This window comes from Paenibacillus sp. P13VS (assembly GCF_015143645.1).
In the GTDB taxonomy this organism is placed as follows: domain Bacteria; phylum Bacillota; class Bacilli; order Paenibacillales; family Paenibacillaceae; genus Paenibacillus; species Paenibacillus xylanilyticus_A.
This window is the reverse complement of the sequence record NZ_WYEV01000018.1, coordinates 1-57,671: the sequence shown is the minus strand read 5'-3', so window position 1 is coordinate 57,671 and position 57,671 is coordinate 1. Positions and strand designations below refer to the sequence as shown.

General features: G+C 45.3%; 60 protein-coding genes and 2 pseudogenes (1 of these 62 running past the window's edge). 13 read left to right on the top strand and 49 right to left on the bottom strand.

The features are described 5' to 3' along the window. From GUA98_RS27390 to GUA98_RS27365, 6 genes are all read right to left on the bottom strand, one after another. A protein-coding gene (locus GUA98_RS27390; protein ID WP_193725047.1) for a glycoside hydrolase family 30 protein crosses the window boundary here: on the bottom strand, positions 1-499 show its start. Its footprint begins 1,001 nt before the window's first position; only the first 499 of its 1,500 coding nucleotides appear in the window; it begins with the start codon at positions 497-499; its stop codon lies off the left edge, out of view. Between the two features lie 82 nt (positions 500-581). Further along, a complete protein-coding gene (locus GUA98_RS27385) occupies positions 582-1,427 on the bottom strand; it encodes a carbohydrate ABC transporter permease (RefSeq protein WP_095289651.1) in 846 nt (281 codons plus the stop codon). Continuing rightward, entirely contained in the window at positions 1,420-2,307 is an 888-nt protein-coding gene (locus tag GUA98_RS27380) for a carbohydrate ABC transporter permease (RefSeq protein WP_095289650.1), read from the bottom strand. The genes GUA98_RS27385 and GUA98_RS27380 overlap by 8 nt, the downstream gene beginning before the upstream one ends. Before the next feature lie 83 nt (positions 2,308-2,390). Then, complete coding sequence (locus GUA98_RS27375) at positions 2,391-3,662, bottom strand: ABC transporter substrate-binding protein (protein ID WP_193725046.1); 1,272 nt, start codon at positions 3,660-3,662, stop codon at positions 2,391-2,393. A gap of 181 nt (positions 3,663-3,843) precedes the next feature. Next, positions 3,844-4,872 (bottom strand): LacI family DNA-binding transcriptional regulator, encoded by a 1,029-nt coding sequence (locus GUA98_RS27370; protein ID WP_095359667.1) that lies wholly within the window; start codon positions 4,870-4,872, stop codon positions 3,844-3,846. A gap of 84 nt (positions 4,873-4,956) precedes the next feature. Then, entirely contained in the window at positions 4,957-5,844 is an 888-nt protein-coding gene (locus GUA98_RS27365) for a metallophosphoesterase family protein (RefSeq protein WP_193725045.1), read from the bottom strand. 155 nt (positions 5,845-5,999) lie between these two features. On the opposite strand from GUA98_RS27365, the gene GUA98_RS27360 reads away from it, so the two are divergent. Continuing rightward, a complete protein-coding gene (locus GUA98_RS27360) occupies positions 6,000-6,362 on the top strand; it encodes an iron-sulfur cluster biosynthesis family protein (RefSeq protein WP_095289646.1) in 363 nt (120 codons plus the stop codon). A gap of 219 nt (positions 6,363-6,581) precedes the next feature. After that, positions 6,582-7,739, top strand: a complete 1,158-nt coding sequence (solA, locus tag GUA98_RS27355; protein WP_312027074.1) for an N-methyl-L-tryptophan oxidase — start codon at positions 6,582-6,584, stop codon at positions 7,737-7,739. A gap of 139 nt (positions 7,740-7,878) precedes the next feature. Here the strand turns inward: solA and GUA98_RS27350 are convergent, their stop codons facing one another. Beyond that, the gene (locus tag GUA98_RS27350) at positions 7,879-8,052 is read right to left on the bottom strand and encodes a hypothetical protein (protein ID WP_193725043.1); all 174 of its coding nucleotides are present in this window, start codon (positions 8,050-8,052) and stop codon (positions 7,879-7,881) included. A gap of 224 nt (positions 8,053-8,276) precedes the next feature. Here GUA98_RS27350 and GUA98_RS27345 point away from each other — a divergent pair, with 224 nt between their 5' ends. Both GUA98_RS27345 and GUA98_RS27340 read left to right on the top strand, forming a co-directional pair. Then, positions 8,277-8,672, top strand: a complete 396-nt coding sequence (locus GUA98_RS27345; RefSeq protein WP_221805595.1) for a hypothetical protein — start codon at positions 8,277-8,279, stop codon at positions 8,670-8,672. Between the two features lie 31 nt (positions 8,673-8,703). Continuing rightward, positions 8,704-9,135 (top strand): hypothetical protein, encoded by a 432-nt coding sequence (locus GUA98_RS27340; RefSeq protein ID WP_193725041.1) that lies wholly within the window; start codon positions 8,704-8,706, stop codon positions 9,133-9,135. A 174-nt stretch (positions 9,136-9,309) separates the two neighbouring features. Here GUA98_RS27340 and GUA98_RS27335 read toward each other — a convergent pair whose 3' ends face one another. From GUA98_RS27335 to GUA98_RS27305, 7 genes are all read right to left on the bottom strand, one after another. Beyond that, on the bottom strand, positions 9,310-10,188 hold the full coding sequence (locus GUA98_RS27335) for an amidohydrolase family protein (protein ID WP_193725040.1): 879 nt from the start codon (positions 10,186-10,188) through the stop codon (positions 9,310-9,312). Next, complete coding sequence (locus GUA98_RS27330) at positions 10,175-13,345, bottom strand: GNAT family N-acetyltransferase (RefSeq protein ID WP_193725039.1); 3,171 nt, start codon at positions 13,343-13,345, stop codon at positions 10,175-10,177. Before GUA98_RS27330 ends, GUA98_RS27335 begins: the two co-directional genes overlap by 14 nt. 533 nt (positions 13,346-13,878) lie before the next feature. Next, positions 13,879-15,087 (bottom strand): MFS transporter, encoded by a 1,209-nt coding sequence (locus GUA98_RS27325; protein ID WP_153980809.1) that lies wholly within the window; start codon positions 15,085-15,087, stop codon positions 13,879-13,881. A gap of 86 nt (positions 15,088-15,173) precedes the next feature. After that, positions 15,174-16,208 (bottom strand): ROK family protein, encoded by a 1,035-nt coding sequence (locus tag GUA98_RS27320; protein ID WP_153979618.1) that lies wholly within the window; start codon positions 16,206-16,208, stop codon positions 15,174-15,176. A gap of 483 nt (positions 16,209-16,691) precedes the next feature. After that, complete coding sequence (locus tag GUA98_RS27315; RefSeq protein WP_193725038.1) at positions 16,692-19,085, bottom strand: AAA family ATPase; 2,394 nt, start codon at positions 19,083-19,085, stop codon at positions 16,692-16,694. Next, on the bottom strand, positions 19,078-19,779 hold the full coding sequence (locus GUA98_RS27310; RefSeq protein ID WP_227780165.1) for an ABC-three component system middle component 1: 702 nt from the start codon (positions 19,777-19,779) through the stop codon (positions 19,078-19,080). The genes GUA98_RS27315 and GUA98_RS27310 overlap by 8 nt, the downstream gene beginning before the upstream one ends. A gap of 11 nt (positions 19,780-19,790) precedes the next feature. Next, positions 19,791-21,170 (bottom strand): ABC-three component system protein, encoded by a 1,380-nt coding sequence (locus GUA98_RS27305; RefSeq protein WP_153979621.1) that lies wholly within the window; start codon positions 21,168-21,170, stop codon positions 19,791-19,793. Between the two features lie 215 nt (positions 21,171-21,385). Here GUA98_RS27305 and GUA98_RS27300 point away from each other — a divergent pair, with 215 nt between their 5' ends. From GUA98_RS27300 to GUA98_RS27290, 3 genes are all read left to right on the top strand, one after another. Then, the gene (locus GUA98_RS27300; RefSeq protein WP_193725036.1) at positions 21,386-22,000 is read left to right on the top strand and encodes a TetR/AcrR family transcriptional regulator; all 615 of its coding nucleotides are present in this window, start codon (positions 21,386-21,388) and stop codon (positions 21,998-22,000) included. A gap of 165 nt (positions 22,001-22,165) precedes the next feature. After that, positions 22,166-23,491 (top strand): amidohydrolase family protein, encoded by a 1,326-nt coding sequence (locus GUA98_RS27295; protein WP_193725035.1) that lies wholly within the window; start codon positions 22,166-22,168, stop codon positions 23,489-23,491. 16 nt (positions 23,492-23,507) lie between these two features. Beyond that, on the top strand, positions 23,508-24,167 hold the full coding sequence (locus GUA98_RS27290; protein ID WP_193725034.1) for a DUF554 domain-containing protein: 660 nt from the start codon (positions 23,508-23,510) through the stop codon (positions 24,165-24,167). 332 nt (positions 24,168-24,499) lie between these two features. Here GUA98_RS27290 and GUA98_RS27285 read toward each other — a convergent pair whose 3' ends face one another. Both GUA98_RS27285 and GUA98_RS27280 read right to left on the bottom strand, forming a co-directional pair. Then, positions 24,500-28,030 carry an S-layer homology domain-containing protein gene (locus GUA98_RS27285; protein ID WP_193725033.1) on the bottom strand — a complete coding sequence of 1,177 codons (3,531 nt, stop codon included), beginning with the start codon at positions 28,028-28,030 and terminating at the stop codon, positions 24,500-24,502. Positions 28,031-28,805: 775 nt separating this feature from the next. Continuing rightward, on the bottom strand, positions 28,806-29,264 hold the full coding sequence (locus GUA98_RS27280) for a MarR family winged helix-turn-helix transcriptional regulator (protein WP_193725032.1): 459 nt from the start codon (positions 29,262-29,264) through the stop codon (positions 28,806-28,808). A gap of 142 nt (positions 29,265-29,406) precedes the next feature. Here GUA98_RS27280 and GUA98_RS27275 point away from each other — a divergent pair, with 142 nt between their 5' ends. Further along, positions 29,407-30,285, top strand: coding sequence for an SDR family NAD(P)-dependent oxidoreductase (locus GUA98_RS27275; RefSeq protein WP_193725031.1), 879 nt, complete (start codon positions 29,407-29,409; stop codon positions 30,283-30,285). Positions 30,286-30,381: 96 nt separating this feature from the next. On the opposite strand, the gene GUA98_RS27270 is transcribed toward GUA98_RS27275, so the two are convergent. Together GUA98_RS27270 and GUA98_RS27265 are read right to left on the bottom strand one after the other, a co-directional pair. After that, positions 30,382-30,915, bottom strand: coding sequence for a hypothetical protein (locus tag GUA98_RS27270; RefSeq protein WP_193725030.1), 534 nt, complete (start codon positions 30,913-30,915; stop codon positions 30,382-30,384). A gap of 164 nt (positions 30,916-31,079) precedes the next feature. Next, a complete protein-coding gene (locus GUA98_RS27265; RefSeq protein WP_193725029.1) occupies positions 31,080-31,907 on the bottom strand; it encodes a sugar phosphate isomerase/epimerase family protein in 828 nt (275 codons plus the stop codon). Between the two features lie 205 nt (positions 31,908-32,112). Between GUA98_RS27265 and GUA98_RS27260 the strand changes: the two genes are divergently transcribed. Further along, positions 32,113-32,817: a hypothetical protein gene (locus GUA98_RS27260; RefSeq protein ID WP_193725028.1), complete on the top strand. Its 705-nt coding sequence runs from the start codon at positions 32,113-32,115 to the stop codon at positions 32,815-32,817. Between the two features lie 134 nt (positions 32,818-32,951). On the opposite strand, the gene GUA98_RS27255 is transcribed toward GUA98_RS27260, so the two are convergent. From GUA98_RS27255 to GUA98_RS27225, 7 genes are all read right to left on the bottom strand, one after another. After that, positions 32,952-34,274, bottom strand: coding sequence for an LLM class flavin-dependent oxidoreductase (locus tag GUA98_RS27255; protein WP_193725027.1), 1,323 nt, complete (start codon positions 34,272-34,274; stop codon positions 32,952-32,954). Positions 34,275-34,276: 2 nt separating this feature from the next. Next, positions 34,277-35,494, bottom strand: a complete 1,218-nt coding sequence (locus GUA98_RS27250; RefSeq protein WP_193725026.1) for an MFS transporter — start codon at positions 35,492-35,494, stop codon at positions 34,277-34,279. Between the two features lie 147 nt (positions 35,495-35,641). After that, positions 35,642-36,088, bottom strand: coding sequence for a GNAT family N-acetyltransferase (locus GUA98_RS27245; RefSeq protein WP_153979630.1), 447 nt, complete (start codon positions 36,086-36,088; stop codon positions 35,642-35,644). A gap of 67 nt (positions 36,089-36,155) precedes the next feature. Beyond that, positions 36,156-36,485, bottom strand: a complete 330-nt coding sequence (locus GUA98_RS27240) for a GRAM domain-containing protein (RefSeq protein WP_193725025.1) — start codon at positions 36,483-36,485, stop codon at positions 36,156-36,158. 197 nt (positions 36,486-36,682) lie between these two features. After that, positions 36,683-37,501, bottom strand: coding sequence for a purine-nucleoside phosphorylase (locus GUA98_RS27235; protein WP_193725024.1), 819 nt, complete (start codon positions 37,499-37,501; stop codon positions 36,683-36,685). 127 nt (positions 37,502-37,628) lie between these two features. Beyond that, positions 37,629-37,955 (bottom strand): hypothetical protein, encoded by a 327-nt coding sequence (locus GUA98_RS27230; protein WP_153979633.1) that lies wholly within the window; start codon positions 37,953-37,955, stop codon positions 37,629-37,631. A gap of 164 nt (positions 37,956-38,119) precedes the next feature. Continuing rightward, positions 38,120-40,189 (bottom strand): helix-turn-helix domain-containing protein, encoded by a 2,070-nt coding sequence (locus GUA98_RS27225; RefSeq protein ID WP_153979634.1) that lies wholly within the window; start codon positions 40,187-40,189, stop codon positions 38,120-38,122. 147 nt (positions 40,190-40,336) lie between these two features. Between GUA98_RS27225 and GUA98_RS27220 the strand changes: the two genes are divergently transcribed. The 4 genes from GUA98_RS27220 (at position 40,337) to sdaAA (ending at position 44,716) form a co-directional block, all read left to right on the top strand. Further along, on the top strand, positions 40,337-41,575 hold the full coding sequence (locus GUA98_RS27220) for an MFS transporter (RefSeq protein ID WP_227780164.1): 1,239 nt from the start codon (positions 40,337-40,339) through the stop codon (positions 41,573-41,575). 99 nt (positions 41,576-41,674) lie between these two features. Beyond that, a complete protein-coding gene (locus tag GUA98_RS27215) occupies positions 41,675-43,117 on the top strand; it encodes a M20 family metallopeptidase (RefSeq protein ID WP_193725023.1) in 1,443 nt (480 codons plus the stop codon). Between the two features lie 4 nt (positions 43,118-43,121). Further along, entirely contained in the window at positions 43,122-43,790 is a 669-nt protein-coding gene (gene sdaAB / locus GUA98_RS27210) for an L-serine ammonia-lyase, iron-sulfur-dependent subunit beta (protein ID WP_153979635.1), read from the top strand. Positions 43,791-43,840: 50 nt separating this feature from the next. Beyond that, positions 43,841-44,716 carry an L-serine ammonia-lyase, iron-sulfur-dependent, subunit alpha gene (sdaAA, locus tag GUA98_RS27205; RefSeq protein WP_095359693.1) on the top strand — a complete coding sequence of 292 codons (876 nt, stop codon included), beginning with the start codon at positions 43,841-43,843 and terminating at the stop codon, positions 44,714-44,716. Positions 44,717-44,871: 155 nt separating this feature from the next. Here sdaAA and GUA98_RS27200 read toward each other — a convergent pair whose 3' ends face one another. From GUA98_RS27200 to GUA98_RS27085, 24 genes and pseudogenes are all read right to left on the bottom strand, one after another. Beyond that, complete coding sequence (locus GUA98_RS27200; RefSeq protein WP_153979636.1) at positions 44,872-45,219, bottom strand: hypothetical protein; 348 nt, start codon at positions 45,217-45,219, stop codon at positions 44,872-44,874. Positions 45,220-45,309: 90 nt separating this feature from the next. After that, complete coding sequence (locus tag GUA98_RS27195) at positions 45,310-46,185, bottom strand: aminoglycoside phosphotransferase family protein (protein WP_193725022.1); 876 nt, start codon at positions 46,183-46,185, stop codon at positions 45,310-45,312. 92 nt (positions 46,186-46,277) lie between these two features. After that, positions 46,278-46,757 (bottom strand): DinB family protein, encoded by a 480-nt coding sequence (locus GUA98_RS27190; protein WP_193725021.1) that lies wholly within the window; start codon positions 46,755-46,757, stop codon positions 46,278-46,280. Between the two features lie 28 nt (positions 46,758-46,785). Next, positions 46,786-47,322, bottom strand: a complete 537-nt coding sequence (locus GUA98_RS27185; protein WP_193725020.1) for a GNAT family N-acetyltransferase — start codon at positions 47,320-47,322, stop codon at positions 46,786-46,788. A 5-nt stretch (positions 47,323-47,327) separates the two neighbouring features. Further along, positions 47,328-47,885 (bottom strand): GNAT family N-acetyltransferase, encoded by a 558-nt coding sequence (locus GUA98_RS27180; RefSeq protein WP_227780162.1) that lies wholly within the window; start codon positions 47,883-47,885, stop codon positions 47,328-47,330. 383 nt (positions 47,886-48,268) lie between these two features. Continuing rightward, complete coding sequence (locus GUA98_RS27175) at positions 48,269-48,727, bottom strand: GNAT family N-acetyltransferase (protein ID WP_265333664.1); 459 nt, start codon at positions 48,725-48,727, stop codon at positions 48,269-48,271. A 65-nt stretch (positions 48,728-48,792) separates the two neighbouring features. Further along, positions 48,793-48,951 carry a hypothetical protein gene (locus GUA98_RS29855; protein ID WP_227780161.1) on the bottom strand — a complete coding sequence of 53 codons (159 nt, stop codon included), beginning with the start codon at positions 48,949-48,951 and terminating at the stop codon, positions 48,793-48,795. Between the two features lie 306 nt (positions 48,952-49,257). Further along, on the bottom strand, positions 49,258-49,803 hold the full coding sequence (locus GUA98_RS27165) for a GrpB family protein (protein ID WP_193725016.1): 546 nt from the start codon (positions 49,801-49,803) through the stop codon (positions 49,258-49,260). Positions 49,804-49,878: 75 nt separating this feature from the next. Next, entirely contained in the window at positions 49,879-50,361 is a 483-nt protein-coding gene (locus GUA98_RS27160) for a GNAT family N-acetyltransferase (protein WP_193725015.1), read from the bottom strand. A gap of 61 nt (positions 50,362-50,422) precedes the next feature. Further along, a complete protein-coding gene (locus tag GUA98_RS27155; protein ID WP_193725014.1) occupies positions 50,423-50,845 on the bottom strand; it encodes a DUF1801 domain-containing protein in 423 nt (140 codons plus the stop codon). Positions 50,846-50,851: 6 nt separating this feature from the next. After that, positions 50,852-51,019 (bottom strand): hypothetical protein, encoded by a 168-nt coding sequence (locus GUA98_RS27150; protein ID WP_193725013.1) that lies wholly within the window; start codon positions 51,017-51,019, stop codon positions 50,852-50,854. A 55-nt stretch (positions 51,020-51,074) separates the two neighbouring features. After that, the gene (locus GUA98_RS27145) at positions 51,075-51,557 is read right to left on the bottom strand and encodes a hypothetical protein (RefSeq protein ID WP_193725012.1); all 483 of its coding nucleotides are present in this window, start codon (positions 51,555-51,557) and stop codon (positions 51,075-51,077) included. Between the two features lie 34 nt (positions 51,558-51,591). Further along, positions 51,592-52,113 carry a DinB family protein gene (locus GUA98_RS27140; RefSeq protein WP_415753062.1) on the bottom strand — a complete coding sequence of 174 codons (522 nt, stop codon included), beginning with the start codon at positions 52,111-52,113 and terminating at the stop codon, positions 51,592-51,594. A 95-nt stretch (positions 52,114-52,208) separates the two neighbouring features. Further along, positions 52,209-52,448, bottom strand: coding sequence for a DUF3977 family protein (locus tag GUA98_RS27135; RefSeq protein ID WP_153979652.1), 240 nt, complete (start codon positions 52,446-52,448; stop codon positions 52,209-52,211). Positions 52,449-52,477: 29 nt separating this feature from the next. Beyond that, a pseudogene (locus GUA98_RS27130) lies at positions 52,478-52,687 on the bottom strand (ADP-ribose pyrophosphatase); the annotation flags it as partial. Between the two features lie 7 nt (positions 52,688-52,694). After that, positions 52,695-53,336, bottom strand: coding sequence for a GNAT family N-acetyltransferase (locus tag GUA98_RS27125; protein ID WP_227780160.1), 642 nt, complete (start codon positions 53,334-53,336; stop codon positions 52,695-52,697). Positions 53,337-53,636: 300 nt separating this feature from the next. Then, positions 53,637-54,152: a DNA topology modulation protein FlaR gene (locus GUA98_RS27120; protein ID WP_153979654.1), complete on the bottom strand. Its 516-nt coding sequence runs from the start codon at positions 54,150-54,152 to the stop codon at positions 53,637-53,639. A gap of 48 nt (positions 54,153-54,200) precedes the next feature. Continuing rightward, a complete protein-coding gene (locus GUA98_RS27115) occupies positions 54,201-54,680 on the bottom strand; it encodes a GNAT family N-acetyltransferase (RefSeq protein ID WP_193725011.1) in 480 nt (159 codons plus the stop codon). 21 nt (positions 54,681-54,701) lie between these two features. Continuing rightward, positions 54,702-55,187, bottom strand: a complete 486-nt coding sequence (locus GUA98_RS27110) for a DinB family protein (RefSeq protein WP_193725010.1) — start codon at positions 55,185-55,187, stop codon at positions 54,702-54,704. 66 nt (positions 55,188-55,253) lie between these two features. Then, positions 55,254-55,358 (bottom strand): annotated as a pseudogene (locus tag GUA98_RS27105) (histidine phosphatase family protein); the annotation flags it as partial. A gap of 42 nt (positions 55,359-55,400) precedes the next feature. Beyond that, complete coding sequence (locus GUA98_RS27100; RefSeq protein ID WP_193725009.1) at positions 55,401-55,844, bottom strand: oxidoreductase; 444 nt, start codon at positions 55,842-55,844, stop codon at positions 55,401-55,403. Positions 55,845-55,935: 91 nt separating this feature from the next. Beyond that, positions 55,936-56,379, bottom strand: coding sequence for a GNAT family N-acetyltransferase (locus tag GUA98_RS27095; protein ID WP_193725008.1), 444 nt, complete (start codon positions 56,377-56,379; stop codon positions 55,936-55,938). Positions 56,380-56,435: 56 nt separating this feature from the next. Then, positions 56,436-56,864 (bottom strand): GNAT family N-acetyltransferase, encoded by a 429-nt coding sequence (locus GUA98_RS27090; protein WP_193725007.1) that lies wholly within the window; start codon positions 56,862-56,864, stop codon positions 56,436-56,438. 31 nt (positions 56,865-56,895) lie between these two features. Further along, positions 56,896-57,351, bottom strand: coding sequence for a GNAT family N-acetyltransferase (locus tag GUA98_RS27085; protein WP_193725006.1), 456 nt, complete (start codon positions 57,349-57,351; stop codon positions 56,896-56,898). Between the last annotated feature and the right edge of the window lie 320 nt (positions 57,352-57,671).

Sequence of the window (57,671 nt, the reverse complement as noted above, 5' to 3'; positions counted from 1 at the left end):
AATACGGGGGTGAGTTGGAGAATGCCTCAGCGATGTTAACTCCGCGTTCCAGGGAGCCCTGCAATACCGACCGCTGCCCCGCATCCGCCTCCCAGTCCCACACGCCAGGTTCAGGCTGGAAGCCGGGAACATCACCGCCGGGGCGGAGCGCCTTCATGTCCGGGTTTTCTTCTCCGCCGATATTGTAACGGACGATGTTCAGTCCCAGCCCTTTGTCTGCATCAAAGACCAGATCCATAACTTCATCGACTTTCGCCTGATCCTTCCATCCCCCCAGATCGTTGGCCCACCACGCAAGCGACGTACCCCATCCTTCAAAATGGTCATAGGACTGTTCAAGCTGCAGCCGGACCGGCTCACCCTCAAATGCGAGCATCTTGGATTTTTCATTGGCAAATTGATTCACGATGATTCCTCCTCCCGCCAGAAGCACAATCAGGGCCACACCGATCAGGGTATAGCTCCTTTTCCGGCTGCTGCGTTGTTTGTTATCCGCCATGGTTCACCCAATCCTCTCTCCATGCACGAACATGACATCCACTTGTTTTCACGACAGGTTCAATCATGGTACATACCTCCCGTTACTTGATTCCGCTGCTGCCTCCGCTGATGTTGGCTTCATAGACATAACGCTGTCCGAACAGATAGACCAGTACCATTGGAATGGTCAGGAACAAGGAAGCAATCATGACTAGGTTCCAAGGAGGCATCTGCCCGCCGCCAACGGTTGTCAGGAGCTGAACGCCAAGCGCGAGCGGCATTTTCTCCGGATCGTTGATATAGATGAGCGGCCCCATGAAGTTCCCCCAGTTATAGGAAAACGAGAAAATGGCGATGGCCGCCAGAATGGGGTAGGTCAGCGGCATGATAATCTTCCAGTAGATACCCGGGTGTCCCATACCATCGATCATCGCGGCTTCATCCAGTGACTTCGGAATACTCATCACGAACTGCCGGATCAGGAATACGTTGAACGCCCCTGCGAAGAAGCTCGGTACGATGAGCGGATAAAATGTATTGATCCAGTCCAGATGACGGAAGATGATGAACTGGGGCACCATGGTGACCTCACCCGGAATCATCATTGTGCTCAGCAGGACGATGAATAGAAACCGACTGCCTTTGGCCTTGATGCGGGCGAAGCCATAAGAAACGATGGAAGCCGACAGGACAGAGCCCACGATGGTGAATACGGTAATAATGATTGAATTTTTCAAATAGGTGCCCAGGTTGTTGTTGGTGAATATCGTGTAGAAGTTCGACCATTGAAACTCCAGCGGCACAAAGGTAAAAGCTGACTTCACCGTGGTTGCGTCACTCGCCAGTGCAATTGAGATCATGTACAGGAAGGGCGAAGCAAGCAGCACCCCGACCAGAATCAGAAATATGTAGGATATCGTTTTCTCCGCAGTGGATGGATTACTCATTCGCTTTTCCCTCCTCGTAGTGCACCCATAGTGCCGATGAACGGAACACAACCAGGGTAAGTGCCATGATGATAATGAACAGCACCCAGGCTATGGCTGAGGCGTAGCCCATTTTGTAGAACTGGAATGCATTCTGGAACAGGTAGGGAACGACCATCTGGCTCGCATTGTCAGGTCCGCCCGCTGTAACAATGAATACCTGTGCGAACGTCTGCAGCGCTCCGATCATCCCGGTAACCAGATTGAAGAAGATGACGGGCGTGAGCATTGGAAAGGTAATATGGAAAAAGGACTGTGTGCTCTTCGCTCCGTCAATGGCAGCAGCCTCGTACAGCTCCTGGGGAATGCCTTTCATACCCGCCAGCAGCAGTACCACGCCACCCCCGACGCCCCAGAGGGACATGAGAATCAATGCAGGTTTGACCCAGTTCGGATCGAGCAGCCAGGCAGGACCCGGAATGCCGAAGATGGACAGAGCCTTGTTAATCAACCCTTCGGTCGGCGCCAGCAAATGAATGAAGAGCAGCGAGCTTGCTACGACCGGTACGACTGACGGCAGATAGAACAAAATGCGAAAAAAGGTAATACCCTTGATTTTTTTGTTCAGATAATAGGCGATCCAGAGAGATATCGACATGCCGAGCGGAATGGATATCAAGGCATAGAAGAACGTATTGCCTACGGACTTCCAGAACAGCGGATCATCGGTGAGCAGTGTTTTGTAGTTGTCGATACCGATAAATTCCGGGGTCTGGAACAGATCCCAGTTCGTGAAGCTCATATAGATGGAAAACAGGATCGGACCCAGGGTAAGCCCCAGGAAACCGATCAGCCAAGGCGAGATGAAGAGATAAAACCATTTCCCGTCTTTTTTTCTCACGTTAAGCCCTCCCCATGACGTAGAGAGCAGATGGAGATACACACAAGTTCATGTGCTGCGCTCCATCTGTCCCCCTGTCCATGCTATTTGTAGAGTCGTTCCAGCCCACTCTGAATTTCGGTTACCGTATCATCCAGTGAAGCCTTGTTGTTGAAGTAGACGCCAAGCTTGTCATTGATCAGTTTCATCATTTCGTTCCATTGCGGGTTGAATGGTTCTGCATAAATGGTGGAATCGCTGAACGCAGCCATGTTGATCTTCTTGCCGCCATATTCGGCATTCAGGAATTCATCGCTGGACAGTCCCGCCTTCGTAGCTGGTGCATCCTGCCCTGCCTTGATCATCGGCATCTGTGCCTCAGGCGTCGTCAATGCTTCAATAATCTTGAATGCTTCCTCCTTGTGCTTCGATGCATTCGTGATGGTGAAGCCGTTGAAGAACGCGTTCGTCTCCCCCCATACCGGAGAGATATCCCAGTTGATGCCTTCCACCTTGGCCAGTGAACCGATGTTCCAGAAACCGGTTGTTTCCATTGCGATTTTACCCTGAGCGAACAGCGGGTCCGCACCGATATTCCCCATGTCGGCAATCTCCGTCGGCGTCGGTCCAGCACCGTGCGTGAAGATCAGGTCGTTCATGAATTGCAGTGCGTTACGCACCGGTTCCGTGTTGAAGGTTGGCTTGCCGCTCTCGTCGAACAGCGATCCCCCGTTCTGGTAGATCAGCTGCATCCACTGCGGCCACCAGCTTCCCGGGTAGTACCCCCATTGAACCGTCTTGCCGTTCTCCTGCACCGTCAGCTTCTTGGCTGCTTCGAGCAGGTCTTCCTGGGTCCAGTCCTTGGTTGGGTATTCCACCCCAGCCTTGTCGAACAGATCCTTGTTATAAAAGAGTACCATCGCGCCTGCGCGGTCCGGCATGCCGAACTGCTTGCCATCGTATTTCATGAGGTTCGCGATGTCATCGGAGTAACGCTCTGACATGTTGACATTGTTTGCCTGGATCATCTCATCCAGCGGAATGATCTGATTTTTGGAGGCGTACGCCTGATAGTTCTCGGCAATCATCATGATGTCGGGCGCAGTTCCCCCGGCGATCATGGTCTGTACCTTCTGGTCATAATCCCCGGCAACCACGTTGAGCTTCACGTTGATATCGGGATATGTCTGTTTCACAATGTCGAGTCTCTCCTGGTAAATCTTCTTCTCATCCTCCGAGCCCCAGATGGTCATGCTCAGATCAACCTTGCCTCCGGCCCCGCCGGCTGAATCGCCGCCGTCCCCACTGCTGCAAGCTGTCAGAACTACAACCATAACCAACATCAATAACGAAATGACCTTTAAACTTCTTCTCATACGGTACGCCCCCTCGAAATAATGAATGGATGACCACACTGAAACCCGTTTCATGAAATGGGTTTCATAAAGCCTGAAATTAAAACCCGTTCCACTTTATGAAAGGGGTTTCATTCACGGACTCATTATATTTCACCTTTCGAGGGAATGTCAACGCTTTCTTTTCCAGATGTCCGTCCCTTTATCGCTTGGCAGGACCAGTGCTCTGACGGATAATCAGCTCCGGCTGCAGCACGGTTTGCTTCTTCGCTTGTCCCTGATTAATCAGCTCGTGCAGCTTATCCACCGCCAGCTTGCCAAGCTGATACGTATTCTGTGACACGGTCGTCAGTTCCGGAATAACCGCACTGGCCAGTGGCGTATCATCGAATCCCACGATGGAAATATCCTGCGGAATCGACAGACCATGTTCAATCGTTGCCTTGATCGCACCAATGGCGGTGTAATCATTCACACAGATGACTCCTGTCGGTGGATTGTCCTGCTCCAACAGCTTGGACATCTCCCGTTTGCCGTCATCGATGGAGAAACTGCCGAGCAGCTGGCGTTCTTTCGGAATTTCGAGTCCATGCTCCCGCAGTTTTTTCTGCACGGCCTTGACCTTGACCATCGTTGTGGACAGTTCTCTCAATCCGCCTACAAAAGCGATGTCCCGATGTCCCAGTTCCAGCAAATGTTCCGCAGCGAGTACAGCGCCTGCCCCTTCATCCGTGTAAACCCGGTGGAAACCTCCTTTGGGTATATTGCCATTGACCAATACAATCGGCATACGTTTGCCCATGTCGATCAATTCCTGAGCCATGTCGTCCGGACAATGCTGCATGTTGATTCTTCCCCCGAGGAAAATAATGCCGTCCACCCGCTTTTCCCGCAAAATGGACAGATACTCGGACTCCCGGTTGTAATCCCCCGCCGTATTGCACAGAAAGAACGTGTATCCCAAGCCGCGTGCCTCATTCTCGGCGCCCCAGAATACTTCCGGGAAGAACGGATTGGTAATGTCGGGAAGGATGATGGCAATCGTGCCCGTCTCTTTCTTGATCAGGCTTCGTGCCTGCGCATTGGGCTGGAACTGGTGCTTCTCGATAATCGACATGATCTTCTCCCTCGTGCTTGCCCGCACGGGTGCCGTATCGTTGAGCACCCGGGAGACGGTCGCAACAGATACGTTTGCTTCTTTCGCGATGTCATAAATGGTGATCGGTGTCATAAGTGGAACCTTCCTTTGTCTCTAATTTTCCTGCTTATCATACCAGATAAGGATGGGTGATGTAATGGGTTTCACTCTGATGCATCAACCTCGTGTCAAAATAAACAGCTTGCTGTCGGCATTCACGACCTGCGTGCCGTTGTTCAGCTGTACAAGGGACGTATCCCAGTGGGTATGTCCGCAAAAGACAACCGTCTCCGGCCCGGCCTCCAGGGCCTGCCGGATCAGCGGTTCGCCCTTGAGCCCAAGCTCAGGAATGCCCGGGCTCTGATGCAGCAGTAAGCAATCCGGCTGCAGCTTCAGCAGCTTGTTCACGGATTGCAGGTAGTGCTTCTCCGGCAGCCGGTTCGGCTTGTCCGGCCTGCCGATAATGCCGCCCAGGCCAGCGATGCGCAGCAGCTGTGACTGGGCGGCAGCATGCGGCGCAGGGCCACCCGCTGGCGGGCCTGCGTCAATGACGGCTGGGACATCCATGTAGTGGATGCCCTCGCCGCTGTGCAGCCGATGAGCGCCTGCTTCATCGGTGAGATCATGGTTGCCGTCCACCCCGCCAACCCAGCCGAAGGCTTCCCGGAAGGCAAGCCAGACGGGAACCGGATTGCCGCTTGCTCCCCTTTTGCCGCGCCGGGCATACAGGTCTCCGCACAATAACACTCCCACACGATCCGGATCAACCTCCGGCCATTCCACTTCCAGCAGCAGCCGCACATGGGCGGGCAGCATTACACCGAGCAATACATCCATGTCGGATTCAGCCGCTGCATCGGCAGTCATCGTGTGCGTTTCCATCCGGGGCACAGGCACAATGCCCTGCAGATCCGAAGCCACAATAAGTGCATCTATACCCTCTGGCAACCCGGAAACCGTACCATGATATATGGGCAGCTGTGCCTCTGCAACCTCTCCCCCGGGGATGGCAATCAGGTAATCATACGGTTCGATCGGCTGGTCGTTCAGGTTCAAGATTTTCATGCAAATTCGCCTCCTTCGCTGACAAAACATGGAGCAAATTAGTCTTCATTTTTCCATGATTTTGACATGGATACTCCTTCTATTTTACCTTACTCGCCCATATATTAGATTGTAAGCGAATTCATATGGTGATTAGAGGAGTGTGAACTTACGTTATGATCATTCAGGTCAGCCCGCTGGCAGAATCCAGACTTAACGCGATGCTGGGAGATCGGCCAGGCTATTTAAAGCTGTTTTATGACACCGATGGATGCGGATGCGATGGCACTGCGGTCCTCCTGATCGTTAACGAACCGGATAGTGATGACATTCCGATTGAATCCGGTGCGCTCCCTTTTCTCATCAACAAACAGCAGCAGATATACTTCGAGTCCAACTTGCGTCTGCAATCGGAGAACAGCTTCCCTTCGTACCGGCTGACCAGTGATTCCATGATCTACGGCAGCCATGTCAAGGTCCATGATCTTCGGGATACGGCCAACTCTTCACCCGAGCCGCTCAGTTGGTTTGTCCGCTGATTTATTTTACTACGCTTAAACACATATGCAAAAGCCGGCACTCCCGTTGGAGCGACCGGCTTTTGTTATGGAAGGTATGGAATATCTTTGCTTTTATCCAATTTCTCCTTATCGTAATACCTTCCTCTTCTAAGCTGCCTCTTGACCAAATTGGGTTTGAAGTCTACATTATCATGTAAGCTAATTAAGCCTAATCAATCCGCGAGAGGAGGAGCTCTTATCACACCATTCTATGACGTCATTATCGTTGGAGCAGGCTCCATGGGGATGAGTGCAGGTTATTATCTGGCACGAAGCGGGTTAAAAACCCTGATGATTGATGCTTTTGATCCCCCACATACCGAAGGGAGCCATCATGGAGAGTCGCGATTGATTCGTCATGTTTACAGCGGGGGACCTGATTACATCGCGATGGCGCTTCTTGCCCAGAATCTATGGCAGGAGCTGGAGGATATAACGGGTAATAATCTATTTGTTCGTTCAGGAGTCATCAACCTGGTTGATCCAGAATTTCATACGTTTCGCGACCGGTTGACTCATGCAGATGATGCCGGAGTCCGGTATGAGATGCTGCGTGCCAATGAAGTGATGAAGCGCTGGTCAGGGATTAACATACCTGAACATTATGAAGGCATGTACGAACCGGATGCTGGTTATCTGTTCAGTGAACGCTGCATTCAGACGTATCGTCAAGCTGCAGAACAAGCGGGTGCTACTCTGCTGACACATACCCCTGTGGAACACGTCGAGTGCGGGCCTCAGTCCGTATCCGTAAAAACTGCTGGAGGAGATACGTATCACGCAAGTAAGCTCATACTCAGCACAGGTGCCTGGTTTCAGACATTGAAACCGTTTGTGGATCTCCCGATTCGAGCCGTTCGAAAAACGGTAGGATGGTTCGATGCACCAGAGGCATTGTTCGGCGAAGAACATTTCCCTGGTTTCACGATAGCCGAACGGGAAGGGATCTATTACGGATTCCCCAGCATCGGCGGGGCCGGAGTGAAGATTGGCCGTCATGATACAGGACCTACATGGACGCCAGGAGAATCACAGACACCGTTCGGAACGGATGAAACGGACGAGAGTGAACTGCGGAGACTGCTTGAGCTTCGAATGCCACAGGCGGCAGGCCAATTGAAGCGCGGCAGTGTATGCAAATACGAAATGACGCCTGACGAGGACTTTATTATTGATCGTCACCCGCTGCATGAGCATGTTTGGCTGGCTGGCGGATTCTCGGGTCATGGCTTCAAATTCGCGAGCGCAATTGGCCAGATCCTGTCCGATTTGGTCCAGACAGGTCATACGAATCAGGACATCGGAAGGTTTGCCCTGTCCCGTTTTGCCAAGACCGGCGTCTCATCATCCCTATAAATTCAAAAGACGTGCAGGGACATCATCAATCTCTATCGATTGGCGTCCTTGCACGTCTTCTTTATGAACACTTTTAATATTAAAAATGATTCTTGTGATCATGCTTAAAGCGGACTCAAGAACATCATCCTTGTCACGCTTAATCGTTCTCGGAAGCAATGCCCTGTACCTGGTCCATGATCTCATGCATATTCTGCGTGACAAACGTAAAGGTATCCCTCGTTTGACCAACACTGCTCTCATGCTGCTCCGCAATGGTTTCGATGGCTTGTACGCTGCGATTGTTCTGCTCGACATGTTCAATCGTCTGCATATCTGTGAATTATTCAGTGATATAGAACATTTGCATTGATGTTTTCATATTCGTGCAGTACCTCTGACGCTCTTTCTCCGCGTTCTTTCTAGGACAAAGGAGTGAGCAACCGATTAACAAATATAGACTTTGGTTTAATACAAATTATGACATCACTTACGTATAATCAAAGAACTACATATTTATTAGGGAGAGAACTGAAATTGAATACAAAAATGCCCACAATGTTAAACGTTATACGCTCACTGCTCTGGGTACAGATGATCTATATGGGAATTGCCACAGGCTTTATAATCTACGATATGCTGCGCCACAGTGCAGATTACGCGGCGTTTCCGCTATCCGATCAGGTTGCTTACTTCACGAGTGCGGGAACCCGCATTCTCCTAATCCTGGGACCTCCTATTCTGACCATGATATTCATTGCAAAAAGAAGATATAAACTGACCATGACCTTCATGATTCTTACCTTTCTGTTCTCTGCCGGATTGCTTCAGAATTTTCTAGTCGTTCTGCATTTGTTCATGCTCCTTGTACTCCTGCTCCACAAACCGAGCAAGATGTATCTCAAGCAGGAGGCTCCTGTGCGGCAGTATTCCAAGCGGGATTTGCAAGTATAGATTTAGTTGTAGAATGGAGTCTGTGAATAGAATGAAACCTAAGTTCCCCGTGATGCTGAATGTAGTGCGCATCTTGTTGAGTATCAAAGTTGTATATCTCTTCGTTGCTTTCAGTGTATTCCTCTATATTTTCAGTCAAAATCCAGAGATTGTTACGGGTCATCAAGTTAACGGAAATGATTTGGTTAGTCTCACCAATGAGATTACTGGCAGAATCATATTTTTTATCGGCCCTAGCTTGCTTGCTGTCATTTCCATTACGAAACGAAAGTTTAGATCCACTGTTACTTTCCTGGGCATCGCTGCTTTTCTTGGCGTATTGAATGAGGGACTACTAACCGCACTCGTTCAACTTTTTGCCTTGTTGGTCGTGTTATTACATCGACCGAGTAAAACTTTTTTAAAACGACAGGATTCAGATGTTACAGCCACTAAGTATGTTGCCAAGAAGAGCCTGACCTAATCGTCTGGCTCTTTTTTGTGTGAAGCAGTAGATTGTTTTAATAGAAATTGCATTAAAAAAGCTCCTGCCATATATGTGGCAAGAGCTTTCCTGTGATCGTTGGCTAACAGTGACCGCAAACGTCGTATACAGAATATTTACCGTCTTATAAATATTATCCTTGAACCTTTCTTCTTAACCCAGCTGTGCAATTCGCTGCTCTATGCGTGGAAATAAACGGAATGCATTCTCATAGAACACCTTGTCATGATGCTGCTCCGGCACAAGCCTGCGGATGAATTCGGCATACAGATCGATCGGTGCAAGCGGCCAGTCGGTTCCGAAGAGCATTTTCTCGTAGTGATCGGAATATACCAGCGCCCGGCGGAAATGGTCCATGAACAGCGGTTCATTCATGAATCGTTCAAAATGGGGACGATCCCCCACCACAAGTCCGGACAAATCGGCATATACGTTAGGATTCTTCGCCACCACTTCGGCGGCATCCATCACCCAGGGATCACCCAAATGACAGATCATGAAGTTCACCCCGCGCTGTTGGTAAGCTAGCTCATCCACGGTCAGCGGATGGGCATACTTCAGCAATCCATTCATGGAGTAGGTATCCCCCGTATGAATCACGACGGGTATGTTGTACTTGGCTGCCAGCTCATAGATCGGAGTATAGATCTTGTCATGGACATAGTAATGATAGTACCCCGCGTACAGCTTGATACCCGCTACCTCGGGAACCTGTAGCCTTGCTTCAATGCGGTCCAATTCTTCCTGCGCGTGTTCACCGCCAAGCCGGTTCGGATTGACGCCAACACATTCCATCAGAAAGGGCGGAACCTTTTCTTCCAGATCAAGTCCCATCGGGTTGGGTGAACTGGAGTCCGGAAAGGCTCCTTTGGTCTGCTCGGTTACTCCCATGCCAATACCGAGAATGACATCGTTCTTGTCAAACTCCGCCTTAAGACCCGCGGCAGAGTAATCGACTCGGGAGAGATCGATCGCCGTTCGATGAAAGCTATCAATATCAGACAGATGAATGTGAATATCAATGATCGGCATGAGTGTTCTCCTTTTCAACAGTTGTGTTCCTAAAGGATAGCTTCAACAGGCTGCGGACATCTTCCTTATTCAGAGGAATCTGCCCTAAGACCAGATAGGTTGGTTTCATCCAGGCCGTCTCCCCATTGGATACCGGCAGATGTTGATGCACATTGTGGCTGAGTACCTGGTTATTCACATATACCGACGGATTATGGTTGGGATAAGCATCTACGGCATGAAGCATGTTTTTACGAGTAACCGCACCTATTCGCAAGATTCCTTTCAATTGAAGACCTGCATCCACCTTCCCCAAGGAGAACCGTCCTTGCTCGGGATGTTCCAGCCAGCCTTCGGCAAAGATGGGTGACGGCCTGAAGAAATGATCTTCGGTAAGCGAGTAATTCACCTGCGTCAACCCGGTTTCGTTCGTCACCGAATGCAGAGAACAAAGAACCGGCACCCCAGGCAGCATGAGGTAACGCTGTTGTACCGTGATCCCCCGATTCGCTTCCTGTTTCTCGATCCGGGTTGTCATGCAGATTCCTGTCCAGACGTTTCCGTGATCATCCTTCTGCTCCGTCCACGCTGTACTTCGGTGCTCCTGCTGACGACTGAAACCATTCATGCCGGGAATTCCCACACCAAGCCCGCCGTACCACGGATTCCACCAGGAACGCGGTGCTGCTTCCGGATACGAACTGTCCAGCCATTCCTCTCCCTGATACATCAATGAATGCACGACACTTCCAAACCCGGGTGCTGCTGCAATCGAGAGAACTCCATTGCTCACCGTATACACCGGACCTGCCTGCCCTTCTTCAATCACACAGTCAACAGCGGATTGCGTCTTCGGGAACCAGAGAGCGGTCCGTTCCTGAATCCGATCCTCCCCGCGATATACGGCCCGAATCTTCCAGCCATGTTCACTGTTTTCCTTGGCCACGGTTTCCTCAGGGGAGAACTCCAACTGTACAGAGTGAAGGTCCTGTTCCCGGTTTAATTCCATATCTGCAACTTTAAACTCCGATGCACCACCGTGCTGCGCATACAGCTCCAGATTTCCGGCTAACGGTATCATTTTTCGCTCCATCCATTCGGCCTGCAGCTTGCCTCCCTCAAATGGATTGCCACCGCCCAGAGCCAGTTCGAGATGGTCATCCAGCACAGGTACAATCAGATCGCGCTCTTTACGTGCAAAAGAACGGAAATCCTGCCACTTAACGAACGTGTTCAACGCAAATACAGTCTTCTTGGTCTGTACAACGGCCCCTGCCGGCATCCGGCCAAGGTCATGCTCCAGCCCCAGTGTATATTCCGGACGAAGCAGCTTCAGTGAAGGGTCCCAATAGATACCACACGCCCCGTATGCTTCCTTGCAGAAAAGCCAGTTCTCCGTGATTTGGGCACTATCCCAATGGCCCGGATCGCTGGAATACATATCACCCATGTCCACGTACCGACCTTGATACGGCAAAATTAGCCGGCTCCCGAAGAACCCGAAGTTGGTCATCAAACTCATATTTTCTTCCAGCTCTGTACTGCGCGTATTGATGATTTCGTGGTTAAATTCCGCAATGCCGCTGGCAAACAACTTGACCACAGATTTAACCTGTAACCCCGGAAAGTCCTCCGAATCATAGAGAGCTTCAAGAACCTGACTGTCCCCTTCGGGATAGATGTTGACTTCTTTGGCTTGTTTCTTGGAAAACTCCTCGGCAAATGGCTTGCCCAGCTTCGGATAGGTCCACCAGAATGTGTGCCGAGAGCCCGGATATTCGATCCACATCGTATTATCCTGTCTGCTCATATGAAGGGAGAACGCGCCATTCACAGCAACCCATTGATCCCCGTGCTCTCCGCCAAAGCGCCCTTGAGTTCCCTTCATCAGGACGGAGAGTTTACTTGTGAAAACGACTGGCTGGTGACCTGCCGGAACAGCTGTCACCTCCACCTTCCTCGAATAAAGTCCATACGAGCGCAGGATAAAGGATACGGGTATCGAAGCTTTACCCTTCGCAGGCACAGTGAGGCGTACCGAAGGTTCTGTCCATTCCAGGAATTCATCCTCGGGCAGGTCAAAAGCAAACTCAGCCTCGGCATCATAATTGTTCTCCACGTTCAGAACCAGCTCTGCCGGGACACCCGTGTACAGTTCCTTCGCGGGCAGCACAAGGTTCAGCTTGGCTGGAAACTTCGGTGCAACGCCTATACGGAACTCCGCTTTCCTGCCGCCAATCAGCCATGTGCTGGCGACAACAGGGTGGGTCTTCATCAGGTTCTGTTCCTCTGTGACCGGGTCCAGATGGAACTCGCCTTCCACTATGATCGTCTCCCCCGGAGCCACTTGTCTTGCGGTATCCAGAGCAAAGCGAATATTTTTGTTGTCCTGCCCCTTGATTTCAAACGTCTGCTCAGATGCTGAGCAGTTCTTGATTCGGTAGCGAACCTTGTATGTGGATCCAAACACCAGATCATGGTCATCGATCTCTGTAGTGATTACGTAATCTGGCGTGTCGAGTGCGGTCAAGCCACGACCGGACTTCTCGAACTCGGCGCGCAAGGAGATATCTCCCTTTTTCCAAGTGTAATCGAAGAAATCAAAGCCTCGCTCCCGCCGGCCATCCGGCTCAATGACAAGTTCACGCGTACTATCGGTATACCAATCCAACACCTCGAAGTAGGGAGCGAGCGCTTCGGTCTGCAAGACGGTCGGGATGAAGTTCATCAGGTGCACATTGTCCTCTTTTTTCTCCCAGAAGAAACCGCACTTCTTGTACATCGGCACGGCCTTGGTGTTGCCTGCCCACGTGAACAGATCGAGGCGTGGCCACCCCGCTTCCACGGTTTTGCGAACGGCGTTCAGGATCAGATTGCGTCCGACCTTATGGCCATGATAATCGGGGCGCACGTTCAATAACGGCACATACAGCGCACCTTCATCGAAACGGTAGTGGGCAAAGCTGCAAAAGCCAACCACTTCATGCTCATGAACTGCGAGAAACACATGCAGATTGGACGAACTCTCCATCTCCCGACGCACGGTATCTTCTGTTCTCTGGTTCGTCCCTCCTCCCCAGCTTTCATTGCTGCGGTTCCACATGTCTGCCAGTGCGGCAGCGTAGGAGTGATCGTATTCGATAATGCGGATCTGTTCTAGATTTGAGGTGACTGCCATGTCTCTATCCCCTTTGGTTTATGTATAGGGTGGTCTTGGGTACTCGTTCGTGATGACCCGACCTTGTCCGATAGCCACAGAGATGATAGAGTACGTGTTTGCAGAAGCTATCGATAGTATGATCATACTATAAATGGGAAACATTTTCAGAGGATTAAAATGTTTCTTTTCACTAGGAGTGTATACTAGATGCACTTAATCACCGGATAAATTCCATATCGAAACAATATAATTCGTTGCTTTATTAAAACTAGGTAAACCAAGAACAAAAGAGTCCAAAAATTCCTTTCGAAATAATAACCAAAAAATCCACGTTATTGAGATGGACGTGGATTTAAGTATGGGATCTCGTTTGGGAACTTAAAAACCAAAAAAATGCATTTATCCGTCCGTAAAATGAAAAATTTATCCGTCTACGGCTAGCTAAAATAATAGCATCATATATCTCAGAATCAATTAATAAAAGAACCCCCGTTTAACTCGAACGAGGATTCCTATGCCATCTCACATAATTAAATTAAATAGAATGATTACTAAATCAGTTCCTGCTTCCGTTTCAGATATACAAACAACACCACGCCCGACGCCGCACAGATCACAGCGCACAAACCGATAAACCCATAACCCGCCTGCAGCCCGCGGAGCAGGCCCAACGGAGTAGCTGCACCATACGCGTTCTTCACGCCTTCAATAACCCAGCCAATCGCATAGTTACCAATGACGCTGCCAACCCCCATCAGCGTAACCGCAAACGTAATGGCGGTATCACTTCCGTTAGGATACCTTTTCGCAATAAATGCCATCACGGTTGGATAGATCATCGCGATACCTGCACCGGACACAGCAAACAGGAACGCCAGCCCCTCACCGCCCGCGATGGCCGCGAACGTACAGATAGCGGAGAAAGCCGAGAAAACAATCAATGAAAGTACAAAACCAATCCGGTCCGTAAGCGGACCGAGCAGCAGCCGCCCGAGCGAGAAGCTGAGGAAAAATGCAGACAGCATCCCCGAAGCCTTCACGGTGTCCCAGGTATACGCCTTTTCCAGGAAGTTTACAAGCCAGCCGCCTACGGCCAGTTCGGATACCACGCCAAAAGAAAGAATCAGCACCATCATCCAGATGGCCGGATCACGTGTCAGCATTTTAAGGGAAACCCGGTCTTCATGCGGAAGATCATCTCCCGGAAACGAACTAAGCATTGCCGCAATAATAGGCAGTAGGCAGAGGGACAACATCGCCAGATACATGCCGCGCCAGTCCAGTTCATGCCCAAACACCGTCAGTGACATGACACCCGTTGCCAGCAGCGGAGCTACGGTTGAACTCAGACCATAGAAGAAATGGGACAGGTTCATCATTGTGCCTGTATTTTTCACAAAGATCCGAGCACCCAGAATCGCCAGCGCAATCTCCAGCATGCCATTACCGATGTACATGAAGAAATAAGATGAAGCAAAGAGCGGATATGTATGGGATAAATAAATGAACACACCCGAGAGAATCATGGAGGCAAAGGAGATGATGCTAACTGCCTTGATGCCCCATTTGCGGACAAGAATGGCCGTAAACGAACAAGCGATCAGATACCCCAATGCGTTCAGGGATAACAACGTTCCGAGCTGCTTCTCGTCCAGATTGAAGTCGAATTGAATGCGTGGAATCGCCGGGCCTTTAATATTTTCCGATATGCCAAACACAATAAAACCAATAAAGATGGTCGCCAGCTGCATGGCGTACATCTTATTAAACTTCTTTTTACTTGCTTGCTGCTCCAAAATGAGTACCTCCTGTTGTATAAGACAAATAACGATTCGTCACATATGATCTACCACTTTTTCTCAATTAACTGGATGCGGTAGGTTAAGCTCTCCAACGTGACAGCCACCAGGCCGGTAACATATTCACGTCGTGTGTCATTCTGAATCATGACTTGTGGCATGTGCTCCTGCGGAATGGTTTGCAGGCAACCCTGGATTAGATCGTGCTTCATGCCAGCGTCCATCGTGTCCCCTGTGATGACGATTGCTGCGGGGTTAATAATGACAATGATGGATACCAGCGTTTTGACCACAAGCTGATGCAGTCCCTCCGGAGTTTGCAGCATCCGAAGCTGTTCTTCGGATGACACCCCAAAAGGCAGGTAAGATACCTCGCCGCTAAAATGCGTGTTCCCTTTCAACGGGTGACCATCAATGATGAAACCTGCCCCGGGATAATGATTTTTCGGAAAAGTGACCACCGCAAAGTTCTTCTCTTCCTCAAAATGCTGCTCGTTGTACAGTCCGTACACCGTCAGATTCATGTCGTTATCAATAGTGACTTCAACGTCTTCGAATCGCTCCTTGAGCTTCGGCCCCAGCGGCTGACCTGCCAGACCTGGCACATCGCATATGCCTATCATTCCGTTGTGGGCCACCCCCGGTATACCAATCCCGATCGCCTGCACATTGTTGTACTTTTCAATCAAAGCTGCAATCAGATCCTCTACCGTAGCCATGGTAATCTCATCGAAAATAAGCGTCTGCTCATCCTGTATCTCGCCATTCAGATTAGCCTGAAGATGCGTGATCGAGTGAACACCGCCCTCTGTTCGAATAAACACGCATAGTACGCTGGCAAAGTCTGCATTGAATTGGTATCTGCTCGCAGGTCTCCCCCCGCTAGATTCATCCGGGCCCAGATCAATAATTTCTCCAGTCTGCAGCAGCTCGTTCAGAATCGTGCCGCAGGTCGCCACACTGAGTTTTGTCAGGTTCGCAATGGAAGACTTCGTTCCCACGCCCGTTGATCTAAGCGTGTTCTTCACCAGCTCCACATTAATTCGCTTCACCTGTTGTGTATTGTGTGATGTAGGCTGCATTTTGAGTTTTACGCCTCCTTTCCAGTAGATTGACGCCATTTACTGAATGTTTTTAAAAGTGTTTTAATAATTGAAGTTTAGGGGCACACATAGGGAAAGTCAATGCTTAATTGAAAGCAGGAACAGTGCTGGTGAAAACATAAAGGGACAGTTCAAGATCACTGTAAATGATCCTAGGCTGTCCCTTATTAACGTTTTATTTTTTGTAGACTGGCTCATTCGGTTCGCTAAGATGCTCTTCTCCAGTTGTGGTTTGAATAACTTTCTCTTCAGTTCTTATTCCAGTGTATAGAGTGAGTTGGAAGCGTATTAAAAAATTAACCTTTCTATGTTGCTATTTCGAATCACCACTCCTTATTAAAGAGAGGGTAAAATAAACCAAAAATATCTAATATACGTAATACCGAAAAGATATAAGACATCTTAACTTATTAATTCGTTATGAAATAATATCTTGTCATAATAATCTGTAAAACTCATAACTTAATTATTTACTAGCTCTCTCTTAACATTGAATTGTAGAGTGTTTTTACCGTACTTTTGAAATTTATATCTAATATATCGAGATATATGATCTTCATGAGTAGAAAGTATTATTTGTTTGTCAGGGAACTCATTCCTTAATAATTCCGTTAACGAAGCCATATTCAATTCATCCATTGTTTGCACAGGATCATCAATAAGAATTAAGCCAAGTCCTTTATTACCGTAAATTTTATTCAGTGCTAGAGTAAAAGAAATTACAAGTGAAGATACTTGACCAGAACTAAAATAATTAATTGCGTCATGTTCACTCATGTCATCTGACACAAATTTAATATTTTTTGCCTCACCTGATTCAGCCTCTTTTATGAAGACTCCTAAACCTTTTTGATAATATTGAATAATTTTCCCACTATAAATATAAAAAGGGATTTCTATATCTTTCATTATGCGATTCCAATGTTGCTTTATTCCTTTATCGTATTCATCAATGATATCAGATAGATTATTATTTTTATCTTCTAAGGCAGAACTTTTTCTCTCTAAAGAAGAAATATTAATTTCTATTTTTTTCAATTCATTAGTATTCCCTGTAAAATATATGTGTTCAATATAATTTATTTTTTCCTGAACTTGTTCTTGAGTTACCAGTCTTACTCTCTCAGGAGATTCTGAGAAATTTTCTTTGTAAATGCTAAGGAATTCATTAAATTTACTACCACCTGCATCATATATTTCATCAATGTGAATTCTTTCAAATGATATCATTTGAATTACATGATCGGTACGTGTAACCAAATCTTCAGGTATCTCGCGCTCTTTTTGGAAATATTTATTTACATCAATTCTTTTACTTTGACACCATTCAACAAATTTAGTAATTCTATTTTTAATTTTATTCGCATTCGATATCTCTTCAAAGAACTTGTTATCGATTCTATGAGTAGGATTCTGTAAGTAATCATTTACGTAGTCAATTATTTTTTGAAAGAAATTCTCATAAAGTTGCTTAGTTGTTTCTTCAACTCGCTTTGTAGAAACATCATAAAATTTAGAGAAATCTGCTTTTTTATCCTCAATAGCCCTTATTAGAATGTCCTGTTCTTCCCAATTTTGCCCACATAAAGGACAGATGCTATCTATTATGTGTGTGTGGCTTTGAGTTAACTTTACAAATTTCTCTATAAGTTGATTACGTGAGTCATTTAATTCTTTAATTAAAGTAGATAAATTTCCGGCAATTTTCTGATCAGTAGTTATCTGAATGATTAGAGTATTTATTTCACCAAAATAATTGTCTATTGGGAAGTTAACCTCTTTTAAAATATCAAAATTTAATAAGGACGGATTCTTTAGAAATGTTTCTGGTGAGAGCTTTAACAGAAGTTCATTCAGTTTTTCTTCAGTTTGCTTAATAGCCTTAATTTCTTCAAACTCATTGATGTGTAATCCCGTCAAAATAGCTGACCTAATTATAGAGTTATTATCACTAGAAACGGCAAAATCAATTTGCGAATTGTGTTTGGCGTTTAGGAAATCTTGAAACATAGTTATAAACTCATACATTAACCGTAACTCTTTCAAGATTATATCGCGGGATTCTCTCGTGTTAATTATTGGTAATTCAATATCCCACGGTTTAGGGATTTCAAGATGAGGTAATAGCGGATGAAACGCTGTATATCTCACACTGTCTTTGTCGAAAGTTTGTAACTCATTTATCAAATAATTATATCTGTTTCTCGCTTCTGTTAAACTCTTGGAAACTTTAGTTGAAACTTGTCTTAACTTTGATTTCAATTTAATCAAGCTTCGCTTCGTATCTTCTTCTTGTTTCGTGTCAAACAGTTGCCCTACCTCTTCCATCCTCTCCTTTGATTTTCTTTTTAAAAAATGAGTATTTTCTTCTTGCTGAATATAATAGAACAGATTATAGAATCGAGGTAAATCAGTTGTATTAAAAAGTTCTGATATTCTGTCTTGATTAATTTCTTCGTACTCCTCTTCGGGAGAGTCAAAAGATGATAGTAGAAATGTTTCAAACTTAAAAAAGTCCTCAGTACGAAATCTATGTAGTTTATTGTTAGCTTTCAATCGTTTAAGTAATGTAAATTGTTTTTCATTTGAACCAAATTCTATTTTAATGATGCAATCACGTTTTGTATTTTTCCTGAGCAAATCGACTCCAAATGTTGACCTTCCGTCATCAGATCGAATACGCTGAATTGTTCCTGTAAGCATTAATTCTATTGCATCAAAAAGGGTTGTTTTACCAAAACCATTGGGTCCATCTAGCATGATAAGATTGTAATCCTGTAAATCGATTTCAAGATTGAAATTGTCAATTAGTTTAAAATTTTGAATTGATATTTTCTTGAGAAACAAATCATTCATTATTAACTTCCCCCAACCATTCATTTAACAATTCATTTTCTTCTTCATCATTACAATTTTCAAGTTTTTGAATTAGATTTAGAGCGCTGTTTCTGACAGAATACAGTTCTAACTGTTTCAAACGATTGTCGATCCTCATTGATAAATTATCCAATTCCTCTTCTTCTCCTCGATACTGTAAGAACGGCAGTTTAATAAAAAGTCGTGTTGTTAAATGAAAAGCAGTTGATTCCACTGGGTGCTTTTTGAAATCATAGAACTTCTCTTTATCATTAAGTAAACTATACAAACCTTTAGTAATTCCTTTTGCTCTATGATGCTCATTAAACTCCTGCAGTTCTGCGTCCGCATATGGTAAAACTAATTTTCTAAAATGATAAGGATCTTCTTCCACTTCAAATATACTCCTGTTAAGCTTCTCATTATAAGTAAAAGCAGCTCTTTTTAAACAGATAATCAGAGTGGAATTTTTATCCATTCTTCTGTCATAACCAGTAGGTAGTCGCTTTAGCTCCACAAAGTATTGATTCATTAATTCATTCAGATTTTCAAAATTCACATCTTCATTTTCAAATAATACTAGGAAAAATCCTAACTTTGATGAATCTAAGTTAACAGCCATAAATCCGGACTTTTCTTCTAAAAATTCTGGTTCAACTACATTGAATTTATGTTCAATGAATAAATCCTTCAAAAAATGTATCATTACTCAAGCTCCTTTCTTGCTTGAGGGAAGTTAATCATTCTTATCCGTTTTATTTTCATAAATTTATCATCCTCTGATTCGTTATCACTCTCGAGTTCTTCATTTGAGATATGAGTATATTTATATGCTGCTTCTTCTAAAGATTGCATTGGTATATGTGAGGAAATCATTACATCTATCTCATGCAAATCTTCAATATCTGAGTTCATCATTATATCTTTAGCTATTCGGCTAACTTGTTTTTCATCTAGCAACTCATCATCGATTAATGATGTAGGCCTTTCATGCAACGTAGTAGGCAAATATACTAAATTTAGGCCGTTCTCATCTTTTCTCAAAAAAACCGACTGATCATTATGGAGCGGCTCTCTAAAAACATAGAGTGCTTTAAGTAAAGGGTCCCGTATTCCTTGAAATGGAATAAGACCATGAAAGGTTCTAAGATTTATTTCGCTCGCTTGAACATGAGGTGTCCATTTTTTACATAACTTTAAAAATGCATTATCATCTACTGATCTTACATCATCATAAAATGTCTTAACTCTTTGAAAAGCAATAGAGCTAGCTTCATTTTGATTATCATATAAAAATTGTTCACAAACAGAACAGTATAACTCTCGTAAGACATATGTATAATATTGTTTACTAGATTCCTCAAAATTACAATTTAGAGCTTCATAAATGTCACTAAATGGAATTCTTCTATTGTCCTTGGTAACTTTACCTTCTTGCAAAAATTTATGCCTTTCAGAAACATGGTTATCAAGTATAGAAAGCAAAAAATAATAAAGACGATTATAATGTTCTTCGCTTCTAGATATCCCCCTCTCCTTATAATATCTGGATAATTGAAAAATAATTCGATTTTTAATTTCTGTAAGATTACAATGATTTAAATCTTGATCATATGTAAACAAATCAAATTTTTCAAAAACTGATTCATAAAGATCATTGTCTATAACATATTGATAATACTCATTTGGATTCAATTGATTTTCAGAACCAGTTGCTGTAGGGGCAGTGAGGTTTTTGTATCTTTCTCTTAGAGTTGTTTTATCAGGAAGTTTCTCAGTAGTATGCAAATAAGCTTTGTCGATATGAGATTTTATTGCAAGTTTACCTAAAAGAGTCCATACAGCATCTTTATATTCGCTTGGGGCAGTAGAATTAAAAGTTTTAACTTGATGTATTGATACTTCCTTATCATTATAAATTACTGTAAAATCCTCTAAGTGCTCTAATTCCAATTCGAATTTTTTTACATTTTCATTTACTAAACTTTTGTCATTTATTATTTTTAGCACAGTGTAAATAGCCGTTTTACCTTGATAAGAGTAACCATTCCAACTATTTGTTGCATCATGATTTAGAGACTTCATAGTTTATCATCCTTATGACATATTCTTCAGTACAAACGTCACTTTATAATTAATTTTAAAGACTATTCGACAGAATAACAGATAAATCCTTCTAGTCCACATATTTATACAATTATATTGCATTCAAAAATGTATCATAACTCCCATTGACAAACCCACAAAATAAGAATAACCTAATAACGAATCACTCATTCATTATTAAGGAGTCGTTCTCAATGGTGCAATCCAAGAAAGACGAAGTCAGGAAAGAAATTGAATATGCGGCGCTCAAGGTGTTCTACGAGAAAGGCTTTGTGGATGCCAAAATGAGCGACATTGCGAATGAAATCAATATTTCGGTAGGCAATATCTATACGTATTTCAAAAACAAAAAGGATCTGTTCTACGCGGTCGTTCCGCCCGATCTGGTGGATTACCTGAAAAAAGTGCTGGTCGATACCATTCACTTCGATAACCAGAACCTGTTCGAGGAGGAAACTGACAGCGAAAGGAAATCCGCACTGCTACAGGAACAGGTTGACGTATTGCGCAAATACCGGAACCAGATCATCATTATTTTCGAAAAGAACAAAGGAACGATCTACACCAACGCCAAGAACGAGCTCGTCGAGACCATGATCGAAACCAAGAAAGCCTATCTCAAAAAGCAGTACAAGCATTATGAGATTGGAATGGAAGAACACCTGATCTTGCTCGATATCCTCGCACACAATGTGATCGACATGAACCTGGATTTGTTAAAACGGGACATGAGCGAGGACAGCCGCAAGCAGATTTTTGAAGCATTATATGTATACCGGTTATACGGCATTAAGAGTTTGAGCGAATAAGCTATATGCCTAGCTGGCACAGCGTGCAGACCAGGTCAATAACAACAAACGTACTTGGTCCGCACGCCAAAAAAATGCCTAATCCAACCCTCTAATTTTTTTGGCTCAAAAATGAATTAATAATTCAATTTTAAATTCGAAACTCATTTCTAGGAGGAACCCCCAATGACGAAAACAGCTTATGCATTAAAGAACTGCCATCTGATTCATGGAGACCTTAATCGCGATCTGGAGAAAAATATGACCGTCCTGGTCAATGAGCAAGGGCTGATTCAGGGGATTGGAAAATCAAGTGAACTGGCCATTCCGAGCCACTATGAGGTCATCGACCTATCGGAAAAATATGTGATGCCTGGCTTGATCAACGCTCACGTCCATCTCTTTGCGGATGGTAAGCCCTTCAGCCTGTCGGTCAGCGAAGGCATGCTGCAATTCGCCTATGATCGAATCCTGAACACGAAATTCGGCAAGAACGTTCTGAAAAAAAGAATGAAACGCAATGCGCTGACCGCACTGCACGCGGGCGTAACCACGATGCGCAGTGTCGGCGAATTCTTCTATACCGATGTAAAATTGCGGGATGAGATTAATAACGGTGAATTCGTTGGCCCTAATCTGCTTGTCTCTGGATTTTTCCTAAGTGTAACGGGAGGTCATGGTGCTCCTTTCCTGGCTCTGGTCGGGGATTCCCCTTGGGAAGCTCGCAGGAATGTACGCATCAATGTGAAGAACGGCGTGGATCTCATCAAAATCTGCGTAACTGGCGGCGTTACGGATGCCAAAATGGTCGGCGAAGCAGGCCGTTTGCAGATGACGGTAGAGGAAGTTGCCGCGATCTGCGAGGAAGCCCACAAAATCGGGTTGCGGGTGGCAGCTCACGTGGAAAGCACGGAGGGTGTCAGAGTCGCATTAAAGGGCGGCGTCGATACCATTGAGCACGGCTCCGAGATGGATGACGAGATTATCAGCCTGTTCAAAAACAATCCAAATGCCCTGAATGGCTATACTGCGCTCATTCCTACCTTTCTGGCTGCTTATCCCTCTGCTCTGCTCGATACCAGCGTAACGAAGGTGAGTGCAACCGTGAAAGAAAACGCCAGACTCGTGTATACATCCATGTTAAAAGGTGCGCAGCAGGCCATCGACAACGGCATTACCATCGGTCTTGGCACCGATGCCGCCATGTCGTATGTGACTCACTATGACATGTGGAGAGAGATGGACTACTATATCAAACAGACTAACCTTAGCAACAGACACCTGATCGATATGGTGACCCGAACCAACGCGAAGATTCTGGGCATTGAAGACGTTACAGGTACGGTCGATATTGGAAAACAGGCAGATCTGATCGTGCTGGACCAAAGCCCGTTGGAAAATATTGAAGCACTATCCGATGTACGCATGGTCATGGTCAAAGGAAATCTAATTCAATCACCATCTGTGACGAGAATACAGCAAGTAGACGATGTTCTAAACTCGGTTTGGTGAATTCAGGAGTGAAATCATGTTAGGAATATTAGTCAATTGCTTTTCCATTGTATTCGGAAGTACTCTTGGAGCGATCACCAAAAAATTTGTCAATGACGGATATAAAGCCATTCTGTATCAAGTCATTGGGATCAGTGCTATCATCATCGGCCTTAGCACAACCATCAACAGCATCTCTACAAGTCAGTATCAGGTGATGTTTGTTATCTTTCTTACGATAGGCGGGATTATCGGTCAACTTATTAATTTCGATCAGATCTTGTCCAGGATCATGACCCGCTTCTCATCCAATGGACTGAATGAAGGGTTGACGGTTGCGATCTCCTTATTATGCTTAGGGTCGATACCGATTCTCGGTCCGCTGCAAAGTGCACTGCAGGGTGATAACACCTTTTTGCAGATCAATACCATTTTCTCAGGCATTACGGCATTAATCCTGGCTTCCTCCTTCGGCTTTGGCATCATGTTTTCAGCAATTATTTTATTTGTCATTGAAGCACTGGTCTTCTTCTCGGCTGATTTCATATCCGTATACATGACGACCAACATCATTAACGAAATCACACTGATTGGCGGTATTCTGGCACTCTGTACCGGATTGAACGTCCTGAAGATTACGGAGATCAAAGTTTTGAATCTGCTGCCAGCCTTATTTATTCCCATATTGGTGCTATAAAGTAAGAAGGAAAACAAGTGTTGATCGATCTGAAGTAAACAATTACACTTGTAAAATTTGGTAGACAGAAACATCTAAGAGACTTATCCTATTGGATAAGTCTTTTACTGTATATAGGAGGAGATCAGAATAAAACTACTAAAGTTTTTTCTATTGTATATGGCTTGTTTAATTGTGACTTACATAATCATTGCCATAGGTACTATTGGTCTGTATTTGGGTTCTGCACTGGTACTTACCCTTCTTGTTTATATTTTGATTTTACTTTTAAAAATACAGAAAAAATGAGAAGTATCACGAAAGTGATACTCCTCATTTTTAATTCCGTTTCTTTACAGGTACATTGCGAGTAGCAATTTGTAAATCATAGCTGTTGCTTCCGCACGGGTCGTCATATTCTCCGCGCGAACCGTATTGTCCGTATACCCATTAATAATATTGACTTGCACAGCTGCATCCATGGCTTCCTGTGCCCAAGCTGGCGTTTGTGCTGCATCGGTGAAGCTTGGTTTGGCAATCTCACCGTTCGTTCCTGCCCGCACATCACTCAACTTCAGTGCTTTTGCCATCATCACTGCCATCTCGGCACGGGTAATGGTGCGATCAGGCTTGAATGTATTATCTCCATAGCCTGTCACAATACCGGCTTGCACGGCAGCTGCAATCTCAGACTTCGCCCATGCAGGTAGAGCTTCCTCATCAGCAAAAGAAGTCGTGGACGCTACCGTTTGAAGAGCCAATGCTTTGCTAAGCAATGTGACAAACTCAGCTCTTGTGATCTCCTTAGACGGTTGGAATGTTCCATCTGCATACCCTTGGATGACATTCATGCCCATCAGTCGATCCGCATAATCAGATGCCCAGTGTCCATTAAGATCCGTCAGGTTCACGGGTGTATAACTGGACACTACAAAGGTACCCAGGTGATTCACCTTCGCCGTGATGATTCCAGCAGCATTCGTTTCCCCGCCAACAAATACCCAGCTCTGACGAGCTTCGTTAAAATAATAGATTGCTGGCTTCGTTCCACTTAGCAAACCTGCCGGATCATAATTCAGGCTCAACTCAGCCGAATGGTTCAACGTCCGTCCGCCCGTGCGGCTAATCTGTACCGCTTGACCCAGCACGTTCAGCGAAGCTGCATACTGCAGTTTGTCCTGTGCAATCACGGACAGCTGCAAGGTATCTTTTTCCCCAACGGCTCCAGCCGGAGCGTTGAATTCTACCACGTTTTTAATCCCCGTCTGTACTGGCTGATTCGCTTCCACTTCAACCTTCACTTCAGTGGATGAATCTGGTTCTGTTTCCGGAGTGGATGGTGTTGTAGGAACGGTTGGGGTTGTCGGTACGCTTGGCGTGCTTCCTCCGGTATTGCCACCGGAACTGCCTCCATTACCCCCGCCTGATCCACCGCCATTGTTCGAACCGGCTTGTACCGTAATGGTACGTGTGACTTCTGCTGCTGCATTGCCAGCGATATCTTTTACGTTATAACGAATCGTATAGATTCCGGCTGCTTGCGTGTTCACGGTGCCATCCATCTGTACGGAACCGCTGATACCCACATTGTCGGATGCCAATGCTCCAGGCTCAGTGTAGGTATCCCCCACGTTCAATGTCATCTGACTGCTGCCTTGCAGCGTAATGACCGGAATTTCACGGTCAATTTTGATCATCACAGGTAAAGTATACTCACTGTTCAGATCGTCTGTAGCTCGGAACAACAGGCTGTGTTCTCCAGGCTCGGCAATCTCCAGAGGTGTATTCGAGGTATAAGGATCATACGTTTGACCTCCATCACGGGACAGCTCAATGGTCGCCGAAGTCGCCGGTGCATAAACCGCGCTGGTTACACTTACGTATACAGACTGTTTCGTCCATGTATCCGTATGATACGGCTGGCCGTCTGTGGTCGTCATATTGCTTTTCAAAATCAGAACCTGATTATTCGTGCCCTCTACGATGACAGTAAAAACTTTCGTTTGAGTTTCGCTGCCGCGTTGTACCGTTGCCGTCAGTTCCAATCGTTCATTGTTATCCGGTTGTGTCAGCAGCTTGCCTTGATTATCAATCAATGCCGGATTGGAACTGGACCAAGTGATCGTTGCTCCATGCTTCCCTTCAACAGGAAGAGTGAGGTCGGAAGTGACCGCGTTCAGGTCCCCCAGATCAATCGCTTGGAGCGTATCATTTACCGCCTGCACATCACTATAAGGTGCCGCATTCACGAAGATCGGATTGGAGTAGAACCACAGATCCCTATAGTTGCTATCATTGATTTGGTTGAAACGTGTTTCTGCATCCGCAGTTGTGTTCTTCGGATCCAGCTGTGGTTCGCCATTCACCGTCTCGCCTGGAACGTTCATATCCAGATTCGTGCCGCGCAGGCGGAAATACTGGTCTTGTTCCGTCGCTTTGATCTTATATGTGATGACATTGTAGCCTTCGGCATCTGTCGTCCAATCGTCCGATGTGAAGGTAGCCAGCACGCGGGTGGTATCGTTGGTATCCTTGTTATATGCGGCTGTACCCTTCTCGGCCTTGCCTGTCACAACTCCTGCAATCAGGTCAACGTGATCCACCACAGGTACCTGTTCAGCGGATGTACCGCTGTTGATTGGTGTTTCATAATTGTTGCTGGTCGTCGGACTCTTGAAACGGATCTTCAGCTCTACCTCATCGCCTTGAGTCACGTTCAGATCCTCACCCATTTCAGCCTGAGCGCCTGCTCCGGATGCGGTGAAATCCAGGGCGTTAATCAGATCACCAAATACGGAAAAGGATTTTCCTGAACGAAGGCCTTCCAGCACGGCCTGCATTCCGCTGCCCTCAATCCACGCGTATGTCTTGGCATATTCCCCAGGGAAATAACCACTGGAATTCGTGCCAATCGTCTTGAAATGGTAATCCGAGTTACCATAGTTCCAGAAGTGGCGACCTTCTCCAAGCAGTGCGTCCCACAGTCCGCCCACTATGGCTACCATGTAGTCTACACCGCCATATGTACGGTATTTGTACCCATCGTCTGCCGTTGGATTAGACACGTTGTAGGTTGTGTTATACCCGCCGCGATCCGGTTCCATCTGGTTACCCAGCATGCCTTCGATACCGAATACCACTTGTGGTGCCAGATCGTTGAAATCGCGGAAGTCCGCAATTGTATATTTATTTTTGCCACGAGAAGGATGGTTGATCATCGCATAGCTCGTTGTTGGATAGTTGGTTTTTAGCCATTCAATGGCAGTAAGCGCATCCTGATGTGTCGTATAGGCACGTCCACCTTCCTGTTCCCAGGCCACTACATCCGCCGGATCAAACAGACTCGCATCGCGATTGGTAAAACGATATTCGAATTCTTTGGCAGCTTCCAGCGCTTCGGTCGAATTCGGCTCATCGGTGAGAATGCCCACACCAACGTGTTCATGCGTTGGCATGTCCCATTCGAAGCCGGAGAAGATCGTTTTGCCTGCATATTTGCCCTGCTCCTGTAGTGCCTTGATCTGTGGAACCTGATATTCATTCATCCCCACGGACATCGGAATGGACCCACCCGGAATTTCATTTCCGTTGTGATCCCGCTTGGATAACCGCAAATGATCCGTCAGCGCGATCCAGTCCAGCCCATATTGCGTCAAACCCGCGTCCAGGACGTTCTCCAGCGAATTCTGCGCATCATCTGATTCAAATGTATGTACGTGCAAATCCCCCGTTTGCCATGAGCCTGCAGCCGTGCTGCTGACTGGTGTATTATCTCCCGCGGCTGCATAGGTAATTGCCGCAGGAAACGCTCCCATGACCATCCCTGTAGCCAGGGGTATCAGCGTAAGCATCGCTAGCATTTTCTTTCCTTTTTTGTTGAACAACCTGATCCCTCCACCCGTTCTGTGTTGTTGTGACGGGAGTAAATATATGAGACTTTGAGGGCAGGGTCAACGTGTTGAAAGCGCCTATTAAAAATTTTACATAGAGCTGCATTCGTTTACGTTCTATTAAAGCTTTCTTTTGCTATATGCATATCATGCTTTCCTCTCTAAATCTCTCATTTCATGAGTCGGAATTGATAAAATCAGGCCCATCCTGCCCTTTGCAAAGTTCGAAATTTGTTCACCATTCAGGAAACTTTCACCACTCTTGTGGATGACAGGAAGAGGTCTGTGAGGATTCCATGATAGAGGCGGCCAAGCTGAAGAATTATGTAAAAATCGTACTGTGAACAGGATTCTAAACATTGTAATACTTACGATCCATTTCAGAGATATTTAAGCGCTCTACATCCCACGGCTACTCGGTTAATGTTCTCTTTTGACTTGAATTTTACATCTTGGATTACGTAAAAAGATTGTGAGTGGGATGTTAATTCCAAAGGCAAATCTACTACATATGACGAGGCTAATTATGCTGGAGCGCTCGTCAGTCCAACGGATATCACCAACATTCCTCGTTACAGGGAAGTCATGCGTCCTGTAGATTCGAGTACTTTATTCAAACATGGTCTAGGATACCTTGCCGACAAATAAAACTCTGTTTTTTTCCTCAGTAGATCATAAGGTGATGTCCAGCGGAAATGTGGATATCACCTTTTTGATTTTTTACAATGGCTATGGTTATATCAACACAACTTGCGCTACATACCCTACACTACTCCTCCAAGCCATTAAACTGCCGAAGCATGGTGGTGAAACGTCCCAGCTCTTCATCATCCCATCTGGATATACGCTCATAAAAGGCAGACTCCTTCTCCTTCAGTGCATTCACTATCGACTGCTCGCCAAGCTCCGTCAGAGACAAGAGAATGCCGCGCCGATCATCAGGGTCCTGCGCCTTGCTCACATATCCTGACGTTTCGAGCTGCTTAATCAGGCGGCTTACCGAGCTGCGGTCCATCGCAGTCGCTTCTGCCAAAGCTGCAGCGCTTGTAGGACCATAAGAGTACAGCCACCGTACGAGGTGAAAAGCAGCAGGCTGCAGTGTCGCATCAAAACGCTCGGCAGACCGAACATTAAGTGCATGCGAAGCACTAATCAGGGCATGGATCTGCTCACCAAGCGCCAGTTCCAGGGCTTCTCTGTCTTTGGTTTTGATTGCATGTTCACTCATTTTGTTGTTCCCTCCTTAATTCGTTAAAGCAGGCATCAGAAAATATAGTTGACAAATATCAATTAATATTCAATTAATATATATAGTTGATTTATGTCAATTATATCTATCGACTATGTTCGTGTCAAAAGGAGACTTCACTATGAAAACAACACAGCCTATTATCGTAATCACCGGAGCAACCAGCGGATTGGGGCAGCTTGCTGCCATCGAGCTTGCCAAACGTGGTGCACATCTTGTACTCACAGCCCGAAGCGAAGAGCGCGCCGAGGCTACCCGAAACAAAATCAGGGCAATCGTGCCCTCTGCCAATATGTACTTTTTCTTCGGAGACTTATCCTTGCTAAGTGATGTAAAACGTCTCGGGCTTGAAATGGCCGCAGCGTTTCCACGAATCGATGTACTTTTAAATAATGCCGGACTCCATGCGTTTGAGCAGAGAGTGACTTCTGAAGGATTTGCCGAGATGATTGCCGTGAACTATTTGGCACCTTGGCTGCTAACGCATACGTTGCGTAATTCCCTGATTCAGTCGGGTCATGCCCGTGTTGTGAACGTTGCATCTGAAGCCTCTCGGAATCATGGCCAGCTGGTGCTGCCGGATGACTTGATGGATACCACTCCCTTTACTGCACGTGGCTCCTCTCCGATCTATGGCAAAACCAAACTGCTGAATATTATGTTTACTGGCGAACTAGCCAGACAATGGGATGGGACCGGGGTTTGTGTGAATGCCTTGAATCCAGGTTTCAATGTCACTGGTCTTGGACGGGAGCTGTGGTTCGCGAGTGTACTTGAGCGCATCTTAACGTTTCTGCACATCGGCGACCCGCGCCGGGGGGCGGACATCATGACTCGTCTGGCTGTGGAACCCAAGTTTGGGGACGTTTCTGGAGGTTATTTTAACGTGGGCAGCGGAGCGGCTATTACACCTGTAGCTCCAGGCGGAGATACCGGAATGCAACACAAATTGTGGACGGTGACGCATCAATTGATGAAGGAACGCGGCTTGCTTGATTAATATTGGTTCAGTGCTGGAGGAGAGGGGATAGAGGGGCCTCGATCGCCCCTTATCTTTTCACTCCCTTGTTATTGTACTATCCATTTTTGGAATTCACTATAATTTATTTGGCTGTAACACGATCCCAGGGAAGTGTTTAATCATGTCGTGGATAAAACCATCATTTCCGTAAATGGCAACTACAATGTACTCTTTCTGGGTTGGCATTGGAATAATAATGGCTTGTTTCCCCTTAAAATAGTAGCGATCCTTTCGCTCATCCCCATTATCATCTACATAGACAATGTTAACGAAATCCATATCATGACTCATCGCTTTATCGTGGATCACAATACATAAATATCGATCTACCTTTTCTACGGATATGCCCTCTTCGTCTTCTTCCCATACATACTCGTTAGGTTGCATTACAAGCTTATTATCCGCTGTTTTGGTAAGTATAGATGCTTTGGCATGCTCTCCTTTTACATCAACCAACAGTGCAGAGTAATCACTCACTATTTTTGTATCAGCGTATTGCAGATGATGAGTTTTGAGATAGCCTTGAACATCCTCAATGGTAAGAGGGTCGCCACTCGAACCATTGGTGAGCATTAGCATAGATAACATCAATTCAAACAAAAACTTCATTTTATGTACTCCTTCTATTGTGGGTATTCATATATATCACTTTAATTTCTAATTTCTTCATGAACTGAATAGTAAAATAAAAAGGGACTGGCGAATCCATCGATGCAATACTGTGAACCCGCCAGCTTCTAGCATTACTCCCTAATCTTCATTGCTCTATCCATTTATAACTCCGCAAACACCTTGTCAAAGCCTGCTTTCGACTTGGCAAACAGCTCGCTTGAATCAAGTGTTGATGCAGGTGCCAGAACTTCCTGGGCTATAGGGCCCGTGTAACCAATGGCTTTCAGATTTTTCAGGAAAGCCGTCAGATCAATGACTCCCTCGCCTGGATACAGGCGCTCATTATCAAGCAATTTTTCAATCGGCAGATCAGAGGCATCATTAATATGAACGTGAACAATCTGTTCCTTTTTCAATTGCAGCACCTCTTCCATACGCAAACCAAGCGTATGCCAATGATAGGAATCCACCAGCAAGCCTACATTGGGAGCATGAATGGTCTCGATCCAGTCCAAGGTGTCCTCCACACTCCAAATAAACGGATTCTTCCACTGGGTCCGCAAATGATGGGGGCCGACAAACTCCAGCCCTAGCCGGATACCGTAAGCACCCAGGATATCTGCGCAGAGCTTCAGCCGTCTGGTAGCTGCCGCCATGAAGGATGCTGCAGGCTGATCGGTCGAGGGCAGAACATAAGTGCAGCAAGTGAAGCAATTCAGCGAAGCAGAGGCTTCAGCCATTTCAACCAGAGATTTGAGCCCTGCACGAAACTGCTCTTCCGAGCCTCTCCAGTCCACGGTTAAATCCGATGAACCGATGATCACCTGATTATGTTCCAATAGCTGTGCAGCTTGTTCCTTCTCGTACTGTTGAACCAATGAGAGCGGATTCAAATCTACGGATTGGAAGCCATATTTGGCTGCACTCGTAATATATTGTTCGTCAGACTCGATCTTCCCCAAACCTGCTTTCGTTAATCCTCTAATCATCCCAATCTCCTCCTGTGACTTGTCTAATAGGCAACGACTGCTGCACCCTCTCAAGCTCCAATTCAGGGTATAAATTCATAATAACAGCCACGCCCAAAAAAGAAACCAGTATGTTCCATTTCTTTTATGGCACAAACCCTCAAACCCTACGCAACCCTTTCCCGAAATCAGCGTAATAGAAAAAAGTGGAAAGGTAGGTGATACGATGACGAAATGGCTTAAGAAAATCCAGTCCCCCACCATTATTTTCTTTTCATGCCTTTTGGTACTGTCTGTGATCGTTGGCTTCCTATCCAAGCCTTATTTCACGGAACATATATTCTATGCAGACACTAACAAGTATTTATTGGATCGCCAAGAAGAAAACCAGTTGATATATAAGAGTAGAACGGCTGATTCCATTCAGGTGTTAGTGGAGCAGCAGAAGCGCACCGTATTCATCGACGATCAGAAATATATCATTACAGAACTCAGTTCGAAACCTCATGCAAAATATAGCGTGTTATACCCCAAAGGAGACACGTATGAGGTTCAGGACCATGGTGGTATATTAAGAAGTTTTGATGAAGAAGGAAATATCATAACTTCCATCGCTTTTTACGTTAACAACCAGAGAATACTTAGCGAGGACGAAGAGCAATTTTCACCGGATACAATCGTGACTGCTGCTTACCCGATATACCATCACACGCAAGGTGAGCCTGTCTACCTTTTTCTCGCACTCGCCGGACTGATATTTGGATGGTGCAGCTTCTACTACAGGAGGTTTCAGGATATCCTCTTCCTCATCTCCCTTCGCTGGATTTGGGTGAACGACCCCGAACCTAGCGACTTTTACTACTTGATGACCAGTATTGGCGGCATTGTTGTCATGGTGGGATCCGTATGGATTTCCTTCAAAGCATTCTGAACCAAGCGGATTTGCATACAAAAAAAGCGGTGATGACGTTGAAGATACATCATTACCGCTCTTTTTTTACCTCCTATTAACGGGACTTGGCTCAAGTTAGTCCAACCTGAATATCCATCGTCAAATTACTCCATTTAGTTCACACGTTCCAGCGTGTACCGATTACGCGGAATTGTAAGCCCCAGGTTCTCCCGAAGTGTCTCATGCTCATATTCCGTTCGGAACAGTCCTCGTTCCTGCAGAACAGGGACAACCAGATCCACGAAATCCGCCAGTCCATTCGGCACAACGGTACGGATATTGAAACCGTCTGCGGCTTCACCTTCAAACCACTCCTGGATCTGGTCGGCGATCTGGTCGGGTGTTCCAATGAAAGAGGTTCGCGGCGTAGATGCTCTTAGCGCGACTTGGCGGAGAGTCAGCCCCTCTTCTCGTGCCCGCTGCTTGATCTTGTCTGTTGTACTGCGGAAACTATTGCTGCCCAAATCACCAATCTCAGGGAAAGGCTCATCCAGCGGATACTGGGAAAAGTCATAATGGTCAAAATAACGTCCCAAATAATTCAGCGCGTGGTCAATACTGACCAGTCCGGCAATTTCCTGATACTTTTGCTCGGCCTCTTCCGCTGTTCTGCCCACAATTGGACCGATACCCGGGAAGATCAGAATGTCTTCAGCCTGGCGTCCATATGCTACCGCTCTTGCCTTAACATCCCGGTAAAACTCTCTTGCTTCCTCAAACGTCTCATGTCCCGTATATACAGCATCTGCTGATTTCGCTGCCAGATCTTTGCCGGATTCGGATGAACCTGCCTGAAAAATGACTGGATAACCCTGTTTTGAACGTGCCACATTAAGCGGTCCCTGTACGGAGAAATGGTTCCCTTTGTGATTCAGCGTATGCAGCTTGGAAGGGTCGAAGAAGACACCATTCTCCTTGTCCCCGACAAATGCGTCATCCTCCCAGGAATCCCACAGTCCTTTGACCACATTCAGGTGCTCTTCAGCAATTTCATAGCGAAGCGCATGGTTTGGATGTTCGCCTTTGCCAAAGTTCAGTGCCGATCCTTCCAGTGGGGAAGTGACTACGTTCCAGCCCGACCGTCCTCCGCTAATTTGATCCAGTGAAGCAAATTGCCTCGCTACCGTAAACGGTTCGCTGTAGGAAGTCGATAATGTCGCAACCAGCCCAATATTGGAAGTGGCTCCTGCCAGCACAGACAACAAGGTCAAGGGCTCGAAGCGATTCAGAAAATGAGGATTGGATTTTTCGTTAATAAAGAGACCGTCAGCAATAAATAGGAGATCGAACCTGCCTTCCTCCGCTTTACGCGCCTGTTTTTTGTAAAAATCAAGGTTAACACTGGCATTAATCGGAATGTCAGGGTGTCGCCAGAAGGAAATACTGTTCCCGACTCCGTTCAGATTGGCCCCCAATTTCAGTTGTCGTTTCGTCATATTCAAGTCCTCCCTATGTTTTCGTGGGTAATCCGGTCACTCTTGTTCACTGGTTTCATATCACTTGCTTTTACCACCCAGGCAGCCCCGAGAAGTACGATCCCTGTAAGCAGAAAAATGAAAGGAATCCCGGTCCATCCACCAAGCAAGCCGCCGATCAAAGGACCAAGCACAATACCGAATTGGCTCGCCGTCTGGCTGAGACTAACGGCCCTGCCCCGGAAATCCTGCTCCGCATATTTGATAATTAATGCATTGAGAGCCGGGTAGACCGCAGCGAAGAACAGACCATAGATAAATCGCAAACTTCCAAAATACACGAGATTATACGCAGTTAGCTGAAGAAGACTGCCAATACCGCCGCCGATCAGCCCGATAAACAAGGTTTTCTCATACCCGATCCTGCCACCAATCTTTCCCCATCTGGGTCCCATAATGACTGTCGCTACCCCGATGGCTGAGAATACGATGCCTGCACTGAGTGTCGCATGGCTTACATCTCCACCGATCTGAACGACATACAGCGTAAGCACCGGTTCAATGATGAGCACGGACGTGGAGACGAGTAAAATGAGTCCATAGATCCGCATTAAACCGGGAGTGGATGCGGCTCTCTTCAGATCTCCCAGAATGCTGGTAGAAGCCACTTTATGGCTTCTGCGCGACTCTTTTACGCCAAGAACCAGCAGAGCCGAGAACAATGTAATGATCCCGGATGCAATAAAGCATCCACGCAGCCCAATCCATTGACTGAGCACACCTCCAGCAAGAGGCCCAAGAATTCCGCCTGCTGCAGTGGATGTGGAGATGACACCCAGCGCATAACCGACATGTTTCTCCGGCGTATTCGTGCCGACTAATGTGATGGAGGCCGGATTGAATCCTGCCATGAGTCCCTGAAAGACCCGAACAGCGATGAAGGTGTAAGGATCCTGAACCAAATAGTTGGCAGAATGGGCAATCGCCAGCCCAACACCTGAACGGATCAGCATCAGCTTGCTGCCGTATTTGTCAGCTAGTAATCCCCAGAAGGGCGCACATAATCCGCTGATCAGAAAGCTGATCGAGATCGAGACACCGGACCAGGCCTCCAGCCCGTTCTTAATTCCGAGATCATTTTGCAGAAACAGAGGAAAGAACGGCACGGACAAGGTGTACGACATATGATTGAAAAAAAGCCCCAACCACAGAATATACAGATTACGCTTCCAATCCGGCATATCGGCATTCTCCATAGTATATAATTCCTATAAAATAAGTAGGTTATTATCCATAGTAGGATAAAGATGCAGGAAAGTATAATAGAAATGTTCAATAGACCCATTCAAGAATTAAATGAATGGGCCTGTCGTTGTGCCATATGACACTCAATCTTCTGTTAGCTGGACGGACATAAACACATCTACCTCATCTTCACGATCTACAACAAACCCGAAACGTTCATATAAATGCTTCGCCCGGCTCCCCTGCAGCACATTCAATGTGACACGTTTACCTCTGACTTCGTCCTTTTCCAGTAGCTTTTGCAATACTTCGGTTCCAATTCTCCTGCCCTGAACATCCGGATGAATATAAAAGTGCTCCAGCAGAGCCCCCTCCGCCGTAGGCTTCAGTGACACACAACCTACAGACGAACCCTCCAGCTGAATAATCCAGGTATAGATCGGATCGAATGTGTTCCGGAAACGTTCCCGAACCTTCACCTCGTCGTACCTTCCCAATCTGGTCAGATCATCATACAGAACCAGAGCACGCAAATCAGCAAGCCGCTCCACATCTTCCTGCACAGCTTGATGCATCGTTAGTTGGTTCATTGTTACGACCTCCATATCATTACTCAAAGTACCTATTTCTTCGCATATGTACTACTTCTTGCTGACTCTACATCAATTCATTATCCATTTTCTTGGCACGTATAATCTCGCGGATAATCTTCGAACGATTCCAAACGACAAATTTGAAGACGTGTCCAACCTCCATCGTAATTGTAATGCCATTAGGAATGATTCCCCAGGTCTTTCGTTTCTCAATCCTGGTCATGCCCCAGATCTCAAGTTGAAGCCATTCGGTCTGAATATTCAGACCATGTGGGATAAAGACCAATCGTTCATTGGTAAGGAACAGCTTTCCCCCAACACCTTCAAATCCCCTTAACCAGTTCGCATTGATGCGTTCAAAAATGACATATTCCGTTGAACCCAACTCTTCCATTGCTGTCAGTCTCCTTTGATCAGCCGATCTTGATTATTCTACCAGTTTGAATCTCTCTTATTATAGGTCGTTTCTGCCCGTTTAGGAATATTTTCGCACCTGATTATGATCAGAAAAAAGCATGGTCCACCGGATATTATCCGACATGGACAATGCTTTTTTCATTAGTTACTATGAAAAGGAGAAGCCTCTCTTCCCTACATCTCTTGCAGGATGCCTTTGACAAGCCCGGTAAAGGTCGTCTTCACTTGTGCAGCCACTTCGATGACTTCATCATGACTAAGCGGCTGATCCAGAATGCCGCAGGCCATGTTGGTCAGACAGGAGATGCCCAGCACCTTCATGCCGCCATGGATGGCTACGATCGCTTCAGGAACCGTAGACATACCTACAGCATCCGCACCCATTGTCCGAATCATGCGAATCTCGGCTGGTGTCTCATACGCAGGGCCACTCCACCACGCATACACCCCTTGCTGCAGGCTGACCTTCTGCTCTTCTGCAACCTTAAGCGCAATACTGCGCAACTCGCGGCTGTATACCTGGGATACGTCAGGGAAACGCACACCCAGCTCGGCATTATTGGGTCCCATCAATGGATTGTTGCCTACCAGGTTAATGTGATCCGTAATGAGCATCAGCTGACCTGGCTGGAAGCTTGTGTTGATCGCACCGCAGGCATTCGTAATGATCAATTGCTCGACACCCAGCGCCTTCATGATGCGAACCGGAAACGTCACTTCATCCAGCGTGAAACCTTCATAATAATGAAGACGCCCTTTCATGGCTACGACCGTTTGGCCCATTAGTTCACCAATGACCATCTCGTTAGCGTGACCAACAGCTTCCGATTGTGCAAAATACGGAATATCCGTATAGGGAATAACAGTAGCATTCTCGATCTCGTCCGCAAGTGCTCCAAGGCCGGAACCGAGGATCATGCCTACGGCAGGCTTGGTGTTGATTCGGTTTAATATGTAATCTCTAGCTTCTTGAATATGTTCGGATTGATGCATGAATGGTTTCCTCCTGATAATCTGTATTGGGGGTTAGCATAACTATATATCAAGTGTAATGAACAATGGACATGATGTAAATGGAAGTCAGCAGCCATTACATCTCGACAGCCTCACGCTGTATACGTTAAGGATTAACACCCGTCTGTAACACTTGGAAATATATTCGCAAAAGCTTATCAAAATCAGGAGTCTCTTCCTGAATCTGCTCTATATACTTCCACAAGATCAATTCTTCCGTTTCGATGTTAATGACCTCGTATTCCATTTGTCCGGACTCCCATACGGTTACTTGGCCCATGGCACACTCTGATTCATGAACAACCCCGGTCGAGGGATCTGGAATATATTGTTCATTCACACGTCCATGGTTCACCGGTTCGGTAGTAATATGAAGTGTTCGCAGCGGGCCTGCCTTCAGTTCGGCCCATTGTACGAATTTCTTTTGAAGCAACGTGATATGCACCTCCCTAACGACTCGCACGTCCAAGTTTCTCATGATTTCCTTTCTAATCATTATACTTCACCTATGCACACAAAAAACGACCCTCAGCCAGAGAGTCGGTTGCCATGGTATTTAATTCAGTGAATGTGTGGTTCTGCCTTTTATGTGTTCGATCAAGATGAGCGGTATGTCTGCCGCAGATAACAGGCCAGCTGCAGATGAAGCAGGTGCTCCTGGTTACTCAAGGACATGCCCAGAATCTCTTCAATTTTGCGAATCCGCTGATACAGTGTATTGATATGAATATGAAGCGTGGCTGCCGTCTGAGCAGCAGATCCTCCGGAAGCCATATATGTCATTAGCGTTTCCTCCAATCCGCCGGTCTGCCCTTTGGCAGGTCGCAGGGGCTCAAAGATCTCTGCCATAAACGTATTCAGATCCTCCGCAGATTGCCGGATGAACAAACGGTTGACACCAATATCCGTATAGCGAATGGTTCCCCGTTCTCCCCTTGTCTTCTGATACGCCAGTGCCTTATCGCCCTCCTGGAATCCCGTATTAATCGCATCCACGCCTGATCGGATTGAACTTAAACCTCCGAATAATTTCACCTGATTTCGACTCTCCCAGTCCTTCACCAGGGAGCTGAACTGCTGCTCCAGCTTACCAGGTTTAACCCCATCAGTCACGATCAGCAGCAAGGTAATTCGCCTCTCATCCCCAAACGCAACAGGCAGCGTTCCGCTTGGCATTTTCTCTCTCAGATAAGCAATGAGCTGAACGGATAAAGGACTATAGGTGGATGGGTTCAGCCTATCCGCAAACTCCAAAAGACCCACTATGATGGATGTTGAAGGACCGATCCCGATCTCCCCTGACTTCTGCCAGTAATCCTCCGAGTCCTGACTAAGTCTCAGTTCATTGAAGAATTGCTGTGTTTTCTTGAAGTAAAATTCAGCCAGAGACTGCTTGCGCATCAGTTCAAGAGCCAGAATGGAGCTTCCCTGCTCCAGCGCAATTAACTGCAATGGTTCCAGCGGAGTATTCATCTGCATAATCAGATAACCGAGACATTGATTAGCCGAAGCAATCGGGTACAAATATTGAAATACCTGGCTATCGTCGCCCTTGATACATGTCAGATAATCAGGATGATGTAAGGATTCGTACAGATTGCGCAGCTTCTCCATATCCCAATCATTCAGGACACTGCTCCGTTTGGGAATCCATTCATTATCAATAAAATCGATAAATACGATGGGCACGCCAATGATACGTGTCAATTCGTTAACGATGGATACCGCACCTTTATTTTGGAGGGACAGCCGCATTAAGGATGAGTGAATCTCGTCTCGTTTGATGAGTGTTTCGTTCCGTTTGCTTAGATCCTCATAGAGCTGGGCATTCGTGATGGCAATGGAAACCTGGTCGGCAAAGCTCTGCAGGAGTCGTACATCCGATTCCGTAAATATGGGGACCCTTCCTTTTTGATAAACGATTAACACGCAATCCGGCTCTCCTCCCACCTTGATCGGCACCGAAATGATGGACCCGATATTCTGAAAGTCGTATGCCGAATTCAAATGAGACTTGTTGTCAGGAGTCATGTTTCCAAAATCATCTTCCACTGTGGAGAAACTGTTGTAAAGCTTGGGAGTGCCTCGCTTGAACGTACTGCCAATGATGCCTTCACCCGGCTTCAGCTTCATTTTCAGCATGCCCTCGCCCATTTCGCCAGCTCTTGCCTTAACCTTCAGTGCATCAATTGCAGGATCGTATCTCCATAACACTCCGATACATTCATAAGGTATAACCGATAGAGCACTCACCAAAATCCGGCTCAACAGCTCATTCAGATCTAACAGCTGAGTCACATCACGGATACTGTTCATGATTTCGTTCAAGGCACGTTCATGCTTGATTGCCACAGCCTCCGTATAATACGGGTAGAGTAATGAGGATAGCGTAACTAAATCTTCCGCAGAACAGTGCCAGTTCTTAAAAACACGAATTGCCACGCATATATTATTGCTATATGGCAGAAAAACTAACACCATTTCATCTAATTCTTGCTCTACTTTGGGGTGTTGAAGAGGGAGACTTTCATCAAAACAAGGTGGTATACTTTCCTTTTTGCCAATGGCTTCATTCAGCACCCAATCTTCCCAATTACTGCTGATCCAAACCTCATAATCGCATTTCCCCAACCGTTCTCTCAGGATTTCATGTAAGATTCCATTCAACAGAGCCACCCCCAAGTCAATGTAGGTTTTCACATAAAACTACAATTTATTATACATATATATACATTGTGTTGGTACCCCCTCATCCTGTAACTTTATATCAACACAGAAATCAAGTTAACAATCGATGAGAAAGAAGGTAACACAATGTCCAAAATCATGCAAAGCAAACACTTCAAGTACATTGTTCTCGCTCTCTTGTTTCTCGGCTGGTGCCTAGGCAACCTCGACCGCTTCGTCATCAACTATGCCATTGTAGGAATAACTGAGGATCTGGGTCTGGGCGCTTCCGCGCAAGGAATCATTCTCAGCAGCTTTTTCCTCGGGTATGCCATTATGCAAATCCCGGGCGGAGCACTCGCCGACCGTTTTGGCTACCGTAAGGTCATTCTTGTTTCCTTGTTCTCCTGGTCCATATTCACCATTCTGACCGGGTCTGCCTGGTCATTACTCTCTCTTATCTTCGTTCGTTTCCTGTTTGGTATTGGTGAAGGCAGCTTCTTCCCTTCCGGTTCCAAAGCTATCGCCACCAACTTCCCGGTCAATCAGCGAAGTGGAGCCATGTCGATCATGCTGGCATCCGCTGCAATTATGGGGGTTGTCACTCCTATTTTGACTGGACATGCCCTTGTGACCATTGGCTGGCGCAACCTGTTTTACATCATCGGTGCGGCGGGCATCCTCATCACGGCGCTCATGTTCTTTTTATTAAAAGAACCTGCGAAATCGGCGCTTACTTCCACTGCTTCAGGCCAGCAACCGAAAACATCACTTAAAGACGTTCTGAAAACGCCTATGATCTGGAACTTGTTCATCAGCTACTTCAGCATCTATGCCGTCAACTGGGGACTCCAATCCTGGATGCCAACGTACATGGTCAATGTCCGGGGACTGGATATGACGGAAATGGGACTGCTTGCAGCCATCCCGGCCGTCGTCAGCATTTTCACCATGCTCCTCAGTGGCTATGTGCTTGACCGTATCCCGGCTGGCAAAGATCGGATTATCGCTTCCGTATTCGGTGTACTGGTTGCCTTCTTCCTGTACCTCATGGGCTCCTCGGGAAGCATTGCCACATTTATTACGTACATGACAATCGTAACGGCCATGGCTGGATTTATTTCCACGCTGATCATTTCAAAATCACTAAAAACCATGCCCGAATCTGTAGTCGCAACGGCCAATGGATTCATCAACACAGGTGCACAGCTCGCCGGTTTCCTGACACCGATGCTGATCGGATTTCTGGTAGAGGCTTCAGGAGGATCTTATGCAACGGCCTTCATCATGTTGATCGCCTTCGCTCTCATTTGCTCCCTTTCGTTATTCTTCTCGCGTCGTTCGAAACAAGACAGTGGTTCTGAAGTGCAGGCAACAGCCGTTTAATGACGCAGCAGCTTAGTATCCTTTTTTCAATAAAAATCATGCCGTAACAAACAAGCCATTTCGTACTCATCATAAAACACATGTAAAGAGGTGTATTCCATGACAACAACGATTGATCTAACCCAATATATATCCGATGCCATTGAAGGAAAACGCGAGGTATTCACCCAAGCCAGTGACCGAATCTGGGAATTTGCAGAGACAAGGTTCGATGAATTTCAATCCGCAGAGCTGCTGATCGAATTGCTTGAATCCGAAGGCTTCACGATCGAGAAAGGTGTTGCCGGACTGGAGACCGGATTCATCGCCTCCTATGGTTCGGGGCTGCCGGTCATTGCCTTACTGGGCGAATATGACGCACTGGCTGATCTCAGCCAGGAAGCAGGCATCAGCACATACCAGCCCGTTCAGCCGCGTGGTAACGGTCATGGATGCGGACATAACCTGCTTGGCATAGGCGCTGTGGCTGCGGCAGTCGCAGTCAAAGACTACCTTCAAGAGCATCCGGAAACCCAAGGAACGGTGCGTTTCTATGGGTGCCCGGCGGAGGAAAGCGGATATGGTAAAACGTATCTTGCTCGCGAGGGCTACTTCAAAGACGTAGATGCTGCACTCTCTTGGCACCCTCACTCCATGAATGCCGTTATGCATGGAAGCTCCAATGCAGTCATTCACGGCACGTTTACTTTTAAAGGCATTAGTGCTCATGCTGCTGCCGCTCCCCACCTGGGTCGAAGCGCTCTCGATGCCGTTGAGCTGATGAATATCGGTTCCAATTATATGCGGGAGCACATGATTGATCAGGCCCGGATTCACTACGCTATTACCAACTCGGGCGGTTTGGCACCCAATGTCGTGCAGGCGGAAGCCGAGGTCACTTATCTCGTCCGAGCACCGAAGAGCGCTCAGGTACGGAGTCTGTTTGATCGTCTGGTGAAGGTCGCTGAAGGGGCCGCCTTGATGACGGAAACCACGATGGATTTTAAATATGAAGGCGCATGCGCCAACCTGATTCCGAACAGCACGCTTGAGAAAGTGATGCATCAGCATCTTGTGGCTTTCGGCGCACCTGAATATGCAGAGGACGAATACGATTATGCCAAAGCCATCTATGAGACGCTGCCGCTCCAAAATCAGCAGGAAGCTGGCGCGTTAGTTGGTCCTGAACTCGCCCCTCTTCTGGCCGAGCGACCGCTGCCGAACTTTATTGCTCCGTATTCAGACGAGAAGGAGACCTTCATGGGTGGATCAACCGATGTTGCCGATGTCAGCTGGAATGTGCCGACCGCGCAGTGTATTACAACCACGATGGCCTTTGGCACACCGCTTCATGCTTGGCAAACCGTTGCCCAAGGCAAGAGCAGTTTTGCTCACAAGGGCATGCTGCTCGCCGCCAAAGCGATGGCAGCTACGGCCATTGAATCCATTCTGCATCCAGAGATCGTCAAGGAAGCACAGCAGGAGTTGCTGGACAGACTCGGCGGGGAAGTGTACGACTGCCTTGTTCCCGCAGATGTACAGCCTCCCAAACGGGGAGAATGAGACAGTGAGGTTCAAAGACGTATTTTCCATTATCGGTCCAGCCATGGTTGGACCGTCAAGTTCCCACACTGCAGGAGCAGCAAGGATAGGACGCACGGCTCGCCAACTGTTCGGCGAATGCCCTTCCCATGCGGAAATCATCATGTTTGGCTCTTTTGCCGCAACATATAAAGGACATGGTACCGACACCGCCATCGTTGGCGGGCTGCTGGATATGGACACGGATGATCCCGGACTGCCCGAGGCTTTTGCCCATGCAGACATGGCAGGCATGCAAACTGTCATCCGTCCGGGAACAGGTCTGTATCCGCATCCGAACACGACAGAGATTGTACTGACCAACGCAGCGGGAACTCGGACATTAAACATGATCGGTACGTCAATCGGCGGAGGGAATATCGAGATTGTCCGGATTAACGGCTACAACTTGAAGCTGACGGCTCTCTATCCTACACTCATCATTCGTCATAGCGATGAACCCGGTGTCATTGCTGTCGTCACTCGCCTGCTTGTAGATAATCACATCAATATTGGACACATGTCTGTGGATCGTAAGAACCGGCGGGGTGAAGCCATGATGGTGCTTGAATGTGATGGCCGGATTGACCACGCCGTGGTGCGGCAGATTGAAGTGATTCCGGAAGTCCAGGAAGTCACGCTGCTCCACCTTTAATTTGAATATTGGAACTATTTACCGCTTAATCGATAAAGGAGCCTACGCCAATGAACTTTCGAACGCTAAAACAACTTGCCGAACTGGCGGAGACCCGCAATCTTTCCCTCGGCCAGCTCATGCTGGAAGAGCAATGTCATGAATCAGGCGAAGACACGGGTACCGTGTTCGGCCAGATGCAAGAGTATTATGAGATTATGAAAAGTGCGGTGCATCAAGGTCTTCACACCGATACCACTTCCAAAAGCGGCTTAACGGGAGGAGACGCCCGTAAATTGATGGCTTTTCGTGCAGATGGACAGTCCATGCTCGGTGACCATGCCAGTCTGTCGATGAGTTACGCACTTGCAGTATCCGAGGTCAATGCCTCGATGGGTCGAATTATTGCTACACCGACGGCGGGTTCCTGCGGTATTATTCCCGGGGTATTTATCAGCAGTCAGGAGCGATTCGGCTGGACCGATGAACAGATGGTCTACGGCCTGTTCGCCTCCGGGGCAATCGGTTACGTCATTGCCAACAATTCGTTCATCTCTGGTGCGGAAGGCGGATGTCAAGCGGAAGTGGGGTCAGCCATCGGGATGGCAGCTGGAGCGCTGGTGGATATCCGGGGCGGGTCTCCTTCCCAGGCCATCCACGCCGTTGGGCTTGCGCTGAAGAATACCCTTGGTCTGATCTGTGATCCGGTAGCGGGGCTTGTCGAGATTCCATGCATCGTACGGAACGGGTTTGGTGCCATTACTGCTCTCGGAGCCGCCGATATGGCGCTGGCCGGAGTCCGCAGTGTTATCCCTTCCGATGAGGTGGTACAGGTCATGCTTGAGGTTGGATCGGCCATGCCTGAATCATTACGCGAAACAGCAGGCGGCGGCCTCGCCCAGACCCCGACAGGGCGCAAGATCACACGGGATTTGCAGCATAAATAAAGATCAGGCATGTCATTTACACTCAGAGAGACGGTCAGAACGCCTCTCAAGGTAAATGCATGCCTGTTTTTTTGTTTGACGTGATGATGTATTTCAACCATTGAACCGCTCGTACATTCTTCAGATAAGTTCAGTTAAACTAAAGGGGGCTACAGCTATAGCTTGTCCACCTGCAGCAGCGTAACCTGTTTTACGGTACACGCAGGACTGATTTGCTCTTCGGATAGCACGTTCAGCTTGATCAGGCTTTTCAGCTTATGACTATCTACCTTGGACAGCAGTCGCCAAATGTCCGGATCAGGCAGTGCGGCATACAGCTTCTGATCATCATATTCCTTGCGGTGCTGAAGCACCGTTTTCACCGTATAACTGCCAAACTGTGTCTCATATACCCCTTGTTCCGCACAATATGCGACAATCTCATCTCGAAGTACAGATAATTGCTGCTCAATCTCTTTTTGCTGCTGCTTCAGTTGAAAATAGGTTTGCACCTTCTGTTCCATGACCTATCACGCTCCTCTATACCATAGGTATGCAGGAAACGATCGTTTAGGACAGGCTATTCTGACATTCTATCAACTTCCTTTGGCATCTTATCTCCATTGCAACAGACTCTCATTCAAATATGGATTATGGATGGCAATTCTATGAACTCGCTGCATTACGTTTGGTCCCATGGGTACATCGGTGACGCGGCTTAACAGAATCCAGCGCAGACAAGCGATTGCTTCAAAAACCTCTTCATCCTCCAGCGAATAACTTGCTGTACGCCTAAATTCAGCACAATACGTCTCTCCATAACGCTCTCCATTGTAGATCGTAATCAGAAAAACAGACCATGCAACATCGTACCTCGGGTCGCCCAATTGTCCGTTCGTCCAGTCGATAATGGTATAGTCGTCTTCCATCTCAAGAATGTTACCCAGATTATAATCCCCATGGATTAAGCAGTCCTGCCTAAGCTGGACGCGCTGAAGAAGATACGACAGATGAGTGCTGATGTCTTCGTAAAGCTCTATGGAAGGAAAGAAATAACCAACAAAATCATAGCTGGATATGTACGCTACAACTTCTCCTGTATCTGCTTCGTTTAACGGAAAACGATGGACCTCCATTAAATGTTGAGCCAAATGTGCCAGCCTGGAAGATGTTAATTCGGTCACAGGTACGCCATCATAGCTCGTTAACAGCACCTGATTATGCTCCTTATCCCTGCCCCAGCCATAAGGTGTGGAGACACGAATCCCATTATGGAGTAGTTTGGATAACAGCTTATATTGGTTGCCTACATTTGGTTTGGAATCCTTGTTCCATATCTTCAGAACATACGGCTGATCATCAAATACGATTTGCATCACATCCGCTTCCAGTCCAGGTGACAAAGGAATAACATCGTATCCCCCTTTCATCATAAGCCTTAGACTTTCATCCAGCTGAATCCAGTTTATACGACTAAGTTCGATGGCCATCACTTCCTCCTCTTCAGCACATGGCCTTATCTCCAGTAAAATAGATCGTTCTCACCATTTTTTAGCTGGTCATGGGTCTACCCAATCCGGGGTCAGTCAGGGATAATCAGGCCTTTACCAATCACATTGGCGGATACCGGTTCCTTGCCCAATTCTCTGGCCCATACCGACAATTGTCCCATATGGTGAATTTCATGAGCGATGACGTGGCGCATCACTTCTCCCCATGAATCTATTACAACTTTGCCATTCGGTAGATGATCAATATGAGCTTTCTTTTCCATGCTCGTGTCCCACGCCAAAACAAATGCCTCTACATCAGGACGCAGCTTACGATCAAATTGTCGTACCGCTTCAAGGCTCTTGTGTAGTTCAAAATCTTCCGCTCCATCCGGCTTACCTTGCAGAATCTGAAGCCAGCTCCATTCTACATCAATGATATGGAAAAACGTCTTCAAGATGCTCCCTACCCCGCCTGTACGAGTCCGCAGCAATTCTTCAAGCGGTAGATCCTCACACCATGCATACCACTGTTCACGCACCATCCAGTTATAACGAAAAAATGTTTCCATTTGCATTCCTCCTTTTCCGGTTGTGTTTCTAGAGTGTTTTGATCAATTCCGTATTGGCAAATGTGGTATCCGAATGCTCAAGATCCCCGTATATCCCGCTAATCTGATTGAATCCGGATTTGATCCAGAATCGTAATGCTGGCCAGTTTTTGAGCGCCACGTTGATTCTGATTTCCCTGTATCCGAGTGAGGAAAGATGGTGACTCAGTGCTTGAATCATTTCCTGTCCATATCCTTGCTTCTGAATATCACTCTGGATATATAAAAATTCAAGATAAATGGAATCCTCAGATGGGTAACCATGGTACATACTCAGTAGACCGATTTTTTGATTCTCTTCGACTGTACGGATCGATTGAATCCGGTAATTCTCCAACTTTCCTCCCGGTGGAAGATTACCTTCTGTAACACATTTCTTCACATAATCCGGTTCATACTCCCGTCCATCCCATTGTTGTAAGTAACGGCTTGTGTTACAAATAGACTGGATTTCGGGGATCTCGTATTCTTCCACATCCGAAATAATGAGTCGTTCTGACTTCCATTCCTCTGGAAGCTGTTTCATATTCATCACTCCAATGTATTGCTAGGCTCTTCTCCAAATACCTGGATCGGTCCAGTCCATCGTTCCTCATTCAGGATCATCTCCCTATACATTCCTTCCGTATAGCTATCAATAACACGATTCCAAAATTGATTGGCAGGCTTGTTGGCGAGCGTTTGCCGAATCTCCCACGCACCCGGGAATTGATCAAAGACGTGGAACGCTGCTCGTTTTCCATATCCTTTGTTTCTATACTTGCGCACAATAAAAAAATCACTAATGATATTTGTCCTGGGTGCCTCACTAACATGCACGAACTCTCTCGGAACATCCAGCATTAATAAGGCGAAGCCTGCTATCTCCTCATTCACTTTGATCATTAGGGGTCGTCTGTAGGTGTCCGTCCATTGATGATCAATATACTTGTATAGATATAGCCCGTGAATAGTCAACTCATGTCCATCGAACTCACTTGAATCATATCGATATAGTTGCATCAGGTTATGTAATACATGTTTATCTTCATAATCTATCGTATTAATTTCTACCATTTCTCTTCTCCACTCTCCCTTCCTGTTAAGCAATTTTCTTGATGATTATCACTTTCACCTTCTATCATAACCCACCATATGGATAAAACTAAGAACCCATGATTTCAGTTCTTTACTTTTCTGAACGGGTCAATCTCTTTTTTATATAGTGGAAGACATGAATTGCTGCATAAATAAGTAGGACATTAAACAAATAGGAGAGCACTTGAATGTTGACACCTGAAAGAAACCAAATTGTATCAGGGGGACTGTGATGGTGATATTCTGTGTAAAATCGAAAGGGGAAACCGTACTCCGTTCTCGGTGGGCCTTCCGTGTATGCAGTTCCAGGAATAAGCATGACAGCTAACATGGAAAGCCAAGCGGAAAGGTTGAGTATTCTATAATTAATGTTCAATCTATCTCCCCCCACTCATCTAGGACTGGCTCAAACTCTTTCTAAACGTAACGCGCGAATACCCTGCTTGAAAATAATCCTTCTCAAACTTCGATACCGAGTAACCAATCGATTTATAGAATACTAATGTGTCTTCATTATCTGGATGGCCGAGGGTGTGCAGCATAACTTCTGTTACTCCTTTTTCTTGAATCGCTTCACATACATGGTCCAAAAGAGTTTTCCCGATTCCCTTTCTCAGATGCCTGGGCGATACAACAACACCTACGATTTCATACGATTTTTCATCATTGTTATACATAAACCCGGCATGTCCTACAATCTGGCTCATCTCAACTGCGACCCAGTATTTCGAATTACTGGAATGATTGAAATAGCTCTCCCAACGTTCTGGATAAAGGTTAATGATAAAAGCGGGAAACTGCAGCGCATATTCTTCCATTAATCGCTTAACCAATTCCGGATCCTGTGGTTCCAACCGTCGGTAAGATATCACACACATCACCCCTTTATAAAATGGAATAATCCCTAATACCATGTTGACTACAGCTGCTTTTTACGAGCCTTGAAAAGAGCCTCCAAACCAAGATCGACCAGTACAAAGATCATCGCTGCAAATACACCAAACAAAGTTAGAGGGAACGTTTCTTTAAGATTAAAAATATTCTCTCTAGCTCCGATAACCAGATAAAATATGCACATGCCGACGAACCCAGCGCACGCGTAACTCAGTAATTTTACAATTAGGTAGAGTACATGATTAGTAATTCTAATCTTGTTCACCAAGAAGTCTACTACGATCGACAAAGGTAAGCCTATCAAAAAGATCAACGGAGCTGCATATATAGGGTACACTGCAATATAAAAACCAAAATCATAGGTTTCACTCATGGATAACAAGCTTGCAGCTAAACTAAACAAGATTACGGTTAAAAGTGAAGTTAACAGCTTTCTACCCAGGTTCATTTCACCACTCCAATATGGGTATCCACAATTAATCCAAGGTACTTATACGTCCGAATCCGCTGGTTTCCAGCCTACTTCCTGAGACCACAGATGGGCTTTCTGCAAGATTTCCCAAACTATAGGCCCTTTGCCCTCCACATACTTCGAACGTTGTTCCTTGTATAAACGCATGAGCCTGTGCTTTTCCTCCGCATACTTCAGGCAATCCAGTGGATGTTCTCGTAAATAATCCCTAAACAACAATGTCATCTGCTCCGAAAAACTCCCTGCTTGCCTAACGTGTACATGCGTTCTTCTATTCCCTGGTGCTTCGCGGAAATATCTTTTACTCTGATCCGGATTATCATCCCTAAATACAAAGCCGACCCTTTCAATATCCAACCGGAAATCCGGTAAGTTATCAAGATGCAACACCGAAATTTGTATGTCAATAATGGGTTTGGCGTCTAAACCAGTGATAGAAGTTGATCCGACGTGGTCGATGCGAAGAGCTTTTTCTCCTAATGCCTCCCTCAATCTGGATCCCGTCTCTAGAAACAACGACCTCCATGCCGGGTCATGCGTTGCAATTCTCCATTGCTCTTCCATACAGAAGCTCAACCTCGTTTCGATATGTATTGGCTATATCATAAATAACAATTCCTATCGCCCTTTTGTTGTTCTTTATCGAGTATTTCTTGTTCCTTCGTTTAACTTTAATCTGTATATCATTTCACCTTCTTGGTTATCCATCTCTTGATGGATGAATCCTGTCTTCTCGTAAAGTTTTTTGGCACGGGCATTACTTTTTTCAATAGTTAACGAAACCACCTGACATTGAGGATGGGTTTGCTGAACGAATTCTAATATGGTATAAAGTGCTTCTTTCCCCAATCCTTTGCCTTGAGAAGCCTGATCGATTTGAAAACCGCCTATCCAATAATTATCCCTACTATCAGGTGTGTAGCTTAAATAGAAGAAACCAACTGCTTTTTCTCCCTGACGCAGGATAAATGGGTCGAAAGCTTCATCCCACGGTTTAATATAGGCATATGCTAATGACTCCATGACAGTTGGCACCCATTTGACTTGAGATACATGTAATGAGATTGAAAGTGCTTCTTCCCAATTACTTTTATCGATGGCTTCAATAGAAATTGGTATCATATTATTATTCCTCCTTGCCTTGTTCATAGCAGCATATTGTAGGTCATTCCATGAAATCTAACTACGGATTCGGATAGGTCTCTTGTAAGAACTTAACCGACTGGTTTATTAGAGCTTTCAAAATATCCACATGAATGTCTTCGACTTTATTAATATACACGCATGCTTTTCCTGTCGTGTGTTTCCCCAGGTCCTTTAATAGTGATTCTCGTTCTGTATCTCCGGTTGCAAAATATAAACTAATTTTCGCTTTTCGGGGTGAGAATCCCACCAGCGGGGCATCGCCTTCATGTCCTGAAGCATATTTATAATGATACGCACCAAATCCAATAATGCTCGGTCCCCACATTTTGGCTTCATAACCTGTCGTTTCAGCAAAAATATCCAGCAACGTATAAGCATCCTCACGTTTCTTTGGATGATCCACGCTCTCAATAAACTCAATAACACTATTGTCTGTCTCTTTTGTTTTTTGCTTGTACATCATGATTCACTCCTTTTCAACCTGATTGACAGACCGGATTTGTCCAGCTTCTCGCAGCTGATGATTCAGTTCATCCAATGATTTTTGCAGTGATTCCATTCTCCTTAACCCTGCGTATTGATTACTAATTATGCCTGCAAAACCAATAACCACGACTATAATGAGATAAAGCATGGAATCCCTCCATAGTGAATTATCTTAATATACTGTTAATGAGTGCAGCAGATAATTAATTCGTTAAGTCTTTTACTTTCATTGAAAAACTCTCCCAGTCACCACTATATCCAACATTCGTCCCCCAACCTGCTGACCTTAGATCTTCTCCTAATTGGATTAGTTCGTTAATCCCGTCATTGTCCAACTTGGTATTTGGGAATCCTGTAAAAGTGGGAAAGTTAGCAAAATATTTATACAATGTCCACAAGTCATTTTCTTGTGAATTCGTAATCATTCCAGTATTCTTACCTGTAACCATTAGTTGGTGGATGCCTTCTGTAACATCCTCAATTTTCTCAAGAACCGTATTTTCGTCGTTCCACTTATTATTCATTTGATAAGTAATTGTACTCTCCAATTGTACTAAATCGCCCTGAAGTCCAAAGGATAAACCCGAATAGATTTCTCTCAGGTGACTTTCCTTCCAAAATACATACATGATCAAGACGCAATTGATTACTATGGAAACAACAATAATGATATTTTTGGTCTTCATTGATTCCCCTCTCTATTAAAAAAACGTCGCCACCTTAAGCGTCAAGAGTTCTCTTTCTGATCATTCTGATTTGACCCCTGTGATTGATCTCATCCTCAAAAACATGAAACCACATAAAATAATAATTGGCCGGTTTGTTATACCAAAAATCCTCTTCCTTGCTTAACCAGTCGTCATCTATGCTCTGAAAGAACTGAAGTGTTCTCCTTCTTACCTGGTCCATTTTCGTAAAATAAAAGGTGATATCATTGCCTTTGATCTTTTCCTGTCCTTCCTTACCTAATTGAAGGGCCGGGCCCCATTCCAATAATTCCTCTTCGTTCAGCTGCCGATTCTCAAACGTCGCCACCTGATAAGCATATTCGACCCCCGCAAAGTGCAGCAGCAATGCTCCAATCGAGTTGCTCTCGGTATCCAGCAAAAAATCAAGGTGATCGATGGATAGATCTTTGACTTCTTCAATCGTTGTATATCTGGCATAGTTCATCATTGAAATTAGGCGACTAATCTGTGGAGAATAACCCGGTATGTCACTTATCAGATAAATATTATCCATGTTCATGATTTAATTCCCTCCACCTTAGGTATGTACTCTTGTACTACTTTACTACTTGGCTCATAATAAAGTTCACAGCATCCCCGATTCCTGAATCAATACCCAAAGAAACCAAGAATGATTTTTACCTTCTTCACCTTTTTATTCACAAATTTAATTCCCTCTTTTGTATCGATGATCATTACCTTTTTTCCGATCCATACTCTAACGTACACTGACTTAAGAGTGAAGGGTCTAGTAAATCCCTTGACCTCGCTTTCTGTACCGTCTTCGTGTTCGAATTCCGTTCGGATAAACCACCGGTTTCCATATCCGATCTCTCTAAACTTTTTCACAGCATGCTCCTTTTCAAAGCCTCTTCTTCTTAGAATTCAATATAAAAGGGCTGCATGTCAGGTCTTAAACAATACTCGATTCGCTGTCTGAAATTCTTCCACGTAACTAGCCGTAAGGCTTCTTCCACCGAGAAATACTTGGTCTCCAGACTTTCGTTGGATACGGTCAGTTGACCTCCAATTGGCTTTGCCAGAAATAACGTATTCACAATGGATTCCTCCACATTTTGAAATACGCCTTTCATTTCATTCTCCAGGAATGATCATCTGCTGTACTTCTTGTACTCCAGGAATAAACCCGAGGTTATAATATACGGATTCTGCATCGTTTCCTTCCATGACATACAACCGAAGGATTGGATATTTTCCTTTCAGGATTGTCAAAGCTCTCTGCAGCATATATGTAGCAATACCTCTCCCTCTATGCGATGGGATAACACCAATACTATAGACTGCTGCCTCCGTGTCCTGTAAACAAAGCCGGCAATTGGCGACAAGCTTCCCCGTATTTTTGTCATACACAAGTGTAGAAGCTTCCGTAAGGGTCTCATTGGTTAGAGCGGGATCTTCATCAGGTATGAACTGTTCCAGCGAAGACTTATTTCTTCTTACCGCCTCAAAACCTCCTACAAAGCTTGCGAAGTCGCATTGAGCTATTTCATTTTCATTTGTAAATCGCTTGGTGCCTGTTGCATCTTCGGTAATTTGAGGACTCTTGATGATCAGATCGTCGTCCCAAGTCACGTTGAATCGTTCAGTGGGACGCTGCATCCAGCGGCATCTGAACTCCACTGGCCAAAATCCGGCTTTGGCAAATAAATGAACCTGGTCCGGAAGAATTTCAAAAGCTTTAATGGCTTGGGTTCGATCAGACCAGCTAGCTAACAAGAATCTTTTTCAGAAGCTTCAGTACCTCAAATGATTAATTGAACGGTGGAATGAAAAATAAATGATATATATTATTGGGTGCCATCCGTACCCCACCCATTTTCGATTCTCCCTGGTAGATCCAATACGCATTATTTCGGTTAGCACTGAAACGTTCTTCTCTAAAAAAACCAACAAGCGCATATTGTAATACACCGAGCAATATATTCCCCACTCTTCCGGGTCAGCCTTACGAATAGAATATTCGCTGGATAAATCATACGTTTCTATGTTTTCAGACCATTCAGCTACCTGCACTCGTCATTCCCCCTTGAATATCTTCATAGAGAGCACTTTATTATTACTATTCACTATAATTAATTTTCGCTTATGGTGTTCAAGTAGCTCATAAATCTTATTCATATTTTCACTATCGAATTTGTAATTCCATTTCAGCATGTCGACTAAACCTTTAAATGTTTGTTTGTAGTTTGCTTTTTCTAATCCAATTCTTTGCTTAATGAATCTCAGCACAATTCTTATGGCTCTTTCCATTGGTTTCGGGGTCAAAAAGATGATAATATCTGCCTCTTCAAAACTCCTCATTACCCATTTGTAATATATCCCCTCAATAATCCACGCATCCTCACTTATAATATCTTCAAGCAGTCTATCCCGTATTTCAGGTGGGTTCTTTCCAGCAAATTCAACGGAGCTGCTCCACATCACCTTATCCAATTCAAAATATGGGATGTTTAGTTGGCTGGACAGAGTTCTCGCTAAATATGTTTTCCCACTACCTGTAGAACCAATAATATGAATTCTCTTGTATGTCATTTGAAATTATCTCGTCCTTGTCATCTATGAATCTGTTTTTCTGTCCATCTAACTTATAAATTCTTGTATTCTTCTACCGTCATACACTCGATCTGAGAAGTTTCCTTGTGTGTACTCGTGTATAAACTTATTCCAAAAGTGCTGTGCGGGCACATTGCTTTCAAGCTGGTGTACTTCCCAGTGCCCCTTATGCATATCAAATAGTTGTTTAGCTACTGCCCTGCCTATGCCTGTCTTTCTGTATTTCTTCATAATAAAAAACTCCGCAATGGAGCAATACTTTCGCTCTTCTGATTCTATGCACCTGACTAACACAAACCCGATATAGTTATGCTCTTGTTTGATGACATATGGAAATCGATGATCCACTTCGATCCAATAGTCTTCCAAATAAGGATAGGCCTTAAATAGACCATTATCTTCCACATCACAATGGATAAATTCAGAGAAATCATAACTATAGAATTGCATGAGATTTTGTATGATACCCTTATGTTCCTTGGATGCTTGAATTAATTCATAATTCATATCGTGGTTACCACCTCACCTTTACTTAGCTATGTGTAGCGTCTTCTTAAAGGCTTCGATCTGTTTTTTATGATGTTTATCATGCGATATGAATGCCCTTACATACTTCTTGATACTGAATTTCTTCTTGTCTCCATCCTTATATTCTCGCGTATATTCTTCTTCGTTCAATCCAGTAATATCATGGATAATGTTCATTCGCTTTTCTATAAATTGTTCAACAATGGTCTTCTTCGATCTGGTCTTTGAGTATTCGATCGCATTTGCATTAAATTCATCAAAGTTCAGATGCTTAACAGTCAATGGTTCGTCATGTTTGATTTTATAGATAGCTTCCTCATAGAAATATTGATCCCACAGCATCATATGCGCGATAACGTCTTTCAAAGTCCATTTGCCTTCAGCTATTGGCATATTCCAAACCTGCTCAGATAGACTGTCAAACTCTCTCACATACGAAGTAAACGACTTGAATTCCTCAATCATTTCACCCGTAGTTTTAGCCATGATTATATCGCTCCTATAAATGATTTTGTTCACCTTACTTTAAGATCAAATTCCTCGGTTTGGCTGTTCCATTTGCTGGATTCCGTAATGGTTTAATGGCAAACCTCGTCTGCCTTGGAGTCTTCCCTCCTTATTCAGATCCGTCTGCCCATGCCTAAGAACGTAGATCATGTCACCAAACCTCCTTTGTCGCCATTGAATCAAAACATATCTTCACGTTTCTACCATTCCAAATGTATTCTGAATAGCTCTCTCATAGTTTTCCCACATAAAATAAAATGGACCTACGTTTAGTGGTTGGTTCTTGTGCTCCAGCATAAAGTCCTTCCAAATAACTACATCATCATCCCGATCCACTTTCACAGAGATATAACCGCACTCTTCGTCCCCGCACAAAGGGCATACTAAAATGGGATATCTATAAAACAGATACTCATGGGGTTCCTTTAACAAAAAGTATTGAATCATTTGTCTTTGATTTTCTTCAGTTCCCCATCCCAGTGCTGGTACCAGATCGTGCCTCTTAAGCATCTGATATAGAGACTTTCCATCGATAATGAGATCTGCGAATGTTGTGTTTTTATTCCCATCCTGAGATGGATCTAATTCATCATACCGACTGGAAGGTTGAGTTTCTAAAACATTTATTGTAGTCATTACTAGATTCTCCTTGTTGTTTATCCTGCTGATAACTTATAAATAAAATAACGCTTTCCCATTCGTAATAGTTATTACATTTCTAAAAAATCTACAGCCTTTTCTTCAGAAAATACTGAACTATGCCCTCTGGATATTCATCGATGACTCCAAACACTTCATAGCCCATTTTCTGATAGAACTCTGGAGCCTGATAGGAAAAGGTGCTGGTGTGAGCAAGTTTGCATCCCATACTTGAGGCTATACTTTCCGCTTGCAAGAGGAGAGACTTCCCACTCCCGTGATTTCTATATTCCTCGTCGATCCAAAAGTTATCAATATATAACGTCTCGCAGTATGTAGCACAGAAGATTCCACCTACAGCTCTGCCTTCCTTATCCCTCAGAAATAGATGGATGCTTTTGCCCGGAATATTTAATAACCCTTTCGTTTCTCTTACATTGTAGTTATATAAACGATCACATATGGCTTTGTAGTCTTCCTCATGCTCTTCATATACAATCTGCAATTCAGCATTTTGCTTTGAGCTATTCATCGCTCTATAACCTCATTCCATTCGATTAGATTTGTTTGTTCAATTGGTTCGTTCATCTATAGGTATTTCTTAAATGCTTTGCTTGACTCTCCATCAAACCCTAGTTTTTCATAAAAATGATGTGCCTCGCTTCTGGATGCTCCACTGGTTAGAAACATTTTCATACAATTTCTCTGTATACATATATTTTCGATATGCTTCATCAGTGCTGAACCGTATCCCTTGCTCTGGACATGCTCTGTAACAATGACTCGTTCGACTACTCCAAACGGTCTATTCTCCACCAGGGCATCCAGACAAATATGTAAGTGTGCTGTACCAATGACCTTTTGATCGATTTCGCACACGAGCAAGAAACTGTTGGGATTATTCTGGATCTCCTCAATCCGTTCTCCCAACACTTTTGTATTCAAGTTGTTTGGCAATAATTCTTGGTACAAACGTTCAATAGCCTGCGCATCTCTTGGTTCTGCTTCCCTGATCATCACGCTCACGCTCCTTATGTTCTAAAAATAATTAATTCAGGTGATAACTCAATATAATGTCTCCATTGTCTTCAACTTCGCCTGTGTCCAGGAATCCAGAAGCTTTATATAGCGTGTTCGCCACAACGTTATGCGGTACATGAGACACTCTGATCTGTTGGCAATCCACTCTGCTTTTTAGTTTGTTGATCACTTCTCTTATCGCTTGTTTGGCATAGCCTCTTCCTTGGTATCTCTCATCAATCATAAATCGCAAAATCCAGTAATACCCGTCACTATAGATTTCATTGTCAAATAGAATGAAACCCACCATCTGATCCTCTGCATAGATTCCGTAAGGCTTGGAAGTGGTCTCCTTGATTGCATGAATGAGCGAATCCGAATTCGTAGCGACCAGGTTCATTTGCTCATCCCGGGGTTTAAGGTTAATGCATTCCAATTCGTTTTCTTTCATTATCAACCTTAGCGTGACGTTCTCTACTGACATGAGAGCCTCCCCTTCATCATTTATCATCGTTTTACCATAATCCATATGTATCCTTGAACGATCCTGTCCTGCAATTTATCCGACACATATACATCTGGAAAACTAAATCCATCATAACCCAAATCATGGTATATGCGAATAAATTATTCCTCTCTCTCCTAAAGGTCTATCTTCTTTAACATCACAAAAAAAACCACGGTTTGGTATTATCCCCTTTTAGTAGACATGAGAAAAAAGACATCTGTTAAGATGAACTTAATCATGTAAACGAAGGGGATTTTTTCATGGCTAAAAAAGGTCAAACATTCCGGCGGTACTCT

Bases quoted from the DNA above. Each gene is read 5' to 3' on its own strand.
- GUA98_RS27150 (WP_193725013.1), bottom strand. From the start codon at position 51,019: ATGCTTTATCTCATTATAGTCGTGGTTATTGGTTTTGCAGGCATAATT.
- GUA98_RS27295 (WP_193725035.1), top strand. From the start codon at position 22,166: ATGACGAAAACAGCTTATGCATTAAAGAACTGCCATCTGATTCATGGA.
- GUA98_RS27335 (WP_193725040.1), bottom strand. From the start codon at position 10,188: ATGCCGATCATTGATATTCACATTCATCTGTCTGATATTGATAGCTTT.
- GUA98_RS27340 (WP_193725041.1), top strand. From the start codon at position 8,704: ATGAAACCTAAGTTCCCCGTGATGCTGAATGTAGTGCGCATCTTGTTG.
- GUA98_RS27320 (WP_153979618.1), bottom strand. From the start codon at position 16,208: ATGCAGCCTACATCACACAATACACAACAGGTGAAGCGAATTAATGTG.
- GUA98_RS27145 (WP_193725012.1), bottom strand. From the start codon at position 51,557: ATGAAGACCAAAAATATCATTATTGTTGTTTCCATAGTAATCAATTGC.
- GUA98_RS27265 (WP_193725029.1), bottom strand. From the start codon at position 31,907: ATGATTAGAGGATTAACGAAAGCAGGTTTGGGGAAGATCGAGTCTGAC.
- GUA98_RS27215 (WP_193725023.1), top strand. From the start codon at position 41,675: ATGACAACAACGATTGATCTAACCCAATATATATCCGATGCCATTGAA.
- GUA98_RS27305 (WP_153979621.1), bottom strand. From the start codon at position 21,170: ATGAAGTCTCTAAATCATGATGCAACAAATAGTTGGAATGGTTACTCT.
- GUA98_RS27385 (WP_095289651.1), bottom strand. From the start codon at position 1,427: ATGAGTAATCCATCCACTGCGGAGAAAACGATATCCTACATATTTCTG.
- GUA98_RS27325 (WP_153980809.1), bottom strand. From the start codon at position 15,087: ATGTACGCCATGCAGCTGGCGACCATCTTTATTGGTTTTATTGTGTTT.
- GUA98_RS27095 (WP_193725008.1), bottom strand. From the start codon at position 56,379: ATGAATAGCTCAAAGCAAAATGCTGAATTGCAGATTGTATATGAAGAG.
- GUA98_RS27345 (WP_221805595.1), top strand. From the start codon at position 8,277: ATGTTAAACGTTATACGCTCACTGCTCTGGGTACAGATGATCTATATG.
- GUA98_RS27370 (WP_095359667.1), bottom strand. From the start codon at position 4,872: ATGACACCGATCACCATTTATGACATCGCGAAAGAAGCAAACGTATCT.
- GUA98_RS27085 (WP_193725006.1), bottom strand. From the start codon at position 57,351: ATGTCAGTAGAGAACGTCACGCTAAGGTTGATAATGAAAGAAAACGAA.
- GUA98_RS27100 (WP_193725009.1), bottom strand. From the start codon at position 55,844: ATGACTACAATAAATGTTTTAGAAACTCAACCTTCCAGTCGGTATGAT.
- GUA98_RS27290 (WP_193725034.1), top strand. From the start codon at position 23,508: ATGTTAGGAATATTAGTCAATTGCTTTTCCATTGTATTCGGAAGTACT.
- GUA98_RS27140 (WP_415753062.1), bottom strand. From the start codon at position 52,113: ATGGATAATATTTATCTGATAAGTGACATACCGGGTTATTCTCCACAG.
- GUA98_RS27250 (WP_193725026.1), bottom strand. From the start codon at position 35,494: ATGCCGGATTGGAAGCGTAATCTGTATATTCTGTGGTTGGGGCTTTTT.
- GUA98_RS27160 (WP_193725015.1), bottom strand. From the start codon at position 50,361: ATGATACCAATTTCTATTGAAGCCATCGATAAAAGTAATTGGGAAGAA.
- GUA98_RS27255 (WP_193725027.1), bottom strand. From the start codon at position 34,274: ATGACGAAACGACAACTGAAATTGGGGGCCAATCTGAACGGAGTCGGG.
- GUA98_RS27110 (WP_193725010.1), bottom strand. From the start codon at position 55,187: ATGGCTAAAACTACGGGTGAAATGATTGAGGAATTCAAGTCGTTTACT.
- GUA98_RS27330 (WP_193725039.1), bottom strand. From the start codon at position 13,345: ATGGCAGTCACCTCAAATCTAGAACAGATCCGCATTATCGAATACGAT.
- GUA98_RS27155 (WP_193725014.1), bottom strand. From the start codon at position 50,845: ATGTACAAGCAAAAAACAAAAGAGACAGACAATAGTGTTATTGAGTTT.
- GUA98_RS27115 (WP_193725011.1), bottom strand. From the start codon at position 54,680: ATGAATTATGAATTAATTCAAGCATCCAAGGAACATAAGGGTATCATA.
- GUA98_RS27300 (WP_193725036.1), top strand. From the start codon at position 21,386: ATGGTGCAATCCAAGAAAGACGAAGTCAGGAAAGAAATTGAATATGCG.
- GUA98_RS27315 (WP_193725038.1), bottom strand. From the start codon at position 19,085: ATGAATGATTTGTTTCTCAAGAAAATATCAATTCAAAATTTTAAACTA.
- GUA98_RS27235 (WP_193725024.1), bottom strand. From the start codon at position 37,501: ATGCATCAATCCGAACATATTCAAGAAGCTAGAGATTACATATTAAAC.
- GUA98_RS27185 (WP_193725020.1), bottom strand. From the start codon at position 47,322: ATGAAACAGCTTCCAGAGGAATGGAAGTCAGAACGACTCATTATTTCG.
- GUA98_RS27220 (WP_227780164.1), top strand. From the start codon at position 40,337: ATGTCCAAAATCATGCAAAGCAAACACTTCAAGTACATTGTTCTCGCT.
- GUA98_RS27200 (WP_153979636.1), bottom strand. From the start codon at position 45,219: ATGGAACAGAAGGTGCAAACCTATTTTCAACTGAAGCAGCAGCAAAAA.
- GUA98_RS27275 (WP_193725031.1), top strand. From the start codon at position 29,407: ATGAAAACAACACAGCCTATTATCGTAATCACCGGAGCAACCAGCGGA.
- GUA98_RS27165 (WP_193725016.1), bottom strand. From the start codon at position 49,803: ATGGAAGAGCAATGGAGAATTGCAACGCATGACCCGGCATGGAGGTCG.
- GUA98_RS27350 (WP_193725043.1), bottom strand. From the start codon at position 8,052: ATGCAGACGATTGAACATGTCGAGCAGAACAATCGCAGCGTACAAGCC.
- GUA98_RS27280 (WP_193725032.1), bottom strand. From the start codon at position 29,264: ATGAGTGAACATGCAATCAAAACCAAAGACAGAGAAGCCCTGGAACTG.
- GUA98_RS27090 (WP_193725007.1), bottom strand. From the start codon at position 56,864: ATGATCAGGGAAGCAGAACCAAGAGATGCGCAGGCTATTGAACGTTTG.
- GUA98_RS27360 (WP_095289646.1), top strand. From the start codon at position 6,000: ATGATCATTCAGGTCAGCCCGCTGGCAGAATCCAGACTTAACGCGATG.
- GUA98_RS27240 (WP_193725025.1), bottom strand. From the start codon at position 36,485: ATGGAAGAGTTGGGTTCAACGGAATATGTCATTTTTGAACGCATCAAT.
- GUA98_RS27365 (WP_193725045.1), bottom strand. From the start codon at position 5,844: ATGAAAATCTTGAACCTGAACGACCAGCCGATCGAACCGTATGATTAC.
- GUA98_RS27120 (WP_153979654.1), bottom strand. From the start codon at position 54,152: ATGACATACAAGAGAATTCATATTATTGGTTCTACAGGTAGTGGGAAA.
- GUA98_RS29855 (WP_227780161.1), bottom strand. From the start codon at position 48,951: ATGTGCATATTTTATCTGGTTATCGGAGCTAGAGAGAATATTTTTAAT.
- GUA98_RS27245 (WP_153979630.1), bottom strand. From the start codon at position 36,088: ATGAACCAACTAACGATGCATCAAGCTGTGCAGGAAGATGTGGAGCGG.
- GUA98_RS27375 (WP_193725046.1), bottom strand. From the start codon at position 3,662: ATGAGAAGAAGTTTAAAGGTCATTTCGTTATTGATGTTGGTTATGGTT.
- GUA98_RS27270 (WP_193725030.1), bottom strand. From the start codon at position 30,915: ATGAAGTTTTTGTTTGAATTGATGTTATCTATGCTAATGCTCACCAAT.
- sdaAA (WP_095359693.1), top strand. From the start codon at position 43,841: ATGAACTTTCGAACGCTAAAACAACTTGCCGAACTGGCGGAGACCCGC.
- GUA98_RS27260 (WP_193725028.1), top strand. From the start codon at position 32,113: ATGACGAAATGGCTTAAGAAAATCCAGTCCCCCACCATTATTTTCTTT.
- GUA98_RS27195 (WP_193725022.1), bottom strand. From the start codon at position 46,185: ATGGCCATCGAACTTAGTCGTATAAACTGGATTCAGCTGGATGAAAGT.
- GUA98_RS27190 (WP_193725021.1), bottom strand. From the start codon at position 46,757: ATGGAAACATTTTTTCGTTATAACTGGATGGTGCGTGAACAGTGGTAT.